The 57,671-nt window shown below is 39.9% G+C and carries 51 protein-coding genes (2 of these 51 cut by a window edge); 12 read left to right on the top strand and 39 right to left on the bottom strand.

Translation table 11 applies throughout. From position 1 onward, the window contains the following. Positions 1-1,887, top strand: the final stretch of a protein-coding gene (locus tag BLQ87_RS02960; protein ID WP_074604625.1) for a non-ribosomal peptide synthetase. Its footprint begins 3,336 nt before the window's first position; only the last 1,887 of its 5,223 coding nucleotides appear in the window; its start codon lies beyond the left edge, outside the window; it ends in the stop codon at positions 1,885-1,887. Between the two features lie 150 nt (positions 1,888-2,037). Here BLQ87_RS02960 and BLQ87_RS02955 read toward each other — a convergent pair whose 3' ends face one another. The 3 genes from BLQ87_RS02955 to BLQ87_RS02945 all read right to left on the bottom strand — a co-directional run bounded on the left by BLQ87_RS02955 (position 2,038) and on the right by BLQ87_RS02945 (position 5,852). Beyond that, the gene (locus BLQ87_RS02955; RefSeq protein ID WP_074604624.1) at positions 2,038-3,204 is read right to left on the bottom strand and encodes a glycosyltransferase family 2 protein; all 1,167 of its coding nucleotides are present in this window, start codon (positions 3,202-3,204) and stop codon (positions 2,038-2,040) included. A 6-nt stretch (positions 3,205-3,210) separates the two neighbouring features. Then, positions 3,211-4,122, bottom strand: a complete 912-nt coding sequence (locus BLQ87_RS02950) for a glycosyltransferase family 2 protein (protein ID WP_074604623.1) — start codon at positions 4,120-4,122, stop codon at positions 3,211-3,213. A 137-nt stretch (positions 4,123-4,259) separates the two neighbouring features. Further along, a complete protein-coding gene (locus BLQ87_RS02945) occupies positions 4,260-5,852 on the bottom strand; it encodes a hypothetical protein (protein WP_074604622.1) in 1,593 nt (530 codons plus the stop codon). Positions 5,853-6,319: 467 nt separating this feature from the next. On the opposite strand from BLQ87_RS02945, the gene BLQ87_RS02940 reads away from it, so the two are divergent. Both BLQ87_RS02940 and BLQ87_RS02935 read left to right on the top strand, forming a co-directional pair. Then, positions 6,320-7,705: a hypothetical protein gene (locus BLQ87_RS02940; protein WP_074604621.1), complete on the top strand. Its 1,386-nt coding sequence runs from the start codon at positions 6,320-6,322 to the stop codon at positions 7,703-7,705. A 95-nt stretch (positions 7,706-7,800) separates the two neighbouring features. Continuing rightward, on the top strand, positions 7,801-9,144 hold the full coding sequence (locus BLQ87_RS02935; protein ID WP_074604620.1) for a lipopolysaccharide biosynthesis protein: 1,344 nt from the start codon (positions 7,801-7,803) through the stop codon (positions 9,142-9,144). A 2-nt stretch (positions 9,145-9,146) separates the two neighbouring features. On the opposite strand, the gene BLQ87_RS02930 is transcribed toward BLQ87_RS02935, so the two are convergent. From BLQ87_RS02930 to BLQ87_RS02865, 14 genes are all read right to left on the bottom strand, one after another. Then, complete coding sequence (locus BLQ87_RS02930) at positions 9,147-10,841, bottom strand: GMC oxidoreductase (RefSeq protein WP_074604619.1); 1,695 nt, start codon at positions 10,839-10,841, stop codon at positions 9,147-9,149. Between the two features lie 6 nt (positions 10,842-10,847). Next, on the bottom strand, positions 10,848-11,423 hold the full coding sequence (locus BLQ87_RS02925) for a gluconate 2-dehydrogenase subunit 3 family protein (protein ID WP_074604618.1): 576 nt from the start codon (positions 11,421-11,423) through the stop codon (positions 10,848-10,850). Between the two features lie 12 nt (positions 11,424-11,435). Continuing rightward, positions 11,436-12,455, bottom strand: coding sequence for an acyltransferase family protein (locus BLQ87_RS02920; protein WP_074604617.1), 1,020 nt, complete (start codon positions 12,453-12,455; stop codon positions 11,436-11,438). A gap of 6 nt (positions 12,456-12,461) precedes the next feature. Then, the gene (locus tag BLQ87_RS02915) at positions 12,462-13,583 is read right to left on the bottom strand and encodes a glycosyltransferase family 4 protein (RefSeq protein ID WP_074604616.1); all 1,122 of its coding nucleotides are present in this window, start codon (positions 13,581-13,583) and stop codon (positions 12,462-12,464) included. Positions 13,584-13,594: 11 nt separating this feature from the next. Further along, the gene (locus tag BLQ87_RS02910; RefSeq protein ID WP_074604615.1) at positions 13,595-14,749 is read right to left on the bottom strand and encodes a glycosyltransferase; all 1,155 of its coding nucleotides are present in this window, start codon (positions 14,747-14,749) and stop codon (positions 13,595-13,597) included. 43 nt (positions 14,750-14,792) lie between these two features. Further along, on the bottom strand, positions 14,793-15,986 hold the full coding sequence (locus tag BLQ87_RS02905; RefSeq protein ID WP_074604614.1) for a glycosyltransferase: 1,194 nt from the start codon (positions 15,984-15,986) through the stop codon (positions 14,793-14,795). A gap of 127 nt (positions 15,987-16,113) precedes the next feature. After that, the gene (locus BLQ87_RS02900; RefSeq protein WP_074604613.1) at positions 16,114-17,556 is read right to left on the bottom strand and encodes an O-antigen ligase family protein; all 1,443 of its coding nucleotides are present in this window, start codon (positions 17,554-17,556) and stop codon (positions 16,114-16,116) included. A 3-nt stretch (positions 17,557-17,559) separates the two neighbouring features. Beyond that, positions 17,560-19,731, bottom strand: coding sequence for an exopolysaccharide transport family protein (locus BLQ87_RS02895; RefSeq protein WP_074604612.1), 2,172 nt, complete (start codon positions 19,729-19,731; stop codon positions 17,560-17,562). A 26-nt stretch (positions 19,732-19,757) separates the two neighbouring features. Further along, positions 19,758-20,438: a TolC family protein gene (locus BLQ87_RS02890; RefSeq protein ID WP_074604611.1), complete on the bottom strand. Its 681-nt coding sequence runs from the start codon at positions 20,436-20,438 to the stop codon at positions 19,758-19,760. Positions 20,439-20,468: 30 nt separating this feature from the next. Next, complete coding sequence (locus BLQ87_RS02885; protein ID WP_074604610.1) at positions 20,469-21,545, bottom strand: sugar transferase; 1,077 nt, start codon at positions 21,543-21,545, stop codon at positions 20,469-20,471. Further along, positions 21,545-22,048, bottom strand: coding sequence for a response regulator (locus BLQ87_RS02880; RefSeq protein ID WP_245723784.1), 504 nt, complete (start codon positions 22,046-22,048; stop codon positions 21,545-21,547). The genes BLQ87_RS02885 and BLQ87_RS02880 overlap by 1 nt, the downstream gene beginning before the upstream one ends. A gap of 90 nt (positions 22,049-22,138) precedes the next feature. Continuing rightward, positions 22,139-22,510, bottom strand: coding sequence for a hypothetical protein (locus BLQ87_RS02875; protein ID WP_074604609.1), 372 nt, complete (start codon positions 22,508-22,510; stop codon positions 22,139-22,141). A gap of 378 nt (positions 22,511-22,888) precedes the next feature. Continuing rightward, entirely contained in the window at positions 22,889-23,365 is a 477-nt protein-coding gene (locus BLQ87_RS02870; RefSeq protein ID WP_074604608.1) for a YMGG-like glycine zipper-containing protein, read from the bottom strand. A 53-nt stretch (positions 23,366-23,418) separates the two neighbouring features. Continuing rightward, positions 23,419-23,658, bottom strand: coding sequence for a hypothetical protein (locus BLQ87_RS02865; RefSeq protein WP_074604607.1), 240 nt, complete (start codon positions 23,656-23,658; stop codon positions 23,419-23,421). A gap of 175 nt (positions 23,659-23,833) precedes the next feature. On the opposite strand from BLQ87_RS02865, the gene BLQ87_RS02860 reads away from it, so the two are divergent. From BLQ87_RS02860 to BLQ87_RS02845, 4 genes are all read left to right on the top strand, one after another. Continuing rightward, complete coding sequence (locus BLQ87_RS02860; RefSeq protein WP_062548063.1) at positions 23,834-24,040, top strand: cold-shock protein; 207 nt, start codon at positions 23,834-23,836, stop codon at positions 24,038-24,040. An 83-nt stretch (positions 24,041-24,123) separates the two neighbouring features. After that, positions 24,124-24,975, top strand: coding sequence for an SDR family oxidoreductase (locus tag BLQ87_RS02855; protein ID WP_074604606.1), 852 nt, complete (start codon positions 24,124-24,126; stop codon positions 24,973-24,975). A 38-nt stretch (positions 24,976-25,013) separates the two neighbouring features. Beyond that, the gene (locus tag BLQ87_RS02850; protein WP_074604605.1) at positions 25,014-26,411 is read left to right on the top strand and encodes an MBL fold metallo-hydrolase; all 1,398 of its coding nucleotides are present in this window, start codon (positions 25,014-25,016) and stop codon (positions 26,409-26,411) included. A gap of 250 nt (positions 26,412-26,661) precedes the next feature. Next, on the top strand, positions 26,662-28,014 hold the full coding sequence (locus BLQ87_RS02845) for an OmpA family protein (RefSeq protein WP_074604923.1): 1,353 nt from the start codon (positions 26,662-26,664) through the stop codon (positions 28,012-28,014). A 54-nt stretch (positions 28,015-28,068) separates the two neighbouring features. On the opposite strand, the gene BLQ87_RS02840 is transcribed toward BLQ87_RS02845, so the two are convergent. From BLQ87_RS02840 to BLQ87_RS02800, 9 genes are all read right to left on the bottom strand, one after another. Continuing rightward, complete coding sequence (locus BLQ87_RS02840) at positions 28,069-28,431, bottom strand: hypothetical protein (protein ID WP_074604604.1); 363 nt, start codon at positions 28,429-28,431, stop codon at positions 28,069-28,071. 164 nt (positions 28,432-28,595) lie between these two features. After that, complete coding sequence (locus BLQ87_RS02835) at positions 28,596-29,600, bottom strand: TerC/Alx family metal homeostasis membrane protein (RefSeq protein WP_074604603.1); 1,005 nt, start codon at positions 29,598-29,600, stop codon at positions 28,596-28,598. Between the two features lie 45 nt (positions 29,601-29,645). Further along, a complete protein-coding gene (locus tag BLQ87_RS02830; RefSeq protein ID WP_074604602.1) occupies positions 29,646-30,608 on the bottom strand; it encodes a hypothetical protein in 963 nt (320 codons plus the stop codon). 9 nt (positions 30,609-30,617) lie between these two features. Next, a complete protein-coding gene (locus BLQ87_RS02825; RefSeq protein ID WP_074604601.1) occupies positions 30,618-31,715 on the bottom strand; it encodes a toxic anion resistance protein in 1,098 nt (365 codons plus the stop codon). 32 nt (positions 31,716-31,747) lie between these two features. Next, positions 31,748-32,362 (bottom strand): TerD family protein, encoded by a 615-nt coding sequence (locus BLQ87_RS02820; protein ID WP_074604600.1) that lies wholly within the window; start codon positions 32,360-32,362, stop codon positions 31,748-31,750. Between the two features lie 6 nt (positions 32,363-32,368). Beyond that, complete coding sequence (locus tag BLQ87_RS02815; RefSeq protein ID WP_074604599.1) at positions 32,369-32,923, bottom strand: TerD family protein; 555 nt, start codon at positions 32,921-32,923, stop codon at positions 32,369-32,371. 1 nt (position 32,924) lies between these two features. Continuing rightward, the gene (locus tag BLQ87_RS02810; RefSeq protein WP_074604598.1) at positions 32,925-33,761 is read right to left on the bottom strand and encodes a phosphoribosyltransferase family protein; all 837 of its coding nucleotides are present in this window, start codon (positions 33,759-33,761) and stop codon (positions 32,925-32,927) included. Continuing rightward, positions 33,758-34,453, bottom strand: a complete 696-nt coding sequence (locus BLQ87_RS02805) for an HAD family hydrolase (RefSeq protein ID WP_074604597.1) — start codon at positions 34,451-34,453, stop codon at positions 33,758-33,760. Before BLQ87_RS02805 ends, BLQ87_RS02810 begins: the two co-directional genes overlap by 4 nt. A 129-nt stretch (positions 34,454-34,582) precedes the next feature. Then, a complete protein-coding gene (locus BLQ87_RS02800; RefSeq protein ID WP_074604596.1) occupies positions 34,583-35,149 on the bottom strand; it encodes a helix-turn-helix domain-containing protein in 567 nt (188 codons plus the stop codon). Between the two features lie 190 nt (positions 35,150-35,339). On the opposite strand from BLQ87_RS02800, the gene BLQ87_RS02795 reads away from it, so the two are divergent. Continuing rightward, a complete protein-coding gene (locus BLQ87_RS02795; protein WP_074604595.1) occupies positions 35,340-36,566 on the top strand; it encodes a multidrug effflux MFS transporter in 1,227 nt (408 codons plus the stop codon). Positions 36,567-36,595: 29 nt separating this feature from the next. Next, the gene (locus tag BLQ87_RS02790) at positions 36,596-37,222 is read left to right on the top strand and encodes a class I SAM-dependent methyltransferase (RefSeq protein ID WP_074604594.1); all 627 of its coding nucleotides are present in this window, start codon (positions 36,596-36,598) and stop codon (positions 37,220-37,222) included. On the opposite strand, the gene BLQ87_RS02785 is transcribed toward BLQ87_RS02790, so the two are convergent. Beyond that, on the bottom strand, positions 37,219-38,196 hold the full coding sequence (locus BLQ87_RS02785; protein WP_216857759.1) for an NmrA/HSCARG family protein: 978 nt from the start codon (positions 38,194-38,196) through the stop codon (positions 37,219-37,221). The two genes, BLQ87_RS02790 and BLQ87_RS02785, sit on opposite strands and share 4 nt — an antisense overlap. Before the next feature lie 112 nt (positions 38,197-38,308). Between BLQ87_RS02785 and BLQ87_RS02780 the strand changes: the two genes are divergently transcribed. Next, entirely contained in the window at positions 38,309-38,710 is a 402-nt protein-coding gene (locus BLQ87_RS02780; protein WP_074604593.1) for a winged helix-turn-helix transcriptional regulator, read from the top strand. Positions 38,711-38,782: 72 nt separating this feature from the next. On the opposite strand, the gene BLQ87_RS02775 is transcribed toward BLQ87_RS02780, so the two are convergent. The 7 genes from BLQ87_RS02775 to BLQ87_RS02745 all read right to left on the bottom strand — a co-directional run bounded on the left by BLQ87_RS02775 (position 38,783) and on the right by BLQ87_RS02745 (position 47,942). Continuing rightward, entirely contained in the window at positions 38,783-39,523 is a 741-nt protein-coding gene (locus BLQ87_RS02775) for an Rpn family recombination-promoting nuclease/putative transposase (RefSeq protein WP_245723783.1), read from the bottom strand. Between the two features lie 404 nt (positions 39,524-39,927). After that, a complete protein-coding gene (locus BLQ87_RS02770; RefSeq protein ID WP_143010313.1) occupies positions 39,928-40,893 on the bottom strand; it encodes an SAM-dependent methyltransferase in 966 nt (321 codons plus the stop codon). A 315-nt stretch (positions 40,894-41,208) separates the two neighbouring features. Continuing rightward, positions 41,209-41,940: a hypothetical protein gene (locus BLQ87_RS02765; RefSeq protein WP_143010312.1), complete on the bottom strand. Its 732-nt coding sequence runs from the start codon at positions 41,938-41,940 to the stop codon at positions 41,209-41,211. Between the two features lie 30 nt (positions 41,941-41,970). Next, positions 41,971-42,762: a hypothetical protein gene (locus BLQ87_RS02760; protein ID WP_074604921.1), complete on the bottom strand. Its 792-nt coding sequence runs from the start codon at positions 42,760-42,762 to the stop codon at positions 41,971-41,973. 22 nt (positions 42,763-42,784) lie between these two features. After that, positions 42,785-46,216 (bottom strand): carboxypeptidase-like regulatory domain-containing protein, encoded by a 3,432-nt coding sequence (locus BLQ87_RS02755; RefSeq protein WP_074604590.1) that lies wholly within the window; start codon positions 46,214-46,216, stop codon positions 42,785-42,787. 144 nt (positions 46,217-46,360) lie between these two features. Beyond that, a complete protein-coding gene (locus BLQ87_RS02750; RefSeq protein WP_074604589.1) occupies positions 46,361-47,284 on the bottom strand; it encodes a FecR family protein in 924 nt (307 codons plus the stop codon). A gap of 58 nt (positions 47,285-47,342) precedes the next feature. Then, positions 47,343-47,942 carry an RNA polymerase sigma factor gene (locus BLQ87_RS02745; RefSeq protein WP_074604588.1) on the bottom strand — a complete coding sequence of 200 codons (600 nt, stop codon included), beginning with the start codon at positions 47,940-47,942 and terminating at the stop codon, positions 47,343-47,345. Between the two features lie 231 nt (positions 47,943-48,173). On the opposite strand from BLQ87_RS02745, the gene BLQ87_RS02740 reads away from it, so the two are divergent. Next, positions 48,174-49,097 (top strand): AraC family transcriptional regulator, encoded by a 924-nt coding sequence (locus tag BLQ87_RS02740; RefSeq protein ID WP_074604587.1) that lies wholly within the window; start codon positions 48,174-48,176, stop codon positions 49,095-49,097. Between the two features lie 133 nt (positions 49,098-49,230). On the opposite strand, the gene BLQ87_RS02735 is transcribed toward BLQ87_RS02740, so the two are convergent. Continuing rightward, positions 49,231-50,340, bottom strand: coding sequence for a ligand-binding sensor domain-containing protein (locus tag BLQ87_RS02735; RefSeq protein WP_074604586.1), 1,110 nt, complete (start codon positions 50,338-50,340; stop codon positions 49,231-49,233). 103 nt (positions 50,341-50,443) lie between these two features. Here BLQ87_RS02735 and BLQ87_RS02730 point away from each other — a divergent pair, with 103 nt between their 5' ends. Next, complete coding sequence (locus BLQ87_RS02730) at positions 50,444-51,334, top strand: winged helix-turn-helix domain-containing protein (RefSeq protein WP_074604585.1); 891 nt, start codon at positions 50,444-50,446, stop codon at positions 51,332-51,334. 219 nt (positions 51,335-51,553) lie between these two features. Here BLQ87_RS02730 and BLQ87_RS02725 read toward each other — a convergent pair whose 3' ends face one another. The 4 genes from BLQ87_RS02725 to BLQ87_RS02710 form a co-directional block, all read right to left on the bottom strand. Next, positions 51,554-52,393, bottom strand: coding sequence for an Rpn family recombination-promoting nuclease/putative transposase (locus BLQ87_RS02725; protein WP_074604584.1), 840 nt, complete (start codon positions 52,391-52,393; stop codon positions 51,554-51,556). Between the two features lie 362 nt (positions 52,394-52,755). Beyond that, a complete protein-coding gene (locus BLQ87_RS02720; protein WP_143010311.1) occupies positions 52,756-53,832 on the bottom strand; it encodes a hypothetical protein in 1,077 nt (358 codons plus the stop codon). Positions 53,833-53,888: 56 nt separating this feature from the next. Then, on the bottom strand, positions 53,889-57,095 hold the full coding sequence (locus BLQ87_RS02715) for a TonB-dependent receptor (protein WP_172664802.1): 3,207 nt from the start codon (positions 57,093-57,095) through the stop codon (positions 53,889-53,891). A gap of 239 nt (positions 57,096-57,334) precedes the next feature. Beyond that, a protein-coding gene (locus tag BLQ87_RS02710) for a FecR family protein (RefSeq protein ID WP_074604581.1) crosses the window boundary here: on the bottom strand, positions 57,335-57,671 show its 3' portion. Its footprint extends 671 nt past the window's final position; 337 of the gene's 1,008 nt are visible here — the last part of the coding sequence; its start codon lies off the right edge, out of view; it ends in the stop codon at positions 57,335-57,337.

Below are 57,671 nucleotides of genomic sequence, written 5' to 3'. Positions count from 1 at the left end.
CATGCTGCCGATGGGAATACGCTCGCTTCTTTCCGGGAAACAGTCCTCAATAGGGTGCGCATAGAAGATGAACTGGTTGCAGATCCGGGATTTTTCTATAGCCTTCCGCGAATAATACCTGAAATTACCGGAGTAGATGTACAACTCAGGAAAGGTCAGTCTTTAAATGAGACGACAAAATATCATTACGACATCTGGCTGTATGTAGCTGTACCTTGCCAAAAAACAGCCGCTGATATTCAGGTCAGCTGGAAAAATGAGAACTCTTTAACTGAAATTGAGCAATTATTAGCTGGTAACCCCACACTTGTCATTGAATTAAAAAACGTTTTAAACGATCGAACGGCCAAAGATCACAGGTTGTTACAATTGATGCTGACTGCTGATCCCAACAGTTCCTTAGAGGCGATTAAAAATGAAGTGGCTCAGGTCAAAGACGGGCATGCTCCGGATCTGTTCTGGACGCTAGGGGAACGTTTCCATTTCAATGCACATGTAAGGTGGACTACCGATGGTACAGATGGCTTATTTGATGTTGTATTTATCCCTGCTTCCCGAAAAGCAGCAGTACCGGATTTTTCTGCTGCTGAACCTTTGAAATCGAATTTATACGATTATGCCAGAATGCCTTTCTCCAGGAATGAAATCGTCGTTTCTAAAGAATTGATAGAAAAATGGAAAGAAAACCTCTATGAAGCACTTCCGGCGTATATGGTTCCTGAAGAATTTATCGCGCTGAAGAGCTTTCCATTAACGCCAAATGCGAAGATAGATAGAAATGCATTTCCCAAACCGAATTCCAAAAAAACAGATAACCAGAGCAATCATCAGAAACGCTTACCGGTTACGAAAAATGAACTGCTTGTTGCTGATATCTGGTCAGCTGCACTGGGATTGGAAAACCTGAACATTACAGACGATTTCTTTGAGCTCGGCGGGCACTCCCTTCTGGCAGTAAAGGTAATGGTAGCCATAGAAAAAGAAACCGGAAAGAGACTTCCATTATCAACTCTTTTTAACAATTCCACGATTGAAAAGCTGGCCGGACAACTCTCTGCAGATGAAACTGAAGAAGTTTGGGATTCGCTGGTTCCGATCAAAACCACCGGCAAAAAAGATCCTATTTTCTTAATCCATGGTGGTGGTATGAATATTCTGTTATTCAAATCAATCAGCACCTATTTTGATGAGGAACAGCCGGTTTATGGACTCCAGGCAATGGGACTTAACAAAGAAACGAGCATTCCGCCAACCCTGGAAGAAATCTCCAAAAGGTACATTGACGAAATCCTGAAGGTCCACCCTAAAGGCCCGTATGCCCTTGCAGGTTATTCTCTGGGCGGTCTGATTGCATTTGAGATCGCAAAACAATTAAAGGCGATGGGAAAAGAGATCAAATTACTGGGTGTAATGGATACTTATGCGGGCTCGCATGGAATCCCTACCGGAGCACTGCAGAAACTCTTCAAAAAGATCATCCGCCAGTTCTATAAGGTGCCATTTTTTGCCAGGTCCTTTTTTACCAATCCTAAGGAAGCGATGGCTTATCAGCTCAATATTGTAAAGTATAAATGGAATAAACTTTTTGCTTCTGATCTTGGAATGGAAAGAGAAGTTTTTACTGCTTATGAAAAAGGGATCTACAGCGCTTATAGCAAGGCAAATGCAAAATACGTACTTGCCCCTTCTGATGTGATGGTTACCCTCTTTAGAGTTGATAAAAGGTTGTATTATCTGGACGACAGGGTTTCTCTGGGCTGGGACAAGTTTGCCCTTGATGGTGTGGAGATCCATGAAGTCCCTGGTGATCATAAAACATTTTTATTGCCACCCAACGACAAAGAATTTGCTCAGATTTTACAGCGTGCACTTGATCATAAAAAATAATTTAAATTGCTTTTATGATTGCTAAAGCCGCTGTTAGTGAGCTTATTTTTTCCTTTGGAATGGCAGGATTTCAGGTTGTATTGAGGTCCTATCCGATCAGAATAAATCGCTCCCCTTTGCAGTAAATGCAGATAGGGAGCGATTTATAGCTTATTTTCTTTTTGATTTTTCCCAGGCCGCGCTCTGGTTTTTTTTGCTGAAGCGAATAATTCCTGCCATTACCGCGTAATTCATCACACAGAAATAATAAGGTATAAAAAAAGCTTTGATACGGATGTGCCTGCTTTCGAAAAATAAGCCAAGAAGGCTCAAAAAGTAAAAAGCCAATTGTCCTATAAACATCAACTTGTAGATCAATTGTGGACTATTAAAAGCGATCCAGCCATTCAATACGAATACCAGAATGAGCAGAAAAGGAGTTATAGTCCATCTTAATACCCTATGACTAATGTACTGAAAGGTCAGTACTGGATAATTAAATGGATTTGCTGCCCTTTTTAGCCTGAAAATTGACTGTATCCCTCCTGCTGCGATTCGTATCTTTCGTTTAAGTTCCTCAGCAGTATTTGCAGAAGCGGTTTCCATGGCATAGGCACCGGCCTCATAAGCAATAATAAAACCTTTTTCTGCAATTCTCATTGCAATCATGTGGTCGTCGATAATGGTGTCACTTTCCACAGGTTCATAAAGTGAGGTTCTGATGCTGAACAATTCGCCTGCAGCACCAACATTAGAATACAATTCATAATCCCACTTTTTAAGTGCAGACTCGTATTTCCAGTAAAAACCCTCTCCGGCAGAACTCGCATCAGCACTCTCCTGAACCAATATTCTCTTTTCTCCGGCTACCGCTCCGACCTTTTCATTCTGGTAATGCTTCACCAATTCTTTTAATGCGCTTTGATTTAAAAAGGTGTTTGCATCCGTGAATACAATAATTTCTGTCTTGATCAATGGCATCGCACGTTTGATAGCAGCCATCTTTCCTGCCCTCACATCCTCATGTAAAAGTAGAATATCCTGATATTTTGAGGCTCTTTCCACGGTACGGTCACTGGAACCATCAGTAATAAGAATCACCTGAAGTTTTTCCCGGGGATAATCCAGTTCCAGGCTATTTTTGATTTTTTCTTCTATCAGCTCTTCTTCGTTATAGGCAGCTACCAACACCGTCACACTGGGCAACAAATGGTTTTGATCAAAGGAGGACGGTTTTTTAAATAACCGCTTTATCCGCACCAGTATATAAAGTAGTAATCCGTAACCAACAAAAGTATAGGCGATCAGAAAAAGGCTGATCCAAAAAATTATAATCATTAATTATTAGATTTTAAAACCGAGTTTATTACTATTTTTTGAGTTTGTTAAATTCCACAAAACCCCTTTAATCACCCATTTTACCAGGTCTCCACGACCTTTAAGCTGATAGATTACCATCTGCCTGCTACTGGCCAGAAAGATATAGTAAATATTAAACAGCAGGGTGTTGAAAAAACCTGTGTTTCTTCTGATAAAAAGCATTCTGTTACGTGTCATGAAATAAGTTTTGATGCTGCTTTCTTTTCCTACGCTGATCGATTCTTTATGATAGATTTTCGTCCTTCCGGTAAACCAGATCTTTTTTCCTGCCTTTTTAAATTGTTCACACCAGTCCAATTCTTCGTAGTACAGGAAAAAATTCTCCGCCATGAGGCCTACAGTCTCCAGATCTGACCGGCGACACATCATTGCTGCTCCGTGACCATAACCGGTTTCCCTGCTGACCTGGTCATATTGCCCCTTATCCTCGTCCATACTTCCAATCCCTTTATTCCGGCACATCAAATAATTCATTTCAGTGAACCCGGCATATTGTATGGTCTTTGGTTGATCGAAGTATAAAATCAAAGGGGAAATCATTCCAATTTCCGGATTGGAATGGAGTTCTTCCTGTAAAACAGAAATCGTATTGGCAGTAATCTCGGTATCGTTATTAAGAAACAAAAGATATTCGCCACCGGATGCCTTGATTCCCAAATTATTTCCTCCCGCGAAGCCCAGGTTCTCTTCTGAACGAATGTAAACCAATTCCGGATAGAGCTCCTTAAAACTGTCACCATGATCTTCCCTGCTTCCGTTATCGACTAAGACAACTTCTATGCCTTCCTGGGCTGTATTTTTTTTAATTGATTTCAACAGAGCCAGAGTTACTTCGGGTTGATTAAAGTTGACCGTAATAATAGAAGTAAGTTTCATGTATTGTAAAAGTAGTGTTTACAGTGATAAAATGTAGCATATTATTTTTCAGCAGACTGGAAACAGGTCTATATGGTATCTGTTTCCAGTCTGCTAAACTCAAATAATAATTTTTTCTGTTTTAATAAACAAGAAGATTATAGCGCCTGAACAAACACAGGTGTCTCGGTTACATTGATTTTCAATATACCACCTGAAGTCGCCACCTGTTTTTGTTCAACCTGATCAGCACCCGGTTTTAAACTGTAAATGATGGCATTTTTAGCGCCTTTTAAGTCAAGTTCGTAGTCTTCGGTTCGCCCAACCTCATCCGGAACAACTAAAACATACATTTCCTTTTTGTTGAGGCGGTAAACATCTACGAAAGGATCCTGATTTATAGTATGTGAATAACGATACTCTCCCATTAACTTGCCGGCCTGTAACAGATAATCAGCGGAAGGTCTCCGGCTCTCCTGTTGCAGTAACCCGGATTTCCCAAAAGGATTACCCGTGTTTTCACCTGGTTGATCGCTGTCAAAAGCCTGATAAAAGAAGATCCTGTTGATGCCATGTCTGGCATATAATAAAGAAGACCTTAAAATCCAGTCGGCCTGCGTCAGCAATACAGATTTTGTTCCAATTGGAATGGCGCGCTGAACACTTTGCTCACGAAGGTCATATCCCAGTTCAGTAGACCAGACCTCCACATTCGACCCTAAGGTTCTGGCCAGGTCAACAAAGGAATCAGCAATCTTTCCCATATTATTTAACTCGGGAGCCATTCCTCTTTTTTTACTTGCAAACTTAGAGAACCAGCTGGTATTGTCGTTGGAATACATATGGTAATTAATGATGTCAAAACATAAATTCACAGTTCCATCTGCTTTATATCCCCTGTTTTCCTTGCACCATTCTACCATTTCTTTTACAAAGTTAACATCAGGCTTAGCAATACCTCCCATCACCACTTTCATACCAGGATCAGCATTCTTAACGCCAACACCTTTTCCCATTGTCCCTTTATGTCCGTCATAAAATGCAGAGAGACTAGCTGCAAACTCAGTTGGCGAAAACTGGGCACGTTTCCCCTTCCACCATTTATCCGGCTCATTGTTACATTCTATATACTTAATGACGTCCATTCCTATCTTTACCACATTTACGCCGTCTCCATGCCATCTCTCTTTTCCGTTTACCTTAACCAGCGTAGCATCCACATGCTTATTTGAACCATACCTCGCTGCGAACTGGAAAGCTAACTTCGCCATATCCACATAAGACTGGGGCTTCTCCCGGTCTTGTCCCTTAAACAATGGCAGATTATCCGTATCGCGGTCTCCCTCCTGATAGGTATTATACATCCAGTCCGGGGTGTTTTTAATACAAGGTAGAATGTCAATTCCTTCTGCCTTACTCCTCACATAGATGGTATCATAATTCCAACCACCCTTATGTGTAGGATTGTAGGAATAATTCCCCTGCGTTGTTTCTAATTTGTCCCAATCAATATAATGTCTGACTCCACTGAATGATTTCATCAGCTTCATTTTGGGTTCATAAATATCAGTACTGACCCCTTTACCACTTGGATCTTCCAAAAAATCCCATTCATGTCCGTTTACACCCAGCAGGTATTTGAACTTCACACCATCACTGGATGGGGCAATTTCGGAACCGGTACGGCAGGAACTGCAAAAAACAAGAAAAAGGAAAACCAGCAGGTTATAATGTAAGCTCTTAATATTCATTGTGTAGCGTTTATTTTTAGTAAAGATCCATTGCTGTACCAAGATAGCGGTATTGGAATGACTTTAACAAGAATAATACCACAAAAAAAAGACTTCAAAATTATGGAAGAAATAAATGCTAATACACTAAAAAACAGCCATATATAAATAAATTTATATTTTTTTTTGCCTCAAAATTCAGATGCTGAAAAACGTTAAAACGGCATAATAATTGAGGTCGTTTCGGCGGCATTTTCCAAGAAAAAAAGAACAATCCATGGAAAATAATCCCCATATATCCCCACTTTTTTTCAAATAAACAGCTCAGTTCTTATTTTTTTTATTTATCATTGCTTGATTTTTGGTAATATATATATTATAGGGATATTATATTGAAGGCGAACTTCCTGCTTTACAGGCTGATAAATTCGTTCATTACTACTAAAAATACTAAGGGATTTTTTTGTTACCATACTTTATCAACTTGAATGATGCGCCAATTTAACGTACTCTTAACAGCCTCTCTGAGCCTTTTTTTGCTGGTTGCTTGTAAAAAAAGTAATATCGGGGCCGAAATTCCTGAAGTAGTAACCCCGGTTCCCGTGCCACCGACCGATACCGTAAAAGATCCGGTTGTAGTTGGCAGAATCATACCAGTGGGCCTTGGCTCCGGAAACCTGACCATCGATGGAAGTACATTGGGGACCAAAGCTAATGATCAGATTATCATCAAAGGAGGTACTTATTCCAGTATCAACATTAAAAATATACGTTTAGCAGATGGCAGCCGTGCTTTCATTAAAAATGATGGATTGGTAGAAGTTTCCGGGAACGGAAGCCAGATGCGCCTATCCAATTTAAATAATGTAACCATTTCAGGAGATGGAACAAAAAACATCAGCAAAGGATTTTCCTTCAAAAACATGAGTAACCGCGCTGTTCAAATGGATGGCAATATTGATAATTTTACATTTCAGAATGCTTATTTTGAAAACATCAGTGATTATGTGATTGCCTATAACTCGACCAGGGCTTACAATGGAAGTGCAGACTCTTACGCTAAAGCACTTAAATTCAGTCAACTGGAATGTAGCAACACCGCATCTTTAATCTATTTTCCAGCTACTGTGAATTCTGGTGGAATTACAGGATTGGTTAAAGGTCTTGAAATCTCTTATATCATTTTTAACAATGCTCCGATAGTATCTTCTGTTGTGAACCTTGGAGCTGCAGAGGATTATGACATTCATCATAACGTGATTAAAAACATCAATACACAAAACAATAACCACAATGGTATTTTCCAGCTGAATGGAAACGGTAAATTTCACAACAACTTAGTCAGAGATCACCAGGGTAATGCGGTGAGATCCTGGCTCTTTAGTGTCGGATCAGCAACAAAAGAAGTTCAGATTTACAATAATATCGTATTTAACTCAAGAAAGTATTCCGGTTTCGAAGTACAAGGCTTCAGTAATCTTGTTGTACCTGGTGTAACCAGTTTTGCCAATGCAAAAGTATTCAACAATACCTGTGGAAGTCTTAACATGAGTCAAGACTGGGTTGGAGTTGTAGTGGATGTTTACGATTTATTGGGTGGAAAATGTGAAGTATTTAATAATCTTGGTTTTAACTTCCCTACACCTAGTAATAACAATATGATCTGGAGTCAGCAATCTGCAATTCCCGCAGTCGCCAGTAATAACCTTTATTTTGCCAATTCTGCTGCTGCCGGTATTACCGACGAAGTAAAATTTGAATTATCTGGTAGTTCTTCTGCAAAAAAAGCAGCGGTAACCACTAAAATGGTATTAACGGAAGATTATTATGGGAATAAACGGGGAGCTACTTACTCAATAGGTGCAGTAGAATAACTCTTTTTTTGGTGTTTTTTTATTCTATCTTTAGTCGCTGTTTAAGCGGGATTTAGGCATAGGTATTGCTTATCCGTGAAGTATATAAACTATAGATGAAGCTAAGGAATTTTCTAAAATCACTAAACAATAAATACGTATTATCTCTTTTAGGGAATGGTGTAATGTCTATCATAGGCATGGTTATTTCCATCATCTTAAGGAGGGTATTTTCCCTCGAAGACATGGGGATATGGCTGTTGTTCTTTAGCGTGATTCTATTGGTAGATACCTTCCGGACCGGCTTTTTAACCACCGCATTTATCAAATTTTTTGCGGGTGCTGAAGCGCAAAAAGCAAGAGAAATTGTAGGTTCTACCTGGTATTTAGCTATTTTGATTACAGGGATTCTGCTCCTCCTGAATATCCCGGCGTATTTCATTTCCTTTCATGTTGAAAATTTAGGGGTAGCTCTGTTCTTAAAGTGGTTTGGTATCGCCTATGTCTTATCTCTCCCCTTCTTCGTCACTTCCTGTATACTCCAGGCAAAACAGCGCTTTGATCAATTGCTATTTATCCGTCTTTTCAATCAGGGGTCTTTTGTGATATTCATATTGCTGTTTATCTTTTTTAAAAGAATCAACATCACCACTGTAATTTATTCCTACCTGTTATCCAATGCCGTTTCCAGTATGATTTCTATGCTCAGAGGCTGGTCTATGATCAACGACATCAGGATGAAAACAAAGGAAAGCATTTCGACCATCTACCATTTTGGGAAATTCAGTGTCGGGACAAATATCAGTGCAACGCTTTTGGGAACCGCCGACTCACTGATCATCAATTTTGTCATGGGACCTGCTGCCCTGGCGATTTACGATGCAGGAATCAAGTTTATACAATTTATTGAAATTCCATTGAGAAGCTTTGCCGCAACGGCTATGCCAGCGCTATCCACTGCATTTAACAATAACAAACGCATGGAAGTGATAGACATTACTAAAAAATATATTGGTATGGTGACCATCGCGATAGTTCCCATCACCATCGGTACATTGATCTTCGCTGATTATGCCATACTGATTCTAGGTGGGGAAAAATATGTACATACCATTGCGCCCAATATCCTTAGAATTGTGATGATTATTGCCTTATTTTATCCTGCAGACCGTTTTCTTGCCTTAACACTGGATGTCATCCATAAACCGAAAATCAACTTCTATAAAGTAATGCTGATGGTAGTGGTTACAGTAGTGACTGACTTTGCCGGTATTTACCTGACCAATAGCTTATATGGCGTCATTACCGCAACGATTTTCCCTACGCTTACGGCAATATTTATCGGATATTATGCCTTACAGAAGAACTACGAGAAATTTGGATTCTGGGACATCTTCTCTTCCGGCTATCAGGAAATGAAATATTTCCTGAGCAGCCAGTATAAAAAGTATTTCAATTAATTTTAAAGATTCCCTTTCTTTAACTCGTTGTAAGCGAAATCGCAAGCCCTTGCCGTAAGCGCCATATAAGTTAAAGAAGGATTTTGACATGCGGAAGAAGTCATACAACTCCCGTCAGTGATGAATACATTTTTCACGTCATGGAGCTGGTTATGTCCGTTGAGTACTGAGGTCCTGGGATCTCTCCCCATCCTCGCAGTGCCCATTTCATGAACGGTAGAGCCTGGAACCTTTTTATAGTTAAAAACATCTATGTCCTTAAACCCTGCTTTGTCGAGAATCTCTTCAGAGCTCGTACAAATATCATCCATCATTTTCTTTTCATTTTCCTGATAAGAGAAGTCTATCCTTACCAAAGGAAGACCCCATTGGTCCTTTTGAACCTTATCGAGTTCAATTTTATTGTCAAAATAAGGCAGACATTCTCCCCATCCGGCCATCCATACCGTCCAGGGACCCGGCTTACTTAGTTTTTCCTTGAAGGATCTGCCAAAACCTGGTTCACGGGATGTAGTATCCATCCATTCCCTCCGTTCACCATGGCCTTGCAAGTTATAGCCGCGCAGGAAATCCGTTTTATCCATGCCCTCCAGATTTCGATATCTGGGAACAAGAAATCCGCAAGGTCTTCTCCCCTTATAATAAGTATCTGAAAATCCTTCGTGCCTGCCATATGCCCCGGCAGAAGAATGATGGTCCATCAAATGGTGTCCTACCTGTCCACTTTCATTTCCAAACCCTTCTGGAAAACGGTCCGACTGGGAATTTAAAAGAATGGATGCCGTACCTATAGTCGAGGCATTCAGAAAGATGATCTTTGCAGAAAATTCATAAACCTCCTTAGTAAGCGTATCAATAACCCTAACGCCTTTTGCTTTTTTCCTATGGGTATCGTAAAGTACCTCTGAAACAATGGAAAAGGGGCGTAATGTCAAATTCCCGGTAGCCATTGCAGCGGGAATAGTTGAACTGTTACTGCTAAAATACCCGCCGAAAGGACAGCCTCTTGAACATAAGTTGCGGTATTGACAGGGTCCCCGATCGTCCCATCCACGGGTTAAATTGGCCACACGTGCGATGGTCAGCAGCCGATGTTGATCATGATGTTTAATAGATTGAGCCAAATGTTTTTCAATGCAATTCAATTCCATTCCAGGCAAAAATTCACCGTCAGGAAGATGCATCAATCCTTCTTTCGTTCCGCTTACACCTATGAAAGATTCTACATGGTCGTACCAGGGAGCAATATCCTTATAACGGATTGGCCAATCTACAGCGATGCCTTCTTTTACATTGGCTTCAAAATCAAGGTCCGACAAGCGGTAACACTGCCTTCCCCAGGTTAGAGACCTTCCCCCAACCTGATATCCCCTGATCCAGTTGAATTCTTTAGTCTGAATATAGGGGTGCTCCTGGTCATTCACGTAATAATCTCTGTCGCCCTCATCATAAAAGTCGCTTTGAACGGGATTATCCAGCACATGCTTGGCTGTATTCAATAAACGATGTTCAAAATCCCAAGGGTTAAGATTTGCAGTTTTATAATCCACAATATGTTTCACATCCCGTCCCCTTTCCAGTAGTAATGTCTTTAATCCTTTCCGACATAACTCCATCGCCGCCCATCCGCCACTAATTCCGGAACCGATAACAATTGCATCATAAGTTGTATCCCCTTTATTCTCCCTGATGTTCATTTTAGTTTATTTTGTTGCCCATGATTTCTGACCGTCCTGAAGGGGGATACAGGATTCGTATGCTGATGGTATATAATCATAACTCAGTCCTTTTGTTGCACCTGACATAGACGTGCAATAACCAATCGCTGTGTATTGTTTAAGTATTGAAAAAAAAGTATCCCCCATAATTTTTTTCCTCACTTTTTTCATAAAAACATTCAAAGACGCTGTACTGGCTTCAAAATGAGCCATGGTCTCTTCTTTTTGCCCGGCATTACAACCGATAAAATCCTTCCCGTAATGATCCTGTGTGTATTTTTTTAAATCCTCCAGTCCTCCAATAAAACTCCTTTGGTTTTTTGGTTCCAGGCAATCCTCAACTGCTTTAACGATAAAGTGATGTACGCCTACATCCTTTGCACCCGGAGTTTCCGTTCTCGGAATGATGACTTCAGCCAATTCTGCAATGAGGTTAATGTCCTGCCCCAATGTGGATAGGTCAGGCCTGTGCGTATACATATACCACCGGGATACGGAGAAAAAAGAAGCACCAATACCGCCCGCAAACAAGGCGGTTACAATTGCCTTACGCCTGTTCATTTGTAAGAAGATTTACTTATTCCCTTTTTCATTGAATCGATAAATTAAATTGATAAGATTAGTATACCAATAAGCGAATACATAACATAAAATGAAACAAACAAAAAGCAGGGCCGATAATGGAACAGAAAGCTGTAAGGCATGAATCACATACAATCCAACTGTGATCACCAACACGTGAATTAAATACAAAGCGTATGAAATTTTTCCGGTAAACAGGAAAAAATCATTAACAGCTTTGATCCTGAAATTATAGACCATCACTGCCAGGCCGGTATAACCTATCAATGCAGGAATATCATTAAACAACCGACCAACCTGACCTCCTTTGAAAGCCAGAAAAGCATAGGTTAACAATCCCAGTCCGGTAAACAGCATCAGGTAAAGGTGGTTAAATTTACGGTTTAAAAAACTTTTATCTTTCCATCTTGCCATAGCCATACCCAACATAAATTCCCACATAAACTGTAGGAAAAAACTATTCCATATCCTCAGGTCAGACTTTTCCATCAGAAAGACAAAAATACTCCAGAAGATACTGATCAAAAATCCAATACAAATGAACCATTTTCCGGGTATCCTGTTTAACAGCTTCAACAGAAAAGGAAATACAAGGTAAAACTGGATGATCGTCGAAATAAACCACAATTGGTGTCCGTAACTGATAGTGATGTCATTATCGAACATTTTATAAAAGAAAACATGTCCTAAAAACGCATACCAGGAAGGCTGATCAAATAAAGGGAGGAATAAACATAAGCCCGCAGACAGACATACAATCAGAATATAAGGAAGATATATCTTATCAAATCGTTTCTTTAGAAAATTCAGGTAACTAATTTCTTTGTTCCCCGAAGATAAAGCCAATCCAAATCCGGATACCAGAAAAAAGGTATGAATGCCTGTCCCGCCAAAAAAAATGGCCTTATCGAAAGGCTGAGGCAGACTGAAATATTGTAAAATATGAAAAATAACAATCGTGAATATCGAGTACCCCTTCAGGAAATCAATCAATACAAATCTCTCTTTCATAACGATTTACCGGTTTTTAATTTTCTTATATAAATCTTCTATCTGTAAAGTCATTTTCGAAATGCTGTAATCTTTCTTTACTGCAATTTCTGCTTGTTTTGCCAAACTTTCTCTCAATGGCTTTTCCGTAACCAGCCTCAGAATTGCGTTTCTGAGCCCAACTGCGTCTTTTGGTTCAATAAGTAAACCATTAACGCCATCTTCGATCACTTCTTTAGTCCCATTTACAGCACTGGATATCGTTGCCTTTCTCATCGCCATTGCCTCGAGCAGTCCAATTGGCAACCCTTCCCATAATGAAGGAAGACAATAGATATCGAAAATACTTAAAAGATCGGGTATGTCCTGCCTAAATCCGCTAAAAATCACTTTATGCATTACTTTAAGCCGTTCGGCCAATGCCACTGTCTGAATTTTCAGATCGCCATCCCCTACTATTAAAAACTTTACATTTAACTCATCAGGCACTTTTGCAATTGCCTCAATAAAGGTAAAAGGGTCTTTTTGCGCCGTAATCCGGGCAATATATCCAACAATCAATGTTTCCTCATCAATATCAAATTCAGCCCTGAGGCTTCCGAAAGAGCGATCTGGGTTAAATTTAGTGAAATTGATTCCGTTTTTTATGACCACTGCGGGGTTCATCGGAAAGTTTGACCTCCCCTCGTTCAGATTATTTGTTGAAACACAAATGGTCACATCGGCCTTTGCCACGAGGAAACGTTCGGATAGTATTCTCAGTTTTTTTACCAGCGCATTCTGATTCGGGTGAAACGACCAGCCATGAACCGTATAGACAACTGGTATTCCTAATTTCCTGGCTCCCCAGAAGGTATTCGATTGCGCCCGGGTTCCATGGGCATGCAACAAATCAATGCCCTCTGCAATCATTAGCTGTCTGACCTCTTTCCAAACCCCAATATCAAAAGGTTTTTCAGTGAGAATAACATGAGTTTTAATTCCAAGCTTATTCAGTTCAGTGATCAAAGGTCCGTCTGTAAATGCAAGTACCACAGATTCAAAATCGTTTTTGCTTAATTCCTGCACCAAATCAAGAACATGCGTTTCCCCACCTCCTATTTTTCCTTGCCTGATCGCATGCAGTATCTTCATCTTACTCTTATTCATAAACCTTGATATTAGGGATTTTCATCCACATGTTTAGTAGCTACAGACAATTTATTAGCCTTTCTGACCTTAGTAAATGCCAGAATCTGATAGAAAATAAACTTAGGGATACCCTTTAACGACTGATATATTTTCTCATCTGCTTTAAAATAAGCAAGTGCCCTGAAGAACACGAAAAGAAACAGTATTCCGGTCGTTACCCAGAAAATCAACATATAAGGAAAGATAAACAGGTCAATCACAAAACAGGAGCCCGAAAGCAGTATCAATAAGAACAATGGCGGCCTCAACAACAAAATACTAAAAAGAAAACTGTTGAGGTTGAGTTTTGACACTGAACTCGTCAATAATTTAGTGCCAAGAAAGAAAAATTTGAACCAGGTATTGATCCATCTCGCTCTTTGTTTTACCAGTTGGTCAGATTTTGCCGTCTTCTCATCATAAACTATTGCTGCCTCCGAAAAAGCAATCCTATACCCTCTTCTGATAATTTCATACTGAAGAATCTTATCAAAACCAGCACCCATCAATTGCTGATCAGCCAGGCAGTCTGTATACAATTTTAAAGTGAACGCCATTCCTGATCCAGCCAGAGAGGCTGAAGAACCCGATTCAAACAGCAACTTACGGTCTACATACCGGTAATAGATGTCCCCGGCCTCATCCAGCGCAGCGTAAGTGGTGTTAATTTTTTTCGCTCTGCGTACGCCCTGAACAGCTTGAAATCCTTCGTCAAAAACCTGATTCAATGCTTTCAGGTAATTTTTATCTACCAGATTATCACTATCAATGATGGTGATCCGGTCATGAGCTCTCTTAAAATTATTGATCGCATAAAAATGAGATTTGACGTTACTTGCCAGCACTTCCGGAGGCCTCAGCAAGACAACCCTTTCGTCCGTAAAATGAAGATTGGAAATATCACAATTGTCAGCCACGATATAAATCAGGTAATTGTGATAATCCAGCTCCAGAATAGAATTTGCTACAGATTCCAATAAGCCCGTTTCTTCATAAGCCGTCACAATAATCGCATAATCAGCGGAATCATCCGAAACCTGCCCAGCCGGTTTTCTTTTTCCAGACAACTTAGCTGCAATAAATAACAGAAAGGGGAATAAGAAATTAAAACCTAAAACAACCTGTAATACCGTCCAGACAATCATATTTTTTTTACCTTGATCATTAAATTGTGTACCTCTGCAAGCATTAATGAGTTAATGCCTGCACTATATAATGAAAGATACTTTTAACGCTATTTTCCCAGGTATGGGTCGCAGCAAAAGCCTTTCGTTTCAGTTTTAATTCCTCAGAATTCTCTTCGAGCGCCCGGGCAATTAATTCTACATATTCTTCTTTATTTTTTGCCAGATAAACATGGGGGTTGAAAATTCCCATTGCCCTCGTTTCTGTAGCGACAACAGGTTTACCGACAGCCAGATACTCATCTATTTTCCTCGGATAATTGCCAATCGTAAGCTCATTAATCATCTGAGGATTGATACATACATCAAATGAACTGATGTACTTCAGCAATTCATCCTGTGGTTTAAGACCGGTGAACACTACATTTTTAAGGGAATGCAGTTTACTGTTTTTAAACTTATCATCTTCAGGTCCAACCAGCATGACCGTCCATTCCGGACGGCTCATGGCAATATATTCTATCAGCTCAACATCCAGACGAATACTTTGCAAAGCGCCTACATATCCGATAACAGGGCCAAAACTATCCTTATACTCAAGAGGTTTCGGAAGCATTTTTTCAGCACTAAAATTCTCCAGATCACAACCCTGACCAACGTAATACGACTCCGGATTGTATTGCTGACAATAGTCTGAAAGATAAGTAGAATTAGCCAGACAAAGATCATACTTGGCAATCATCAGCGGTTCAAGTCTAACACCATGTTTTTTCCAGTATGGAGTAGCCAGAATATAATCTCTGGAGTAATAAACAGAAAGTTTAGGACCCAGCAGCTCATTCAGATAAAAACACTTAATAAGCTCATTGTCATTAAACAGGATATAATCTTTAAAATTAAGTGCAGTAATGGCGTTCAATACGGATTTATAAAATCTGTGGTTGTTGACCTTATTGATGAAGTCAAACAAAAAAGCGGAATTCAACCAGTTGATAGATTCCACAATACAATCCGGATAATAAGTCCAAAGATTTTCCTTAATGCTCACCAGGCCATTTTCTTTTCCGCTGATCACCCGAAGTCTTTTTTTTGTACTGTCCAGATTTCTATGTCTGATAGAGGTAATCCGGTCCAGGGGCGAATTAACGTACAACACCTTGTGAAATTTACTCAGCTCCAAAGCAATGTCTTTGCAATTGCTCCCGATCTCAGTATCCCAGGGCTGTTGTCCAATAATTATAATATTTAGCTGCTGCATGATTGATCAGATACGTATTTTCTCCGCCTTTAAGATTTTTTATTGTAATAATTTATGCCGGCAAAAAAACCGATAATCAGACAAATAATTCCTGGTATTGCAAATATTTCGAATGGCATAGCTGAATCTAATTTATAATTACCTGGTTTTCATTTTCCTTCTTCTTGTCCAATAAGGGCCCTAAATACACAAAAGCCCAGGAAACGTACAATATTAACGCAGTAGGCATGGTATTCATCACTTCATTCCCATAACTACATACAAAAACGCCTACGGTTCCGGAAGTCAATGCAATGAGCTTTACCTTCAGCTTATCATCCCTGATTTTCCATACAATTCCACAACATTTCCCAATGATGTACATCATAATTCCAAACCAGATGACAAAGCCCACGATCCCATACATCACCCATACTTTCACCCAATAACTATCTGGTTCAATAGTCGACAGGAACTTATCTTTATTATACTCTTTCCCCCAGGTCCCGATTACACCAAGCCCTCCTCCAAAAGGTCTGGAACTTAAAAACTCTTTAAGGATCAGTTGATTGGTAAACCTCACATTTAAGGAAGGATCGGTTGGATCCAGAGCTGTTCTTAACCGGAAAATCTGATAATTTCCATTTCCAATCGTAGTGAACTTCAAAAAACCAAGAAAAGCAACCGCAAACATTCCCCCGATCAGCAAGACCTTAAAATTCTTGCTTAAAAACAAAGCAAAAAAACCACCGGCCACCAAAGCAAATAAGGCTCCTCTGGTACCGGAAATCAACATTCCATAAAATAAGATGAAAGCAGCAATTGCCAGCAATACACGTTTCCACCATAGGAAAGGTCCCAAAGCCAATATAAATGCAATTAAACAGATATGCGCCTGGGAAGCCCCAAACTGTCCTGCATCGCTATAAAATGAAAAAACCCTGAGTTTTCCCCAGAGTAAATGCGTTTGTGCAGCCCCGTTATCCAGAAACTGCTGCTCCCCCGAAGTTAAACCGACAAACAGCTGGCGCATCCCGTAAAATGTTCCCGCTACAGAAATAATAATGATCAGTGCCAGAAAATGATTCAGGTCCTTTTGGCGGTTTAATATCAAAAAACTCAAAGGTGCAATGATGATGAAATAAAGTGCTGAACTTCTGATTTCCTGAACCCACCCCCTCACACTCGCCCCTGCAGGATTAATGATTTCGATCAAACTGATCGCAAACCAAAGCAAGGCGAGAAAAACCAGATCATTATTAGCCAGCTTCCAGTTTACCTTGTTGCTGTTGAAAAAAACAGAGCACCAGACCAGGAGGATCATGACCTCAACTCCAATTCCAAAAGGAATATTGGAGCTGATTTCCCGATATAAAAAGATCACCATAAAGCAGAAAATGAACATGCCATAAAAGGCAAACTTTATTTCTCTCACCGTAATCAGCAAATAGATGGTCCCTAAAAAAGCTACAGTCAACATGATTGGAACAATCACCCCAAATTTCACCGCCAAAAAAGCGACTGCCAATGAGAAGATGATCCCAATAGTCAATAAAACGTAATTACTGCTTTCCCGCAACCAAACTTTCATAAATTAAAAATGAGCCTTCTCATTCAATTCTTTGATCTTTACTTTGTTCAAAACCCATCCACTGAAACCTTCATGATTTCGGATGTAATTCACAAATTCTTTATCATTATCGTCGATTTCGCTGCCAGCTTCAAAGATGGCAATTGAATAGTCCGTAAAAGACAACCACTCTTTTGCTTTATTAATAGACCTTAGGCTATCCACATCAATCAGGATTAAATCAAATTTTTCCTTTAAATACTCGAAACCGGCCTTTAATACGTTAGAGCTTTGAATCTCCAATAAAGAATTGCTGGAAGAACTCTTATTCAGAAAAGTAATCAGATCTTCCGTTTTAATCTCTTTTTTTACAAGGAAGTTTTCAAAATACTGACTGGTCATCAGGCCCTTTTCATTTTCTGCGGGTGGCCTACTGGTATAATCATCACCAATCAATAAAATTTTCTTACCAGTCATTGCAAAAGCATAAGCCAGTGCCGAGGTAAAGAAAGTTTTTCCTTCTCCCGATTTAACACTCGTTACCCCCAGAATTTTAGTTCCGGAATCCAGGTCCAGTGTCTTGGAAATCTCGAAACGCAGAGAGCGCATCAAATCTTTAAACACAATAAAATCAGTAATCTGGTCATTATCGCCCCAAATCACACGGGGGTCCTTGTCCTTCTCATGGATAAAATTGATATTTCCCAATACTTTTCCGATGTTAAGGCCAGCCAGTTGCTTTGCATTATTTACCGTATGATCCAGGAGAAATATAGAGAAAATCACTAAAAGACAGAAGGAAAAGCTGGAAATCCCGGACAATGCCATATAGATCAGTTTCTTTGAAGGCTCCGGAGGTCCTGGTAAGCCCATTTGTGCAATCTGCAGTTTTAAGCCGATGCTCTTCTCTACATTAGATTGATTGTATCGGTTCAAAGCATCCATATATTCCTTAGTAGCCACATCTGCATCACGCTCAAAATTCTGAACGCCTGCATCAAAAGGCACCATCGTATTGTATTTCGCTTTCAGCTGACTTAATTCGGCATCGATAGACCTCAAGCTGTTCTGAGCCAGAGAAACCGCAATTTCCATCGAGTTTTTCTGTTGAATCAAGCTCTGCTTAGTCGCCACAGGATCTGTAATATTATTGTCCGACGACTTTTGCATTTGCCTGGTCAGTAATGTCTGCAGGGAATCCACTTTACGTTGATCCGATTCCTTAAAACCATTGTCAATATAACGGTTTGAAGCAATTTTAATCTGGTTATTTAAAGCAACAATATTCGAATTTTCCTTCACCAGACCACCTCCCAGATAACTTTGATCCGTACCGCTAAGCTTACGGTTTAAGTTCGCAATTGCCCCCTGATTGGACTGAATTTCCCTTAATGCCTGAGATTTACGTTCTTCGTAATCCGTAATTTGCTTATAAATGATTTCTGATTGTTTATCCAGATTGAGTACGCCGTTGTTGATCTTATAATTCTTTAACTCCGAATTTTTAGCATTCATCGACACCTCTTTCTTTTTAACAAGAGAATCAAGGACAGAAATAGACTTATTCTGATTGCTGGATACACTGGCACTATAGGTATTGATAAACTCACCTGACAAAGTGTTTACAACAAACGACGATAGCAGCGGGTTTTCAGAGGTATACTCCACGTTAATGAAATCGCTGTTATCAATTCTGTAAATACTCAATTTTTTATTGATGCTGATCTCATCATACCCCATGGAAAACAACAAGTCATATAGTTTGTATTTTCCACTATCAATCGTTGTGATGACCTCTTTCTTAAGCATCTTCTCACTAAATAGAGAGATGACATTCTGACGATCTGCAGCGCTTAACTTTTTGATGTCTTCACTGTATTGTTTAAAGGCATCTGACGGATTTAAAAGATCATGCAGAATCAGACTATAAGACAAACTGCTCATTGTCTTTTTCATTTTCATCATTTCCATGATGTTACTGAACTGCTGACTTACTTTGAAGAAATCCGTGTTTTGATTTTCAGAAGCGACCTGTCTTGACTGATCTACCAGTCCTGTTGACATTTGTACCTGAGACTTATATTCTTTAGGTAGATTTTTGACGAAAAAAAAGGTAAGTGTTAACGCAATAAGTGGTACTAAAATTAGTATCCACTTATACCGTATTAAAAGTCTTAAAAATACTTTAAGATCCATAGTTTAGGGATTTTTTTTATTGTTGGTTATTTAATCTCGGTCAATTTTTTACCAATGATTTCTTCCAATGCATCTTTAGCCCTAAAATAGGCAACTTCTGTCAACAATTTATCAGAATCAGCTGTTGCTGAATTTATTCTTGACTGGTTGAATACATCGATAGTGACCTCTCCTTTAGCAAATTTATACTTCAGGTTTTCAGCAACACTTTTATTATCCTGAGAGGCCTGAGTTTTGATCTTAAGTGTACCTTGTTGTTGCAGGTATTCATAATATCTTTTCTTCACTTCATTCACAAGAATCAGGTCGTACTCCTGGTTTTCCAATTGAGCAACTTTATACTCTGCTTTCGCTTTCTTCACCATAAACGGCTTTTGAAGCAATGAACCGACGTTAACATTTACACCGAACTGGAATCCATTTACCGTGTAAGGGTTTAAAGGATTTAACGCAGCTTTATCGTCCGGTCTGTAAATATAAGAAGCATTCAGGATATCAAAATAAGACATATTAGCAATTGGAACTCCTGTTTTAGCTTTTTCGACGTTTGCTTCAAAAATCTTTTTTCTTGGATAGTTTTCTCTGGCAGACTGAATGTATTTTTCCAACTGACCATAATTAATATCTCCTACTATAGATTCCTGTGCAGACAATTTCAAATTAAAGATACCTATGATTAAAAAGGTAATAAAAGCGATTTTTTTCATTTTTTTATGTTTATAGTTCTTCTAAATAGACTATACTTTTTCCTTCTGGATTAAAGCGGGTATTGTTTTCAAGATTATTTTCAAGTCCAACAAAATTGAATAATTATCAGCATAGAAATTATCCAGTTCCTTACGTTCACGTTCAGACATATCTTTTTGGCCTCTTTTACTAATTTGCCATAAGCCGGTTAAACCAGCCGGACCAAGAAAGCGGGTGGACCATTCATTGGTTGTCAATTGCTCCGCCTCATATAAGGGCAAAGGTCTGTTTCCAACCAACGACATATCACCAATAAACACATTGATCAACTGTGGAAGCTCGTCAATACTCGTCTTTCTTAAAAATCCACCCAGTTTGGTGATTCTTGGATCATCTTTAAATTTAACGAATGCAGATTTACCTGTTTTATTCTCGTCATTATTGGCATATTGATTCAGGTCAGCCATATCTTTCAGCATCTTATCCGCATCACTTCGCATAGATCTGAATTTGTAGAAATCAAATATTTTATAACCTGCTCCTACCCTTTTACTCTTGTAAATGACCTTTCCTTTAGATTCTAACCTGATGAGAATGGCCACAATAACAAAAAGAGGCATTAAAAAAAGTAACGCAAACCCGGAGGCGATCAGATCGAATGCACGTTTAGTCCATGGCAACTGATATTCTACGTCGGTTTTCTGCGCTAATTCCATCAATTTAGGTTTGATCAACTTAAATTTAACTAAAAAATTAAGTCTTTCACAGAAATCTTCCAGAGGAAAAGGATAAGTATAATAATCATTAACCTTCAATTCCAAAGCTTTCTTTCTCCAGTTCCGGTCTTCTTTAATGCCCAAGAGCACAATAATAAGCCCCTGTAATAAAGGGTTCTTCTTTATTTCTTTGATCTGATCAAAGCAATTTTTATTGTCATCCACTTCGATTAAAATAATATCCGGTAAAGTCAATAAAGATTGTTGATCAAGATACCGCTTAAAGTCCTGAGGATCATCCAGATGGTCCACATTGGCATCAAATTCCTCCGCGATGACCCCTTTAAGGAGTTTTCCAAAATGCACGATTTTGGCATTTATTTGAGGGCGGTTAATTGTAGAGGTTGTCATTATGCTATGAGTTGAGCAATTTGAGATTTTAAAACTGCGGGGTTAAAAGGTTTCTCGAGGTAACTATCTATTTTAAAAGGCATCTGTTTTACTTTATCAGCCAGATCCTCTGCACCAGACAATAAGATCACGGGTGTATTTCTGTAAAAGCCACTTAATTTTAGGTTTCTGATCAGGGTACTGCCGTCAAAATAAGGCATCATCAAATCAGAGATGATGAGATCCGGGTCGTTCCCTTCCTCTAACCATGCAATAGCCTCAATTCCACTCTTCTTTATGATCAGATCATAGTCTGAGGCCAGAATAAAACTCAACAACTTAAGAATACTTAGCTCATCATCTACGATCAGTATACTTTTTTTATGATCCGGTTTACTTTCCATGTATTCTTTAGTATGTTTCTTTCCTGCCCCCCAGGATAAAAATTTATCCAAATAGTGAGAATGTGCTATTTCAGGATCCTCAGTGGTCATTGTTCCGTTAACGATTCTATCTGTAAACATAATACTTTTTTCTAGTTAAACCTCCAATTAAGCTTTGTCCATTCTAAATTATAAACAAAGAATTTCTCTTAAATATTCCCTGGTATTGATTTATTTGACGTTGATCATAAAAGTCTGCTTACGAACTTCGCCCTCAGACCATGTATTCAATTCATTAGAGACTACCCTGCCAAAAGAATCTATGACCAATAACCTGATCTTCTGATTCGCCTTCGATACCACTTCAGTCTTCAGGTCAAAATCACCTGAATAGAAAAAAGCAATGTCATTACTTCCCTTACCAATCTCTACATTGTACGCTTTACTATAAACCTGATAATTTATCTCACAATTATTACATTCCACTCTTAAAAGCCCTTCCCGTTTAAGGATCACATTGGACAGGTTGTCCAGTGAAGTATCCTTTTTACAGCTGCTTAAAAACACAAGAATAAAAAGCAATAATGTGTACTGAATTTTCATTTTAGGTCGTAGTTACGAATTGATAAAGGAAAAAACCAAGCCAATACACCGTCAACCGAAAATAATAGGTCAAATTTGGATACTAAACCACCTGAATAGGCATTCTAATAGGGTTTTCCCCAATTTCATTAATTTTAATTTTTCTCAATTGCTTTTTATTTCAAGTGGTTTATTTTCCCAAAACCTGCCCCACTGTGGGCAATTTTCTACAATTTTAAAAAACGGGAATCGTACCAATTTCTTCACCTGCAAGCCAACGAAACCAATTCATCGCAAAAAAAGAGTGGTAAATTTCCAATTCCATAAAAAATGCCAGATAAAAAATCCTTAAATAGAATCTTTTATCTGGCATTTTGTAAAAAACGCTGATTTTATATATTAATTCTTAGGCTGTACCCTTCCAGATTTTCTGTCCTGCGCCCTACCGATCACATAACCGGTACCTGCACCTACAACTCCACCAATGATGGCACCTCTACCGTCTTTTTTGTCGATAAGAATCCCACCCAAAGCACCTGCCCCAGCGCCGATAACGGCACCTTTAGCAGCCTGACTCCAGCCTTTCTTCTTTGCAGGAGCAGGAGCCTCATTGACAGCAGTATTTCTATTGCTTCTTTCTGCTGCCTCATTCCGTTCGGCAAGCAAAAGCGTTCTTTTTTCCTCTTTAGCTTTTTCTTCTTTAACTATGGCCAATCTTTCTTTTTCCCGGGCATCGGCTCTTTTAAAACTATCCAATTTCAGGCTATCTTTTACTGCAACAATTGCTTGTTGTCTGATCATCGCCTCCTGCTTGGCATTGTTTGAACATGCGGATAAAACTATCGCCAACGCCGCTACTGAAAATATCTTTTTCATAACTATAGTATTTAGATTAATGCAGGTATACTGTAAAAATGATGCCAAAATCATTATTTATCCATCAATGGAGAATAACCAGACCGCTCATTTGTGTCATGATCATCGTCTTCTCCGTCTGGATTCCCTGAAACACGGTCATTATCGGTATCCAAATGACTATAAAAAGAAAAGCTTTCTGAAGACTGGTCAGCATCCAGCCCCAGGTTATCCGGCTCATCATAAGTCCTCTTTTTAGGTCTGTCATCATTTGCAATCGGTGCTGTTTCTTCAGGATTTGTCTCTTTATTCATTTTGTCAGTTTTATATTTCCTAAGGTAGTCCCTTCTTTATACCTTAACAATCTTCGTTTAAATAGGTTTTAACAACATTAAACACCAAAATTTTAATTTACACTCCCCCGTATTTAAAGATTTTGATATTAATATTCTATTCATTATTTTCACATCGAAATATATATATAATAATATGCGTACAACAGGAAAAGTTAAATGGTTTAATTCTGCAAAAGGATTTGGATTTATAACTCCAGAAGATGGAGGAAAAGATATTTTCGTACATTTTTCTGCGATTGCAGGAGATTCATTCAGAGAGTTGAATGAAGGAGACAGCGTAGAATTCGAATTGAATGAAGGAAAAAAAGGTCCTGAAGCATCAAACGTAACAGTTCTTTAGTCTTAATTCATTTCATAAAAGAGGGGTTTGCTTAGGCATCACCCCTTTTTTTATTTGCTCCTCCGCCCATAAATAGCCGAAAAATGATCAACACTCCCCCTTCTGCCTCTGTAAAACAAACCATCAGTATTCTTGGCTGTGGCTGGTATGGCCTCGAGCTCGCCAAAAACCTGATCACCTCCGGATATTCAGTAAAAGGCTCCAGCACCACAGCCGAAAAATTACCAGCCCTTTCTGACCTGGGAATTCAACCCTACCTGGTTGCCTTTCAGGAAGACGCGGAACATTATGACCCTGCTTTCTTCGATACAGATCTCCTCCTCATCAGCATCCCGCCAAAGCGGAGCAGCGGAGAACAGCATGCTTTCCATAGAAAAATAGCTGGCATTACCGAAGCAGCTCAAAAACATAAGGTAAAACACGTGATATTGATCAGTTCCACAGCAGTATATGGAGATCATAACCTCGAAATCACAGAACTAACTACACCAAAACCAGACACCGCATCTGGCATCGCAATGCTGGAAGCCGAAAAACTATTAATCGCTCAAAATGCTTTCAGCACAACTGTCCTCCGTTTTGGAGGTCTGATCGGACCTGGCAGAAACCCCGGAAGATTCTTCGCCGGAAAACAGGATGTTCCCAACGGAAAGGCACCTGTTAATCTCGTGCACCTTACAGATTGCATAAATTTCAGCCTATCGCTGATCAAAAGTGAAGCATTCGGACATATATATAATGTATGCTCAACAGACCATCCCAGCAGACAGGACTTTTATACTAAAGCGGCTGAAGTTTCCGGCCTCCCTATCCCCGGCTTTGTGAATGAACTGCTGCAATGGAAGCGTGTTTCAACGATACATATTGCCCCAAACTTCCATTATCAATATCTGATCAGTAATTTTTCAACCTGGATGGATACGGATAAATTATAAAAAATGATAACTTGGCTCCAATAAGGAAGACCATAAATATGAAATTGACCATTTGGGGAGCAGCGAGACAGGTAACAGGGAGTATGCATTTGCTGCAATTAGAGGATTATAATATATTGGTCGACTGTGGTCTGGATTATGAGAAAGATACCTACCAGGAAGAAAATCAGTACTTTCCTTTTGACCCCGGCAGTATAGATGTAGTCATCCTCACCCATGCACACATTGACCATTCCGGCAATTTACCTACTTTAATCAGAATGGGTTTTGAAGGACAAATCCTTTGCACCCCTCCCACTGCAGACTTAACGGAATTGTTGTTATTGGATTCTGTTAATATCTTCCTCAGCAAACAAAACAAATCTAAACCTAAAGGGCGTCGCGGAAGAGGCGCCAGCGCTGGCCCGCAGCCATTATATCTGCAAAAGCATGTGATGGATACTGTAGAACGATTTGTCACCATCGGCTTCCATAGAGATTTTCGTTTAAACGGCAACGTATCTATAACCTTCATCCCTGTTGGACACCTATTGGGTGCAGCTGCCGTAGTCCTGACGGTACAGGATCAGGGCCAGGAAAAGAAAATCGCTTTTACGGGAGATATCGGTAGAAACAATTACCCGGTATTGGTAAATCCTGAACCCATTCCCCAGGTAGATTACCTGATTTCAGAATCGACCTATGGCGGAAGGCTCCATAGCACAGAGATCAGCCTGGAACAGAAACTAATAGAAACCATCAATGAATCGTGTATAAAATTTCCCGGCCGACTGATTATTCCGGCTTTTAGCATTGGCAGGACTCAATCTCTGGTTTACACTTTGAATCAAATTTTCAGTAAGGGCTTATTGCCTCCTGTTAAAATTTTCGTAGACAGTCCACTCGCAGAATTTGCAACCGACATCTACCGCAGGCATCATGACCTGATCAATGATGATGCAAAAGAATTCTATAGACAGAAAGGTGATCAGTTTGAATTCGAAGAACTCTCTTACGTACATGATAAAAGAGAAAGTTTATCTATTTCAAATTACCATGAGCCTTGTATCATCATTTCTTCTGCCGGAATGCTGGAAGGTGGAAGGATACAAGATCACCTTTATTATAACATACAAAATTATTATTGCACGATATTATTTATAGGTTATTGTGCAAAGGGAACACTAGGTAATCGATTATTGCGCGGAGATCCTATCGTCAGACTCAGAAACCGCGATTTGATGGTATATGCAACCATCCAGCAAACAGACCTTTTGAGCGGCCATGGAGATCACAATGACCTCGTCAATATGGTAAAACACCAGAACATTGCGCAATTAAAACGCGTATTTCTCGTTCATGGTGAAGACAAGAGCACACAAAGCCTATCTGATGCCCTTAGCGAAATTGGCTACCAGGTCAGCATTCCGGAAAAGGGAGAAGTCTTTGAATTGTAAATTCGAAAGGGTTCTTCTGACATCTATTTTCTTTCCCAAAAGTTAGAATTGTAGCAAATACTAGACAGAAAAACAGGCTGTTTATCAAAAAGGATATATTTTCTAAATTTTTCTTAATCTGCATTAACCAACTGATTATTAGGTTATTCTAATTCATTTTTTAATCAAGGTCGCCTTTGGCAGGATTATTACAAGGAGGTTAGCAATTCAGCAGAATAGCTGGATGCACATCTATCTAATTGAAAAGAAAATGAAATCTAACATTACAAAAGCCGCAATGGTAGTTGCCCTATTGGGAGTATCATCGCAATTATTCGCTCAAGATACGGCGCCTGAAACTACAGGTCGCTTTGGAAAAAAAGAATTCCGTACCTGGTCAATCGGTGGCCATGCAGGTGTGTTGAGTTCTAACACGATCTTCAACGGTAACAGCCGCGATTATCAGGCTGCTCAGGAATCTTTGGGTTACGGTGGTTATATCAAAAAACAAATTTTACCTGCTTTAGGTTTACAAGCTGATTTCTTAGCTGGTAAAGTAAAAGGATTAAGAGGTTTTGCCGGTAATGATCCTTTAACCGCTGCACCACTTTACACAGCCAACTCAAGTTTTGAAACAAAATTAGAATGGTCAGCAGCTTTAACGGCTGTTTATAATCTGGCTAATATCAGCATCAACAGAGAGAATGCAGTTTTGATTCCTTATGTAAAAGCTGGTGCTGGGTACATGTCATCAGGTGCTGATGTAACTACAGGAAGTGTAGTTGATAAACAATCATACAGAGAAGGATATTTTATTCCTGTAGGTGCTGGTTTCAAACTAGGTATCGCTAAAGGAATTAACTTAGACTTCGGTTACGATGTAAACTTTGTTAAAACCGGTAAATTTGATGGTAATACACTTAACGGCAAATTCGATAAATTCTCTTACGGTCACGCAGGTTTAGAATTTGCTTTGGGTAGCAAAGAAAAACCACAGTTACAAAACTACAGCTCGTTGGCTAACTTACGTAACCAAAGTGCAGAAGAAAGTGCTGAATTAAGAAGAGCTTTATCTACAGCAGAACAAAATGCTAAAAGAGATAAAGAAGCAATGGAAGCTAAATATGCACAGGAAATGGGCGATGATGATGGTGATGGTGTAGCTAACAAGTTTGACAAATGCCCAGGTACGCCTTCAGGAACTATCGTTGATGGTGCAGGATGTACATTAAAAGCGGCTCCAGCAATTATCAGAGAAAAAATCATCGTTACTGAAGCTGACAAAAAAGTAGTGAACGAAGCGATCAAAGATTTGGAATTTGATTTAGGAAAAGCAACTATCCGCGCTAAATCATTCCCTACCTTAAACCGTGTTGCTGCGCTATTAGTAGAGAAAAACTTCAGCTTAAAATTAGCTGGTCACACAGATAACACTGGTTCAATGGCTTTAAACTTACGTCTATCGAAAGACAGAGCGGAATCAATCAAAGCTTATTTAGTATCACAAGGTGCAAATGCTTCACGTATCGAAGCTACAGGTTACGGACCTAATCAACCAATTGCAAGCAACAAAACTGCTGCTGGTCGTCAGAAAAACCGTAGAGTTGAGTTTAGTTTGTTCTAGTTTAATCAATTAATAATGAAAGGCCGGCAAGAAATTGCTGGCTTTTTTTATGCCCTACAAAGAATCTGGATCCCGCTCCGGCAGATCAATCCCCTTTACCGCTATTCCATTTCCTTCACTAAGCAAAGAGATCCGGAGCTGCATGCTTTCTGAATCCACCTGATCGATGGCACTACACACGCTATATTCTTCTACTATATAATTTGCCTGAACACAATACTCATTCGCACCCAGTTCCTCCAGACTCTCCTCTTCGAAGCTTAGCCTCCTTACCTTTTCTCTCGAATGATAGCCCTGAAGCATGAACTCCAGCTTTTCCCTTCCCGCAGCTAAGGCATGGAGCAGTGCAACGTTCCTGTTTGTTGCCAATAGGGATTTACTTTCATCAGTAAGACTAAGAATAACGGAATGTTGCATGAGAAATAAATTTGCTAAAACTAAGTTTAAAAAACAGCATTACAAAGAAGCTGGAAGCACCTGATTAAATCTCAGATTGTCAGGCACTAAAACAGATAGCCTTCGCAAAAAAGGCCTGAACAGCATACGCTTGTTCAGGCCTTTTCGGCGTCAAACCACTAAAATTACTTTGGTTCTTTAATGGCTTCTTTCTCTTTAGGAACGAAAATCAATGAAGCAATCACTGATAAGATCAGCACCCCTCCTACTATAGATAAAGATAGTGGAGAAGAGATGTGATAAACCGGTGCGATCACCATTTTCACCCCAATAAATGCCAGGATAATTGCCAATCCGTATTTCAATAAGCTGAACATGTGGATGAAATTGGCCAAAAGGAAATATAAAGCCCTTAAACCCAAAATGGCAAAAATATTGGAAGTATATAAAATCAGCGGATCATCCGGCGCAATCGCGAAAATAGCAGGGATGGAATCTACCGCAAAAATTAAATCCGTGAACTCAATTACTGCTACTACAACCAATAATGGCGTAGCGACCTTAATACCATTCTCCACTGTAAAGAATTTAGCACCGTCAAACTCTTTACTTACTTTGAAGAATTTATAAACCAGACGCGCACCTGCACTTTGGCTAAAATCTTTTTCCTCATCATCGTCATCACTTGCAACCCATGATTTGATACCCGCATAGATCAGGAACACCCCGAAAACAGACAAGATGACGTTAATCTTCACCAGATGTCCAAAGACCATCATTTCAGGAAGATAAGTCAGGTTTATCAATCCTACACCAGCAAAGATGAAAATTGCGCGGAACAACAAGGCACCGATAATTCCCCAGAAAAGCACCTTATGGTGCAGTTCCTTCGGTACTTTAAAGAACCCAAAAACCAGAATAAACACAAAGAGATTATCTACTGATAAAGCCTTTTCAATCCAGTAAGCCGATTGAAACTGGGTGAATTTTTCAAATCCGGAGGTCGCATAAATTACGCCACTAAAAGCCATGGACAGGGTGATCCATACAATAGACCATATTGCCGCCTCTTTACTTGATACCGCATGCACCTTCTTATTAAAAACACCCAAATCCAACAGCAACATCACGAGGATCAGCACTGCGAACCCGATGAGTACACCGGGATGATTAATCAAATTATTATCCATTTTTTACTTTATAGTTTTAATTTACTTGTATTTGCTTTAAAAATGCTAAAAAAGATCGGTTTTAAGCATTGCTTTTAAAATATTTGCCTGCACATCGAAGTTATTCAGATGGTCCAGGAAATTGATGTCCGATATTTTCAGGTAGTTTTCCTCTAAAAGGTCAATAATTTCTTTAGGAATATAGGATTTCAGCGCCGCAGCACTGCTCTCCAGCTTATCGTTCTTATAGGAAAGCTCCTGAATGATCTTTTCCTTTTCGGAAAGGTTTGTGGTCCAGTCTACGTCCTTCAGCACATTCAAATCGCAAAACAGGAACAGGTTCCTGCTGGGAAAGAAAAGGAAATGGCGGTCTGTATCCAAAAACTTATACACCTCAATAATCAGCTGTCCCGACTTTAATCCATAAAAAAACTCTGTTTTAAAATCATACTTACACAACATCCCCATCAGTTTCTTTTGAATGCTGGCATTCACATCCAGATACATGTCCTTAGGATCGAAATCAATCAGCTGACTCAGCTGATCCGGACTGATGTGGTAAAAGAAATCTTTAGCATACCTGGAGCTAAAGGAATTGATATTCTTTGAAAAGGGAAATTCCGTACTCAGTTCAGATAACACCTGAAACAACTTTCTTAAAGATAAATTGATCTTCAAGGCTTGTTTCTGCTTATCCAGGTTAAAATTCTTATCGGTAAATACTGTATTGTTCATCCGCTCCATCAATTCCTCATTCAGGTGAATTTCATCGTAAAGCAGACTTACATTCTTTTCATTGTTTTTCTTGATTTTTCTGAGCAGCTCAATGACACTGGAGGTAAACTGAACATGAAACAGCTCGAGCTTATCAATATCCAGGTCTTCATTGTTTTCAAACAACTGATGGATCACCTGACTGCGCAAGTATATTTTATACACGGATTCCTCCTCAAAGAACACAGAGAGCAGCTGTAAACGGCTGATCTCTGTGCGGGATTCCTTTAAAATATAAACACGGCGTTCATCCATTGATTAGTTTTAATTAACGCGGGTAACGTTTTTCTTCAGTTCTGCTTCCAGGGTTTTCAATTCCCCATCCAGCACCCTTCTGCTTTGGTTACCTTCTTCATGAATTTTCTTCACCTCATTTAAAGTTTCGATCAACGAATTGGTCGTCATTTTTAAGGTTTCAAGAGATACCACGGTTTTCTCATTTTCCTTAGCTACATCGATGCTGTTTTGTTTCAGCATTTCCGCGTTTTTCTGTAAAATGGTATTGGTCGTATCTGATATTTTTTTCTGCATTTCCACATTGGCTTTTTGCCTTTGCAGTGCTACAGCAATCGTCAATTGGTTTTTCCATACCGGGATCGTAGTAGACACAATCGACTGTGCTTTTTCAGCAATAGAGGTATTGTTGTTCTGTACTACCCTGATTTGTGCCAGCGACTGCAACATGATAAAGCGAACAATTTTCATGTCTGCCAGTCTCTTATCCAGTCGGCTGAGGAAATCTCTTAAATCCGCAATCTCATAATCCTGATAATCTGCAGGTCTGCCTTCCATCTCCGCCAGCTTTACATTCAAATCGTTGTATTTAAGCTGTCCTGAAATGATCAGTTCCTCCATTTGATGGATATACGTTACATTGCTGTCAAACATTGTCTGAAGCGAGCTGTTGTCCTTAATAGAGTTCAAACGGCCTGCCTTGATCTTATTGGTGATCTTGTCAATGTTATTCACCACGACATCATACTTCTGGAAGAGCTTTTTAACGTCTACCACCAGGTTTTTCAGAAATGGTATTTTTGAAATAAAAGATTTAAAACCACCTTGTTCCAATTCAGAAACATCGATATAATTCAGTTCCGTCAGCAATTCGTTGATTAAGCCACCAACTTCACCACTGTTATAGGTCCGTACAGATGATAAAAAATCGTTACTGTATTTCTCCATAGAGTTCTGTGCCTCCACCCCGTAATTCAGGATAGAGTTCACATCCGAAGGCTCCAACGACTTGTTCAGTTCGTTGTATTTTCTGCTCTCTTCAGGGGTAATCGTGGTTAAATCAACATTTCCGTCCTTATCCAGTTTTACCGGCGTAAGGTTTTGGGTATTACTTGGGTTTGTTTCCATAATTTAATAAAATGATCATCAACCTTTAGAGCCTATAAATAGCTTTGTGTTACGGTATTTACCGTTTCTTCTAATTTTTTATCTTTTGTAGGTTCTCCGATCGCATTGAATTTCCATTCTCCGTTTTTCTTATAGAAGACACCCATCACCATAGAAACATGGCCGGCAAAGTTAGAACCATTTGCAATGTCGTAAGTTGCAAACACTTCATTCACACGCTTAGGTGTTCCTTCATAAATGCGGATCGAAGCAAATGGAATTGTTCCGAAATCATGACCTCTGAAACTATTCAATACGAAAGCCACATAGTTAACGGCAGGATTAAGCTGAGTAAAATCTAAAGTGATCACCTCATTATCCAAACCATCATCACCGCCCATATCACCGGTTAAATCATCGCCGCTGTGTTTTACTGCACCGTCTTTAGATTTTAAACTGCCAAAATAAACCACATCCAGCAATTGTTTGCTTTCACTGAATAAGGCACAGCTTCCATCTAAATCTACTGCTTCTTTAGTTTTACCAAAACCAAACATGCCTTTTTTCTCAATGGCACCCCAGTTGATTCCTACACAAATATTTTGAAGTTTACTTCCGTTGCTTTTTTCAAGACTGATACGTTGTCCTTTTTGAAGATTGATTGCCATAATTTCTTATTGATATTTGTTTAAATAATCTTGTAAACCACCTTTCATTCCCATTCCTACCGCTTCGAATTTCCATTTGTCTTCACGTTTGTAAATTCTTCCGAATTCAACAGCCGTTTCGATAGAGAAATCTTCTTCCAGCTCATACTTTAAGATCACTTCATTGCTGGAAGCATCAAAAATACGTACAAAAGAGTTTCTTACCTGCCCAAAATTCTGTCTTCTGGCTTCTGCATCATGAATCGTTACCACGATACAAATTTCCGCAACTTTTGGATCTATATTGGTCAGGTCAATTTTGATTTGCTCATCATCGCCATCACCATCTCCCGTCAGGTTATCGCCCGAATGCTCTACCGCTCCGTCAGGTGATTTCAGGTTGTTGTAAAATACAAGGTGCTGATCTGACACTAATTTTTTCTGATCATCTAATATAAAAATAGAAGCATCTAAATCGAATGCGGTTCCCGTAGAAGAGCTATTGGTATCCCAGCCCAGACCGATTGAAAATTTAGGGGCATTAATGTTTTCTCTTTGCCCTTTTTGCAAGTTAATCGCCATATTAAATCAATTTATAATTGTTATTATGTATGTAGTTCTTTAAGTAATTCAAATTTTCCGAATAGGATTCTATCGTATGGTAGCTGTTGCCCAAAGACAGGTCGTACAGATTATTGATAAAATCTGTGCTCTGGCGCTCCAAAAAGATAGAGAAACTATTAAAATCGCAATTTAGGATATATTTAACAATCCGCGTATTTATACAAAAATTTCCTCCCTGAATAATTTCTTCCAGGTCAAAAATAGATTTCACCTGATGGTAGTTCAAATGATTTTCTATGTTGGGATGAATGTCTTTGTTGATCAGTTCAGCATAGTAAAGCATGTGAATATCGTTCTTCAGGCCGTATTCCTTGACCATTTTCAGGATCATGCGCTCATGACTGCCGGTAATTTTTATATCGTCCAGAAAAAGCAGTGTTTTACCTTCCAGAAAGTCCTTATCAATATGAAAGGAGTCATTTCCAATAAGGTTCATCCGCTCTTCTGCGCTGAGGCCTCCATAATCTTCTTTATACGTGATCGTCCGGTGGACTTTTGCTTCCTGAACAGCCAGTCCGCCGTGCTCTACCAACCATCTGTTCAACTGCGAAACGAAATAATTTTTCATCGCAAAAGTTGCCGTTGGAATAAAACAATAAGGGCTGGAAATGACCACAATCTGTCCCGTAATAAAATTTTCGGTCAGGTAATACCGGATAAATCCATCCGCAAGGTCTTTACCAAATGACCTGGCCACCTGTTCATCACCGAACTTAAACCGGCTGTAATCATCGGCCTCAAACCCAAAATGATCCGTATTGTGGATTTTATGTAAAGAATAGGTGTATGGTATCATGAAAGTAAGTGTGAAATGGACAGATGGTTTGAATTGATGAGTAAGCTGTTGATGCCAATGGCTTCAGCCCCTCTGACATCCGCAATTGGGTTATCTCCAATATGGATGATTTGTTTCAGTTCTATTTGTGGGTGTTTTTTCTGATCAATTGTATCCAGCATCAGCTGAAAAAATTCGCGGTTCGGTTTGGACAGACGGAATTCATCCGAATACAACTGAAAATCTAACAGGCTATCCAATTCTAAATGCTTTAATACTTTTCTTAATGTTTTTCCCTTAATAAATCCGGTATTGCTTAAAATACTTACCGTACTTAAACCAGATTCCCTTAACTGACTTAACACGTCAATACATTCTGAACAATATAACAGGGGCATATGTTTTAATAATAATGCTTCCATCTCTAAATATAATCCCTCGACATCGATGTCCTGGAAAGCAGTAGAGTAACCATTAATGATGCTGATCACCATCAGGTACATCTCATCCGCGTCGATATTCTTTCCGGTTTTTTCGTTGATGGCATTCACCATCAGGTCTACCTGCCTGAAAACCAAAGCAACTTCTTCTATTGTTTTTTTTGTGGCATTAAAATTCGCATGAAAGTATTTCGTTCTTTCAATTTTAAAGGCTGGATCTGACTTGATTAAAGTTAACCAAAGATCAAAGGAATAGTGTTTATAAAAAGGCATCTTCAAGGGGATATTTTCCAGTCTGATTTATTTAGGACTATAATGTTACAAATTTTAGGCTGTAGTCCGAAATTAAATTTACCAAGCTGAGAATAAACACAGGTTGGCATTCCGGCATTTCAGCGCCCTTTATTTGACTTTATCCAGTGGATTTCTGCGGGTTGAGCCGGATTTTTTATACTTACTGGGTGTAAGTCCGGTAAGGGTTTTAAATTGAGCTGATAAATGGGCACTACTGCTGTATCCCATCTTATACGAAATCTCGTTCAGGTTCAGTTCTCCGTATTCCAGGAGCTCTTTTACTTTTTCAATTTTCTGTTGAATGATATATTTCTCAATGGTAATCCCTTCTACATCGGAAAACAAACGGCTTAGATAAGCATAGTCCTTGTCCAGGCGATCGGCAATCAAATGCATCAGGCTTTCGTTGATCTCATTAAGGTCAGAATAATGAACCAGTTCAATCACCTTATTTTTAATCTGCTCCACCAGCTGATCTTTTTCTTTATCGATCAGTTCAAAACCAAGAATTTGAAAAGCAGAAGCGATGTCCTGGAGCTGGTGTGCATCAGGTTCAGGAGAAACGTCTACCTTTCCCAGCGTAATGTCTTTCACTTCAAAATGGAGGTGTTCCAACTGCTGGCGAACGATCATTACACAACGATCGCAAACCATATTTTTAACATATAACGTCATATTCCCAGGTTCTCTTCAATTAAAAATAACAATTCAAACTACAAAAATAATACCTTTTGCTCCTGCCCAACTTATATAATCCTGCGTAAAAGTTATATAATTAGAAGAATGTCGATTTGATGTTATCTTTTTACTTTGAAACCAGAATCCGCGCTTACGGAAAGTACAATCCCTATATTTGCCTGCTCAAATGACAAAACAGAAATACTTCCTCCTGATTCTTCTACTAGGGTCGCTAACGGCCCTTGGTCCTTTTTCTATAGACATGTACCTGCCCGGATTTCCGGCAATTGCGAAAGACTTAAATACAACGGTTCTGCGGGTATCTTTATCCCTTTCCAGCTTTTTTATCGGAATCTCGGCCGGACAACTGCTGTACGGACCGTTGCTGGACCGCTTCGGGCGGAAAAAACCATTGTATGTCGGCTTAAGTGTGTATATCCTTGCTTCCGCAGGATGTGTATTTGCCACCAGTCTTGATGCCCTGATCGCCCTTCGTTTTATGCAGGCGATAGGAAGTTGTGCCGCAGCGGTAGCCTCTATTGCGATGGTGAGGGATTTATTTCCGGTCAAAGAAAATGCAAAGGTCTTTGCTTTACTCATGCTTGTGGTTAGTGTCTCCCCTATGGTGGCACCTACAATTGGCGGATACGTGACGGTAGCCCTGGGATGGCATACTGTGTTTATTATCCTGATGGCCCTGGGTCTGTTGAACCTCATCGCCAGTTGGCTTTGGCTTCCTGACAGTTATCAGCCCGATACGAGCCTGTCTTTAAAGCCCATCCCAATTATTAAGAATTTCCTTTCTGTAGTTAAAGAACCTCAGTTTTACACCTATGCCTTCACCGGAGCATTTGCCTTTTCCGGACTCTTTGCCTATATCTCGGGTTCTCCTTTGGTGTTCATCGATATTTTTAAGGTTTCTGAAGAAGGATATGGCTGGATCTTCGCCTTGTTATCTGTAGGATTAATCGGCTCAAGTCAGGTCAACACCCTGATGCTCAGAAAATATAAAAGTGAACAACTGATCCTGGCTGCATTAAGTTCACAGCTGGTCATCGTATTGTTCTTCCTGTTTGGCAGTATTAACCATTGGTTTGGTTTGGTAGAAACCATTATTTTGCTCTTTTTGTTCCTGTGCTGCCTGGGCTTTACGAATCCGAATACTTCGGCTTTATCCCTAGCCCCTTTCAGCAGAAATGCCGGAAGTGCCTCTGCATTGATGGGTGCTGTACAGATGGGACTAGGTGCATTGGCTTCCTTTGGTGTAAGTATGTTTGATCTTAAATCGGCAGTTCCAATGGTAACCATCATGACAGGAGCAACGATCGTAGCATTATTAATCTTGTTGATAGGCAGAAGAAATATCAAAGTTCAGGTGCAGGCGGATAAAGATAGCGGCATGGTGATTCACTAAATAAGGAATAAAATAAGGAGATATAAAGTATGACAAATGATAGCGACAAAACTGAGTTTTGGGAATCCAACTTTATAGAAAAGCAGGAAATGTGGGGCTTTGAGCCGTCTAATTCTGCAGTATTGACAAAAGACTTTTTTGTCGAAAAATCAGTAAAAAATATCCTTATACCAGGAATTGGTTACGGACGAAATGCCGCCATTTTTAAAGACAATGGAATCAAAGTAACCGGTATTGAAATCTCAAAAACTGCCATTAAAATGGCAGAAAAGCATTTTGGTCATAATATGGCAATGTATCACGGCTCGGTGACTGATATGCCTTTTGATCAATCCCGCTACGATGGAATATTTTGCTACGCTTTAATCCATCTACTGGACAGCGGTGAAAGAACAAAACTAATTCGAGATTGCTATAACCAGCTATCAGAAAACGGATATATGGTTTTTACCATGATTTCAAAAGAAGCCCATACCTATGGAAAAGGTAAATTTCTTTCCGAAGATCGTTATGAAATATTTGAGGGCGTCAACATGTTTTTCTATGACCGCAGCTCAATCCATGCAGAGTTTGACCAGGCCGGACTATTTGAAATCACAGAAATTGAGGAGAATTTCCCCTTCTTTTTAATCAAGTGCAAAAAGAGCAGTGATTAATAAGAACGTTTTTCGCCTTGCCAACCAGTAGTGCGCAGAAATTCTTCCCAGCTAAGGTTATCCTGGTTCAGTCGACGGCTCCATAACAAATCACGATCTTTGCCGAAATAGCCATATTCAACTGCATACTCTGCCATCCCTAAAATCTCATTCACCAAAAGCTCATTTGCGCCAATTTCCGGAAAATGGCGAAGCATATCCTCCCGTGTAAAAGCGGAACTATACCTGGCTTTCTTACCTGTGACCCGAACAAAAGTGTCTACCATTTCCTGAGGTGAAATAACATCACCAATTACTGGTAAGGACTTACCGGCATATTGACCTGGGTTCGAAAAAATCTCCAAAACAGCTGGCCCCGTAGCAGTAAGGGGATCAACAAATGGCGCAGAAAAATCCTTTGGTAAATAAATCGGAAATACAAGCGTATCGCCCTCTATAACAGGAGTATAAAATTCCATAAAATTGGTGTAAAAAAATGCCATGTAGATAAACGAGCTTGTGATTGGAAGTCTGCGAATATGTGCTTCAATCATCGCCTTGTCTGTAAAATGAGGCGCAAACTTTTTCCCTTCTGTAATTTTATCTACATTTTCCAAACTGCTAAAGATGATATGCCGGACCCCTGCTTCAACCGCTGCGTCTGCCAACTGTATACCTAATTCGAGCTCATGAGTTTGCGGAGGGACAATGCTTGGCGTCATCATGAAAACACCGTCCGAGTCCCGGAATGCTTCCACGAAACCTTTTTTATATCCCAGACCAAGCGGTAAACTCACCAGTTCAGCTCCTTGTTTGATCAAACTAAGCGCCTCTGGTGAATCAATACGCCGGGTAATTCCACGTACACGATAACGTCCGCTTTGTAACAACGTACGTGCAGCACTACGTCCCTGCTTGCCCAAAATACCGACTACGGTGATCAGCGGTTTATCTTCCTGATTCATTGCTTCATTTGCGGTTAAATTCGATGCCATTCTTCTATGATTTATTGACCCTTTATACTATAAAAATTATAGTTGCAAAGTTATTTTTAGCAGGTTACATTTACAATAACTATCCAAACAGATAGGTTAAAATAAATGCAGGATGAAAATAGAATGTATTGGTGATTACGTAAAACTAAAGGACAGAGTTTATCCCTGTACAATAAGTCTGGCGATGGATTTGATAGGTGGCAAATGGAAAGCTGTAATTCTGTATCATTTAAAAGATGCTGAAAAACGGTATAGTGAGCTTCGGAAAGAAGTACCAAATATTACTGAAATGACATTGAGTTTACAGTTGAAACAATTAGAAAAGGACGGCTTGGTACTCAGGAAAGTATATGGCAAAAAACCTCCTGTTAAAGTTGTTTACAGTCTAACGGATTTTGGAAAAACATTTATACCTGTATTGGAAACAATTACAAACTGGGGAAATCAGATCGTTTCAGAAAAGGGTGAATTTGTTAGCAACTCCAGCCCTCAGCGCACTCCATTTTCTATCTGAAAATAAAAAACACCGGGTAAAATGATGCGCTTTCAGAGCAGGCAATTTTTCAAGCAAGGTTAATCAGATGAATTATAGCCGTTCTACTTCTTCGATGGAAAGACCGGTGGTTTCAGCAATCAATTCAGCTGACATGCCTTTTTTTTTGAGATTTATAGCGATTTCTAACTTCTCTTCCAATCTCGCTTGTTCAGCTGCTTTTTTCTCTGCGTAACGAATACCGGCATTCCAATCAGATTTTGCTTTCACATCTGAGTGGTACAATTCACGTTCTTCTTTGGTCATTTTACTCATTTCCGCAATTCTAAATATTTTTTGGAATACCCTTTTGTCCAGAAAATCAGGAATTTTATCCAAACGGCTCAGGTTCTTTAAAAGATAGAACCATTTATCAAGATCTGTGATCAGTTCGCTTTCCCTTTTATCAAAATTAGGCAATTCCAGGAACTTATAACCCATTCCTTTGTAAAAAATCTTTCCGGTATCCCTGTTGATCAGGGCAATATTGTGTAGGTAATTGTTGTTGATGTTATTAAACTGAAACTCCATAATACCAATCAGATAAACTTCTTTAAGCGGCACATCCCAATTGGAAGTACCTCTGGGCAATTGAGCACTGATGAGCCTGGACATGTAAAACACACATCTGTCCTTAAAAAACTCCTGATCTGTACGCTGCATTTCTATGATGAAGGTTTCTCCATCAGCTCCTGTACAAGTCAAATCAAAGAGCACTTTTTTCTCTTTCGCATCTTCACCAGCATGTTCGGTAGGGCTGCTGCATCTCTGAATTACGCGGAATGAAACAAGCAACAATGGCTAGATAAAACATAACACCAACGGACTATTTTCAAAGCAATAAGTCATATATATTTGAATATTACTTATTCCTTTAGAATGACAAGCTTAGATAAAGAAGTGCAGATAACCTACATCAGCAGTGTTAATAAGGCGCTGCAATTTATGGATGAAAATCTTGACACAAGCGCATACCTATGGAAAAGGTAAATTTCTTTCCGAAGATCGTTATGGGTTATATTCGTAGTGGTTATATGATCTGTTTCTTTGCTATTGAGGTACTTTTTAAGTCGGTAGTTTATGTATGATTTTTTCTCTTTTATTTTTGAGGATATTATTGTTAGCGGTATTCGATGGGTAGTTAGAAAGCTATTCTTCAGACCTAAAAGGAGAAAGAAGGCTTAGATTGATGACTATCTTTATTTTTCTATTACCCTAAAACCAGGCCTTTTATCCAGTGCGTATTTAACATTCAAATCGATCATTCCTTGTTTTTTATTGACCTTTAGTTTCTCCAATATATTTAGTGAGCTGTCATCTAAATTTAAAATATTGCCCTCATTAATCCTGATCTCTGTCATAAAGTAAAGCTGGTCGCCTTCAGATAGGTTGGTTTGAATATCCTGATCATTGAAGTTCCAGTTTCTCATTGAGGAATGCTCAATAATGGAATACATCGATGCTTTATTAAAATTGATTAATTCAGTAATTCTTTCCGGTTCCCTGGAACCTCTGCTTAGCTTGCAAAGTGAGACTTTAATTTCTTCGGGCAAAAAGACAACATCTTTAGGCAATTGGCTTGCAAGGTTAAGCATGATCGCCACCTGAGGTTCTGCAATCAGCGCACGGGACATCGTTTCACTGATTACAATATCAATCCCGGACGAGGGTACATCCCATAACGAAGCATCACACTGATGAATATTTTTAACATAAGCACGCAAATCGAATAAATCAATCACCTTTTCTAATACCTCAATACTTTCAGGGTTAATCTCCAGAAATGTAAATTGTACCTCTTCAGGCTTGAGCATCATCATCACCGGTAATGCGAGTGCGGCGAACGGACCGGTTCCGGCATACAGCACATGGATTGGTCTTTTATTTTGGCCTATCGCTCCTAACACAGATGAATAAAGCGCCCTTGAAAAGCGCTGAGTTCTAAAAATCTCTCTGATACATTTTGCGGCCCAAAAAGTGCCTATTGCATTGCCATTAATCGTTTGAATGTGGTCTCTTCCAGCCGAAGCATTAACATCGAATTCCTCAAACAAAAGATCAGCATACCCCATTACCGCAGGGGCGAGTTTATCATGAAAGTTTTCGGGATGGAGAATATCTATACTGTATTGGGATAGTCGCTCTTTTAATTCTGTTTTTTTCAATTTGATCAATAGTTATCTGGTTAATTACATAGCATTCCGGGCAAGTGTTATTCAATCTAAATGGATAACAATCAACTTCTTAAGGTCATTATAATGATCTTAAATTTCCTTTTATTTTACATCTGGCAGATTAAACAGCGCTAACCTCTCCAAAGACTTAACATTTTACATGAATTTAAAGTTTATCATTAAAACAATAGAAATTACCACAATTATAAGAGAAAAAGATGAGTCTTCATCACTTATATCAGGTTGTTTTTTAAATTAAAGAGCCCTGGATAAATATCCAGGGCTCAATTCAAAACGCATGTTAATTTAAATTTTAAACAGGCTAATTGCGTCCAGCTGGTTGGAAGCCGGCGTCACAAAATAGGTTCGCACCCTTCCTTTCTCCCCTTTTTTGGGGATATACAGCAAACTGGTCCCAGACCGGCTCATCCCCTCGCTATCATTAAAGGCCCATTGATCTGTAGTGCCTGTTTTGACAAAGTACCAGTTATAATCCTCACCCCCGTCTTTAAAACCTTCAGTAGTGTCGTAATCTGCATAAGCCCAGGTAGCAGGTTTTACGTTTTTGGCGATATAGACCGTCTGTCCTGCCTTATTCTTCATAAAAATATCGATCGCGTCGTTACTTTGAGGATAGTAAATATAAAAAGCCATCTTGTTCGTTGAAGGATCTGCTGCCGGAGCTTTAATCTCCAGGGGACTGCCGTTGATAAACACGAATGGAAAAAAACGCTCCAGGTCAGGAGTATTCAGGCTCAATTGATTTTGATACACCTCTTTTCCGGAAATCACATCTTTAATTTTCAATAAGGCCTGCTCCTGGCTAGCCGGATAAGTATACACCTTACCAAAATTCAATATCTTGTCAGGCGCGGTCTTAAATTTATCGTAGACCACTGCATCCATAGAAACTTCCAGTTCACTGTTTCCGATGTTATAGCCTCTGATTTGTATGTTAACCGCTTTTGTCTTAATCTCCTCTTTGTTGCAGGAAGCAAGTCCTGCCGTTACTATAGCAAGAAGCATTAGTTTTTTCATATGGATCATCATCTGTTTCATTGTTGTTATCTATTGATCTAATCGGGTAAAAAATCTCATGATATTTCCTACAGGACCTTCAGAGAAAATGTAAAGTTTGGAAGATGGAGTGGACGCCACGGGCTTTGGTGCGGTAGACGACAACGCATTCCAGGTGTATTCCGTTCCGTCAGTATAAGGGATGTCTGTTCCCGCTTTATAGATGCGGACCACAAACGAGACCGCAGTCATTACCCCATTATACTCTTGTCTGGCGGTAGAAAATGTGGGTAAGGTAATCGCCGGGCAGAACTCATAAGGTTTCACATTTTTTGCCCTCGAAAGCTCCTCGAATACCTTTGGAGTCGAGTAATATTTACCGACCACAAAGTCAACAGGCTCCGTATAATTGGTGATTGTCGGCTGGAACATATAAATCAGCTTGATCTTGCCCTCTTCAACAGCGGGCTTTTCCGGCATAGGACCGATCTTGCCATCTATGTATATAAAGTTCAGTTTTATGGCACGGTCCTCTTTTTTCAGCTCCTTTTCCAGTATCAGTTTTCCGGAAGCCTTCTCCTTAACAGTAAGTTTAATCTGATTTTCAGTGGGTACCAAGGTATAAGCATTTGTACTGTTAAAACTGGAATTAGGCCTCAATGAAGCAGGAAAGTTAATCGTGTCCAACTTCACAATCAGTTCTTCATTGCTTGCATTGTAGCCGTTCAGACTGATGCTAACCAGCTCATCTTTATAGAGAAAATCCTGATCTTTCTTGTTACAGGCAGTCAATGTCAGCAGCATAATACTCAGACAGGTAAGGTATAGTTTATTCAATTTCATGATGCTAAAAATTAAATCCATATTAAAAATTATAAGAAAGACTCAGGCTGAACGAGGTACCGATCTTACGGATGAAAGTGTCTTTATCGCCAAACCGTCTAATTTTTCCCTCTGCATTTGGCTCAGTGTAGCCTTTTTGATACTTATCTGAAAATCCATATTTCCATTCATAGACATCCGACCATTCCCTCATCGTCATGATCTCTGCTCCCGGTTTAAATTTATAGGTGTCACTGGAATTAATGAAGAAACGGTAAGGGTTGTTGAGCAGGTTGCTCATATTTAGTTTGGCTTCCATCTTTTTGCTTTTCAGGAACTTATATCCCAACTGGGCATCTAACTGATTACGTGGCCGTTCGAGTTCAGAATACTGGGGTTCCATTCCTACGGTAAATGTCTTGTACCCCGAGTGATTGAAGGCCACATTCGCACTTAAACGGCCTCCCGTATAGTGTAACCCAATATTATATAATACCGGCACCTGACCATATAGCGCCCGCTTTTCTCTCAAATAGGTTTTGGTTCGGTAAGCATAGGATTTACCGTCATTATCCTTTCCTGCTCCCATAGTGGAATAGCGAAAGGCACTTGCTTGTACTTCGGAATTTTGAAGCGTAAGGTTTCCGCTGAAATGGATATCGCTTAAAAAACCCCAGTCTTTGTTGATGAAACCCAGGTTTTTGCGAAAATCGAATTCCCATCCGTTAACATTGGCATAGTCAGAATTAGCAGTGAGCAAATCAACTGCCCCACTGGTTGTAGTTACGTCTACGTACATCTCAACAGGGTTTTTGAAATGTTTTTTGAAATAACCGGCAGAGAGTACCTCGCCCGCTGATGGATACCATTCCAAGCGTAAGTCGTAGTGGGAAATAATGGTAGAGACTACCCCGGTATTGCGCTGTATCTTGCCATGAAGATGGTTGAAACGTGCGAAACTTGAATTCTCAATCAGTGCAGGCCTAACAGCAGACCTGGCGTAGGAAGCGCGTATGTTGAAGTCTGTAACCGGCGTAATGGTCAGGTTTGCAGAAGGCATATACAGCCATTTCTTTTCATCAGCACTGGCATCGAGGGTTTTGTGCACCAGATTGCCGGTTTCCGGGTCTACATAACGGTTCTTTTCCAGATTCTGTATTTCCGATAGCGCCACCTTATCTGCAGCGGAATCCTTTATCCTTTCATATTTATAATACTCTCCCCTGATCCCCCATACCAAACGAATCCAGCTGTTAAAACGGCTATCCATCATTCCATACCAGGCCTGGTTGCTGTTCCTGCCCGTATAATTGTTATTGTTGAAATCAGAGGGGTGATAGTAGATGTCATGCAGGGGATCATTAAAATCAATGTTCCAGGTTTGTACCGGGGTATATCCACCGTAAAATCCCTTTGCCGAACCAATGGGTAAAACGCTCCAGGCAAAATCACCTTTCTTATTCAGAAACTGATAACCGGCCTTGAACACCTGTACCGACTTCCCAATATTGAACTTATAGCTCAGCGCAGCATCGGCTGCCCAATTGGTCTCTACGTATTTATAAGAAGAACGGCTTAATGGACCCGGGTTTTCAGTAATGTTACTAGGCTGATAAACGTAGGCAGTGCTATTCAGCGTTTTTATAGGTCGAAGGTTTGCGTCTACAGCATCCTGCTCATGGTTGTTTACGCGATTGCGTGCCAGGCCCCAATCGAACTTTAACCTGCCAAAAGTATGCTCAGCACTGATGCGGTTCTGGAGCAGGTCGACAAATTTCGGGCGGTCATATTCGTTGATGGCGGGATCTTCGCCATAGCCGATGTCCTCGCCCCAACCAGAAACACGAAAGAACTGGTTGTTGAATACCCTGGAATAGAAATTACGCAAGGTAATCTTGTGCTGCTTACTGTTCCAGCCCAGATTAACTAATGCCGCCAAACTAGTGGTAAAATTATATTGATTGGCCCTGGTCTCCTGTAATTCCTTATTGGTAACCGGATCATACACATTGTTGCTGAGTTTGCTGAAACGACCACGCTCAAAATGGCTAATGTCGTCAATAGCCTGTTCATTGCGGTAGCTCAGCGAACCCACAAACCCTAAACGACTTTCCTTTAACCCGTAACTCCTGCCCAGGGTAAACTGATAGTTCTGTCCGGGGGCAGCCTGATAGACACGAGTCCCCAACCTTTGTAAACCACCAATCTTTTTGTTTTGTGCAGCAATCATATCTTGCGTAACCAACTGAACTCCTGGAGGCGGATTGGTATTGGCTGGGTCTGTAGGGAGATAATTTGTTTGTGTAAAAATTAAAAGATCCTTCGGAAAATGATCCCTCCCCCCGTCATCAAAGCCCAGGTAATCATTTTTTCCACGCTGATATCCCAAAAAATCTTTGCCCGTGCTCCCATTGTTGTACTTGCTTCCCAAGCTGAAGGACATGAAATCCCGGTCAGGTATCGCTATCGTATTGATCTGAACCAATCCTCCACCAAAACCAAAGCTCATATCCGGCGTAGCTGTTTTGGAAACCACCACATTATCTATGAGGTTGCTCGGAATGATATCGAACTCGAAGTCCCGTACCTGTACATCTGTGCTGGGCAGCGTGGCTCCATCCATCATCGCCAGATTATAACGTTCGGCAATACCCCTGATCACCACGCGTCGGTTGTCGTTGGTACTTACCCCGGAAATGCGCTTCAAGGTCTCACCGATGTTCTTATCCGGCAGTGCAGAAATCTGTTCCCTGCTGATGCCATTGGAAATGTTCGCCTCATTTTTCTGACGGGCATACAGGGCATTCACACTTTCTTTTTTAAAGGTTCCGGTAACCACTACCTGATTTAAACTGTTGGTTGAAGGATTCAGTACAACATTAAGGTTGGTGACCTGTCCGGCCTTTACTTCTATATCCGTAATGCGTTTGGTCTGAAAAGAAATATAGCTCAGTTCAAGTGTATAATTTCCAGCGGCAATATTGAGGGTATAACTTCCGTCTACACGACTTTGGGTAACCTGTCCTGTTTGAATGAGCTTGATACTAGCTCCGGGGAGCGGTTCTCCGCGGTCGTCGATGACCTTTCCGGCGATCCGGCCAGATTGCTGAACAGGAGTTTTGACAGGATGATTCGCTTTCGTATACAACACTACCGCCCCTCCCTGTTCTATAAATGTCAGGTTACTGTGCTTCAATAGCTGAAGAAGGATGTTTTTCAGCTTTTCTTCATGGTAGTTTGCAGCTTTGACCGATACGGTTTTGGCCACTGAAGGATCATATGCAAGCCTTACTTTTGTTTTAGCTCTTAGTTGCTCCAGGGCGACAGACAACGGTTGTCCTTCTTTAAACCGGATGTCAACTTTTGTTTCCAGCGCCTGAGGAAATGCTTCGCTGGCAAACAGCGAAGTCATGATATTAATGGAGATGAAATATAGGATCAGTGATATTTTCACACCTATTTTGATTATAGACATTATTTTTTAATACTTTTATTGTGTTTACAAGTTAAACCTGGCGTTTGCTGTCTTAATGACGAGGAAGCTGCAATTTTCTGTCAGTAGCGCAAGTGCCAAAATATTCGGTATCTATCCAATAGATACCGTTTTTTTTCTAGTAGACTATCTCATCAATATTACCTCCTTGCCTTTTATTTGATAATTAAGTCCATGTATCAGTTTCAGCTGATCGAGAATGTTTTTGGGGTGATCAGTCCGATAAAACTGTATTGAAACAGGTAAGTTTTCGAGTGCTTTTTGCTGAAATCTGACTTCCATAGAAAAGGCATTGCCAAAGGTTTGTGCAAAAGATTTCAGTGGAACATCGTCAAGAATGTATTCCCCATTCAGCCAGTTTTCGACCAGATAGGTTGTGCTGTCCAGTTTTACCGTTTCGCTTACCCTGTTAAAAGAGAGTTGTTGTTTAGGCAATAAAATACCCAGTTGTACTGTTTCATTGCGTACGGCAACTTTTCCACTGAGTAAGGTTACCCGGATATCTGCTGCCAGAGGATCATTGTTGATGATAAATTTAGTTCCCAGCACCTGGGTCGTAATTTGAGAACTATGTACCAGAAAGGGATGCTCAGGATCATGACTAACTTCACAGTAGATCTCTCCTGCTACTAACTTTACCTCCCGGTTTTGTTGTATAAAAGGCTGGGCAATGGCAATCTTTGCACCGGGTCTCAAATGGATCGTAGATTGATCCGGTAATCGGATCTCCTTAAACTCTCCTTTATTCGCTGCATAGCTGACCCAGACCTGCCTGGCAATTGAAGGCGCTGATGTCAGGTAAGCCCGATACCCGAAAGTTCCTGAAGTAATCAATATCACCGCGGCCGCAGCAACATTAAGCCAAAGCCTGTGATGTTTCCGGGTTCTTATCTTTCGACGGATTGCGTCAAGCATTTCTTCACCGGTCTTTGTTTTTTCCTGCTGATTGGAAAAAGCTTCAAAAGGCACACGATCATCTGTGCGGTAAAACCAGGCTTCAGCCTGCTGATCGATGCTGCGTCTTTCGCTGAATATATTTTTCTTTGCCATACATAGAACTCTTCGCAGCGGAAGTCAAAATGTACTTTAAGAAATAGCTATAAATAAGTTAAATTTTTGTTAACAGAATAACCAATATCCCGGCAAGGTTTGCGGGTTCTGAATAGAACCGCTTTGTTCGCAATCTCAGCCGTTCCAAAGCCATAGAAACGTTGTTCCTGACGGTTTGTTCGGACAAAGAAAGTTCTTCCGCTATTTCCCTGACAGATTTATTTTCGAAACGGCTCAATCGAAATGACAGTTTCATATTGTCTGGCATCTTCTCAATTTCCAGGTCCAGCAGTTCCTGTAGTTCTTTCGTCTCCAGTTCAGTCGGAGCCGGTACAATTAAAGTTTCGTTTTCCTGGTAAAGCGTTTCTCTCTGCTTGGTGCTGACTTGTTTTCTGTACCAGGAAATACTCTGTTTTTTTGCGGCACTGTTCAACCAGGGAGCCAATGACCTTTCGGCTATAATCCTGTGCCGATAATTCCAAAGGTTAATGAATATATCCTGTAAGATGTCTTTAGTGACCTCTCTATCATTAATACGCCGATAGATCATGGTGTAAACTTCCGGCCAATATTGTTCGTAAAGCGCCTCGAAAGCTTTCTGATCGCCATTTTTCATCGCAGTAACTAAATCCTGATCGCTAGGTGTCAATTGATTCACGCTGCGAAGTTAGCATCAGCCAGGTTAGCATTTCGTTAACTTATCATGAACAAAGAGATGCTGTTAGTGTATGAAAACAATTGGGGCAGGAACCTATGCTATGTTAAGCTTCACAGCTGAAATATGGGTCAGCTTGCCATCACGTTTGTTTGACAAAAGATCGTATCAACAGATTATTTTTGAAACAATAAGTCGTGTATATTTGAATATTACTTATTCCTTTAGAATAGAATGGCAAGTTTTGATAAAGAAGTGCAGATAACCTACATCAGCAGCGTTAATAAAGCGCTGCAATTTATGGATGATAATCTTGATACAAATTTGTCTCTGGAAACAATTTCAAAAGTTGCCTGTTTTTCCCCGTTTCATTTTCACAGGATCTTCAAGGCCATTACGAACGAGACCTTAAATTCTTATATCAATAGAAAGAGAATCGAAAAAGTAGCCTCTGTTTTAACACATAAGCCGGAAGTAAGTATTACCGAACTTTCACTTCTATTCGGTTTTAACAGTAATTCGTCCCTTACAAGAGCTTTTAAAAAATATTACAGCATAAGTCCATCTGAATTTCGCAGACAAAAGAGCAGCAGATTTAGCAAGATCAGTAAAATTGAAAGCAAGAATGGACAAGAGCAGGTCGTCTTTGAGGAATACATTTGCAGCATTAATAATCTAAATAACTGGATAAAAATGAATGCAAAAATTGAAATCAAGGAAATGGCTAATTTAGAATTGGCTTATGTGACAAGTATTGGAGAACATGAAGTTACGACAGCTTTTGATACATTAGTTAAATGGGCAACCCCATTGGGATTGTTCAAACATCCGGACACAAAAATGGTCACTATTTATCACGATAGTTTTAAAACCACAACTCCCGAAAAAGTTAGAATAAGTGCTTGCATTACGCTAACAGAACCCGTAAAGGTGTCGGGAAATATTGGAAAAACCTCCATTGAAAAAGGGAAATTTATTGTTGGAAGTTTTGTAATCGGCGTAAGTGAGTTTGAAAAATCCTGGAATAGCCTTTTTCTTTGGATGGCCGAAAACGGATATAAAAAAGCGGATAGAAATCCTTTTGAGATATATCATAATGACTACAGAATACATCCTGAGAAAAAGTGTATTGTGGATTATTTTATACCAATTTTGTAATATAGCGTAATGAATAACCCGTCTTATTCATTGCTCTACAATAATGGGTGCCTAAGTAGGCTCAAATCATAAAACAAACCCTCTTTACGTCCATGTAAGGAGGGTTTGTGGACCTAGCTGCTTGCTATACACATTATTTCTGTCCCTCTTTACCATTAAAGCTGGTAACAGTATTTCCATCATAACGATACGCTCCATCTAAAGCGCCAAACCAAATATTTCTTTTATCATCTTCTAAAATCCCGAAGATCATTGGTCTATTTGTGATTTCAGTTACTGTTGTTTTTTTATTAGACAAGGACTTTTCATCATAGCGGGAAAGTGCCCAAGCTGCAGTATTAGTACCACTAGAACCGGAAAACGCCTTATTTAGATCATTAGGGCTTTCTGAACTAGTCCAAATATTGCCCTTTCTGTCTTCGTAGATATAACCAACAAACTTCCGGGTAAAATTGATAAAAGTACTACCGTCATAGCGCCAAAGTCCATTAGCGCCCCCCAGCCAAATATTGCCTTTCTTATCTTTGATTATCGAACGAACATTCGTAAAAGGTTTGCCGTCTTTATTGGTTATAGTGGTAAATGTCTTTCCATCATAAACACTGGCATAGCCCCTTGTACCAAACCAAAGCTTTCCTGTTTTGTCTTCAATGATAGCATTAACATCATTATGCATCCAATGACCTTCCGGAATCGGTTGTTGGTAAGATGATACATGGATAGAATCAGCATCAGTATGGGCTGGCCCTTCTTTCATTTTAAAATTCCGAAAGGATTTCCCATCGTAACGGCTTGCTCCACCTTCAGTGCCGAACCAAATATTGCCGGTTTTATCTTCATAAATATGAGTAACCCGATCATTCGCGAGCCCATCCCTGGTTGTAAAATTTCGAAAGGATTTTCCATTGTAATAATAAACACCTGAGCCAACAGAAGCGAACCAAAAATTTCCTTTTCTATCTTCTAAAACAGAAAAAAAGCGGGCCGAACTCACTTTACGGGTAATGTTGGTAAAAGATTTTCCATCATATTTAAAAACACCCTCCCACGAAGCAATCCAAATGTTGCCCTTTCTATCTTGCTTGATGGTACGAACGATGCTGTTGGGTCCGTAAGAAGTGGTTACGTCTTTGGTTTTCACGACATCTTGAGCGCCATTTTTTTGCTGAGCCTCTACGGGAAAATAAACTACTCCTGCCAATATGATCAGCAGGCTGTAAAAAAAGTTTGTTTTATTTTTCATATCCTATTAAAATTGATTCAGCGAAATTACTTTGATATCTTTCCGGCTGAAGAATCAGGATTGTAAATAAAAATGTAAACTTTGTAAATAAAAACCTGACACTATGCATTTTAGCCGAAATCTCCTCTCCGGGAAACACAAATACCTGTTCGGATCGACAATACTCTTGTTTATCTCTGTAATCTGCCTGGCTTTCAGTATGGAGGATAATGACGATTTTGAGATCTCGAGAAGAGAAGTTCTGCTCCGCAGGATCGGACATGAACTGCTCTTACAGTCTGGCGACAGTAAGTCAAGGGTGCTTCCGGTAGAGAAGATCGCCGAAAATGAATACCAGATCAGATTTGAGAATGATTTGACTTTCCAACCGGACTCCCTGGTGAACACCACCCGGCGTTTGTTGGCTAATGACCCGCTTGCACACAGTTATGTGGTTAATGTGCTGAGCTGTAACAACGCCAGTGTAGTCTATGGATACGCTATATCCCAAAATAAAAAAGATGATATTGTAGCATGCATAGGAAGAGCGCAGCCCAAAGCATGTTACCGGATTAACATTAAATTCAAGCCGACAGCTATAAACGCAACAACGAAAGGTTATATTCTCGGTGGTCTCCCTTTTTTAGCATTTGTAGGTTTTATATTTCTGAGATCGGTGAAGCCGAGAAGAGCCTTACCTGACGATCAATACACTGACATGTTAACTTTAGGCACAGCGTGGTTCGACGTAAAGAATCGTAAACTCATCATAAACGGAAAAACAATAGACTTGACCGGAACTGAAACCCGCGTACTACGTATTTTCGCGTTATCTCCTAACGAGACGGTAGAGAGAAGCCGGTTACAAAAAGAGATCTGGGAAGATGAAGGTGTTGTTGTAGGGCGCAGTTTAGATATGTTCATCTCAAAACTTAGAAAAAAACTGGAACTTGATCCGAATATCAACATTGTTGTGATACGCGGAAAAGGCTATAAGCTTGAGATTAGCTATTAAGAAGCACCCATTTGTAAAAGCTTCTTTTTTGGATCATTATTACCCGATTTCCAATTTTCAATATTCTTTGGAATACCTTTTTTCCAGAAAATCAGAAAGAACTTCTTTATTTCTGAAATCACTGTTTATTGTTACTTTTTGAACAAAGGGTTAAGGTCTGATACCTTAACCCCAAACTTGATTTACAAGGTTTTTTGTACATTGCCTTAATCGTACGATTTATAGCTGTTCCACTTCTTCGAGGGAAAGACCAGTAGTTTCAGCAATCAATTCAACTGATACACCTTTTTTTTTGAGATTTATAGCGATGTCTAATTTCTCTTCCAGTCTCGCTTTTTTCTCTGCGTAACGAATACCGGCATTCCAGTCAGATTTTGCTTTCACATCTGAGTGGTACAGTTCACGTTCTTCTTTGGTCATTTTACTCATTTCCGCAATCTTAAATATTTTTTGGAATACTCTTTTGTCCAGAAAATCAGGAATTTTATCCAAACGGCTCAGGTTCTTTAAAAGATAGAACCATTTATCCAGATCTGTGATCAGTTCGCTTTCCCTCTTATCAAAATTAGGCAATTCCAGGAACTTATACCCCATTCCTTTGTAAAAAAGCTTTCCGGTATCCCTGTTGATCAGGGCAATGTTGTGCAGGTAATTGCTGTTAATATTGTTAAACTGGAACTCCATAATACCAATCAGGTAAACTTCTTTAAGCGGCACGTCCCAATTGGAAGTACCTCTGGGCAATTGGGCGCTGATGAGTCTGGACATGTAAAACACACATCTGTCCTTAAAAAACTCCTGATCTGTACGTTGCATTTCTATGATAAAGGTTTCTCCATCAGCTCCTGTACAAGTCAAATCAAAGAGCACTTTTTTCTCTTTCGCATCTTCACCGGCATGTTCGGTAGGGCTGTAAGTGATGTCCACAACTATTTTTTCGCCTTCAAATAGGGCATTTAAAAAATCAATCATGATGTCTTTGTCCGGCTCGTTGCCAAAAATGTGTTTAAACCCATAGTCTGTAAGCGGATCAATGTAACGGCTAGCTATATTTGTCATTCTGTTCAGTTTAAATGAACACTAAACACGACAGATCAAACCGAAAAACCTGAGAATCCAAAACAAAGTTTTTGAGCACAAAAAGCTGGATTTTAAGACAATACAATGAATTACAACACCTAGCTTACATGGCAATAAACACCATCGTTTAACCTCTTTCCATTACCGGTCTTGAAGGAGATGTAAGCATGCAATTACAAAAAATAGCTGATCATAAAAGAAAGCCGTTTTTCTAAATGAAAAACGGCTTTTACGTGATAGTCTCATCTGGGTGCTACTGATCACGCCAATAGCATTTACACCACAAGGCTAAAAACCGAAATGGTATTCTTCTGATATGCAACCGATAACACCTTAACCAACTATTGAAAATATTGAGACAAGTCAGTAAACGCACCAGAAGGATATATGCTTTTTGTAGCAGCAACCAATGCTCTGCTGTCCTTCAACAATAACAGTTTTGATTTTCCAGCTTCAAAATTAAGGATCCCATATCTCCCCTCATTTTGTTTCAGGGTAAATCCAGCAACAACCAAAGGAGAGCCTGAAGTATAAGGCAAATTATAAGTTCCGCTTTCTACAATATCAAAGCTGTAAATATAATTTGATCCCGGCAAAGGAGGCAATTCCAGGGTATTAAAAGAACCGTCTTTTGGCAATTTAAGCAATAATTCAGGGATCATTTTTGTTCCAATAATTGTATTTGCGGCAGATGTAAGCCTCGTGTAGAATACAAGATCTACATCAACTCCTTTAAATTGATTGGGAAAGGTCGTTTGAAATTTCGCTTTGATCATCATATTTTTCGGATCTACAGGTGGATCAAGCTGGACGTTCCCAACAATGCTGGTCCCGTCAAAAAAGAAATTCAGGGACTGCTTTGAAGGACTTGCTTCAATTGTTTTCGTAAATAATATCGCGGTTTCCCCCTTTTTACGCACCTGGACCTCCTGTCCTTCTCCTTTATTGATTAAAATTGGTGCCGGGTTGTTGCTGTTATCAATAACACCAGTACCGGAAAGGATAACTTTACCTTGCGATAAAAATTCCAGTTCACCAGAAAGGGCATAGCCTTTTATACCCAGTTTAACCAGTCCATCGTATAATTTATCCCCATCATAATAGATACTCACATTTTGGTTGTATGGACTTGCCAAAATGGTTTGACTTTGCAAAATATCAATAGAACCCTTTTTCCTGATTTCGAGTTTTGCAGCCCCATCACCCACGGCTAACAAGGTATTGATCACAAATTCTGACGAATTTTGGGTAGTTGCCACTACACTGTCTTTGTAAATAAATTCTAAGAGCGCTGTAGAAACTCCACTAAGTTTAAGGCTAATTACCCTACCCTGATCCGGACTCGCAAATTCCTTTTTTTGGCATCCAGACATCAGTATAATGCACAACAGGCTGAGTGCTGATAAAATTGATTTCATATGTTATATTTTTAATGCTGCAGGCCGATACCCGGCTTTCAGCTGTTATAATTTTTTTAAAAATTGTAGGTGAGTGAAGTACTGTAAGTACGACCAAACTTCCTGCTGATCCTGACCTGGTCGCCCGCTTCAAATTTGTCGGTGAAACCTTCTTTCAACCGAAAGCCATTGTCAGTCCGATCACCTGCAACCGACTCTGGATTCTTCTCATAACTTCCGGTGTTATTGAAATATCTGGAGGCGGCATTCGACAGATTTCCTGCATTCAGCTTAACTTCAAGTTTCTTTTTGAAAAATCTATAGCTAATTTGCGCATCGATTTGCTCCCTTGGCATTTCGTATTCCATCTGGTTGGTAAAGAAGCTAACGATATAGGTTTTATAACCCGATTTATTGTAGGCCAGATTTATTCCCAGATGCTCGCCTCCGTATTGTATTCCGGCATTGACCAGGTAGGGTGATTGCCCATACATTGGCCGCTCCTGTTTATAAGGAACCAGAGTAGAACCAGGATCATCCGGATCAGTGTTCTTCAATCTATAGGCGCCATTTACAGTCGACTTTTGCAAGGTAAGGTTACCATAGACGGTCAAATTGCTTAGTATTTTGTTTTTATTGATAAAGTCCAGGTTCTTTCTGAATTCAAATTCCAATCCATAGACCTTAGCACTGGAGGCATTTTCGATGTAATAATTGATGTTTCCGGTTGCAATACTAAAAGTAAGTTCTACCGGCTTGTCAAACTTTTTATAGAAGGCACCAACGGACAGGATTTCTCCTAATCCGGGAAACCATTCTGTCTTGAAGTCATAGCCATCAATCTTAGTGCTTGACAAGCCAAGATTGCCAAACTGAGCCCCCAAACCGGGATCATATCTAAAAAACTGACTGTTGTCCATTAACTCTGGCCTAACCACACTACTCGACATCGCAGCTCTTATATTGAGCTGGCTAATTGGGCTATAGGTAAGATTTGCAGAAGGCAACCAACGCCAGGCTTTCTCATGAGGCAACTTGAATTCGCTTGCTCCTCTAAGGATCTGATCATTTCTAATTTCTGTATACTTATAGTACTCCCCGCGAACACCCCAGACCAGTCGCAACTTTTCCGTGAACCTCGTATCCAACATCAGGTAGCCTGCCTGAGTATTGCTTTTCCCCTCATATCCATTCAAAAAGTATTGTGTAGTCGCATAATTGTACCCATTTGCGCCAAAATTATCTGGGTTTACCATCTCCCCGATAGGAATATACCTCAAACTGTCGGCTCTTGCCTTACTATATACTAAAGCTGCAATCTGCCAGCCAAATGCTGCACTTTTCTGAATGCCAAAATATCCTGTTTTAATGATATTTCGAATGCCCCCAACCGCTAAAGGCCTGCTTGCATCAAAGCCCCAGGAATAATTATGTTCCTGATTGTGGTAACTATGACGGGAGGCGACATCCAGCCGGGATTCAATCTGAGAAGAAGCCAAATAAAAATAGCGGTATTCTTTACCGATTAACACAGGCATGCTCGTGGTTATTCCCAAATCTTTCTCTTTGCGATCAATCGCAGTCCTCGCCAGATTCCATTCGATTTTAGTTTTCCCCAGCTGATGTTGTCCCGTCAGTTTATTCTGTAGCAAGTCTGTAAAAGTAGGATCATCTACTTCCTGTATCCGATTGTATGGCTTTCCATTTGCATAATCATCCGACCCGGAATCGTTGTCGTAACCAATGGTCCTGACGAGGGTGTTATCGTACAAATGTGTATAGGTATTGCGTAAGCTGAAGCGATTCTTACCCAGCTGTAGTCCCACGTTTAGAAGTGCGCCTAAAGTGGTATTAAAACCATACATCGCTCCGAAGTTGTTGGAATTAAAATTCCAGTCTCCCCTTCTCTGTTGGTCAAATTCGGTGATGTTTTGCGTGTTTCTATAGGTTAAGGAACCTGTAAAACCCAATTTGCGTTTACCATTGGTATCCAGTGCCATTAACCTGCCAATGGTAAACTGGTAATTTTGTGATGGTGCCGCTTTATATTTATATAAAGTGAAGTTATCCTTAGTAAAACGCTTGCTTTGTGCATCAACCTTTTGCTGAAATTGCTCCTCCGTAAGTTCTATATTGGGCACAATGCCCCGATCTGTATGCACAAGATCTTTTGGAAAAGACCTCCTGCCGTCGTCAAAGCCCAGGTAATCATACTGACCACGTTCGTGGCTAAAGAAATCTTTACCCGTAGACTGATCATTATAGGAAGTACCGGCGCCAAAGCTCATAAAATTTTCTGCAGGAATATCTTTGGTAGTGATCTGTATTAACCCTCCTCCAAAAGAGGCATTCATATCTGGTGTAACGGTTTTACTCACGACCACGTTTTCAACAAGGTTGGTTGGGATCAGGTCAAATGAGAAATTACGGGTTTGAGTTTCTGTACTTGGTAACACGGCACCATCAAGTGTGGCGGTGTTATACCGCTCGCCGATACCCCGTACAATCACAAATTTATTATCAACAGTGCTTACACCACTGACTCTTTTCAGGCTCTCTCCAAGGTTCTTGTCGGGTGTACGGGAGATTTCTTCCGCACTGATGCCGTTGCTAACTTCTGATGCATTTTTTTGTCGGACGAGCAAACCTGCCACTGAGGCCTTTTTGTAACCAGAAGACACGACTACCTCTTTCAAGCCTTTTGAATCTGCTTTAAGCGCGATATTTAAAGGGGTATTTTTACCTTCGGTAACCATTACACCTGTAACCCGCTGGGCTTGAAAAGAAACGTAGCTAAATTCTAAAGTGTAGGTTCCAGGTGGGAGGTTTAAAATATACCCACCATCAACGCTGGTTTGCGTACCGTAATTTGTTTCCAGGACTTTAACAGATGCACCTGGCAAAGTTTCACCTTTGTCGTCGGTGATCTTTCCGGAGATCCGCCCCCGCTGTAGGGGAACTGGCTTGGCGTCAATAATCACATAATCCCGTTCTAAACGATAAGTAAGATTGGTTTTTTCTAAAAAATTCTTAATGGCTTCACGTACCGAAATCTGACGGGCATCCATGGTTATTTTTTTGGTTTCTTTAGACAGCAGCTGGTCTGCAAATGAAATCTGTACGCCGCTCTTTTTTTGCAGGGTAAGCAGGCTCTGCTGTAAACTGCTTTGGCGAAATTTAAGGTCAACCTTAACCTGATCTATATTCTGTCGGTTGGCAGTGGCAGCCCATATTACTCCCGTGAAGGTAAATTGTGCGATCAGAACGACTAAGGAACACTTCATGATAAAATTTATTATAGGGGACTTTTGTTCTCCTTTTTGCATACTTTTGAATGTTTGCTGGTGTTTTTTAATTAAAATTCGGTAAACTAACCGCAGGGCTTTGCCTTGCGGGAATGGTGCTTTGCAGGTCTTCGGACGTCGAAATCTCGGACTTGCGCTGCATTGCGAAACGGGGGTGGCCTCTAAGGTTACCCTCTTTTTTTTGTGTGAGGTAGCTATCTGTTCATGTGTATTTCTGTTTATGGTTTATGGGCGATGGTAATCTTGTTTCCGGTTAGCTTGTAGCTGAGGTGTGCGGTGCTACAGATAATATCAAGGGAATACTGGATGGGAACGGTTGCTTTTACGATCAGGGAAAGCCTGGCCCCTGCCATCTTTTCGTCGGCAAAGCTGATGTCAACATTGTACCATCTTTCCAGTGTTTCGGCGATCTCCGCAAGGGAAGCATTGGCAAATACCACCTTACCTTTTGACCATTCCTTAACTTCATCTATATCCACCTGGTTAAGCGTGGGTTTGTCGGTACCAGCATCCCAGCTCAGTTTTTGCCCCGGTGTTAAAATGGCCAATGCTTTT

Origin of the sequence: Pedobacter steynii, from assembly GCF_900103665.1 — a bacterium.
Classification (GTDB): domain Bacteria; phylum Bacteroidota; class Bacteroidia; order Sphingobacteriales; family Sphingobacteriaceae; genus Pedobacter; species Pedobacter steynii.
This window is presented reverse-complemented; position numbering and strand designations above follow the sequence as displayed.

Coding starts and splice junctions, on each gene's coding strand:
- BLQ87_RS02900 (WP_074604613.1), bottom strand. CDS start 17,556: ATGAAAGTTTGGTTGCGGGAAAGCAGTAATTACGTTTTATTGACTATT.
- BLQ87_RS02750 (WP_074604589.1), bottom strand. CDS start 47,284: ATGGCAAAGAAAAATATATTCAGCGAAAGACGCAGCATCGATCAGCAG.
- BLQ87_RS02755 (WP_074604590.1), bottom strand. CDS start 46,216: ATGTCTATAATCAAAATAGGTGTGAAAATATCACTGATCCTATATTTC.
- BLQ87_RS02840 (WP_074604604.1), bottom strand. CDS start 28,431: ATGCAACATTCCGTTATTCTTAGTCTTACTGATGAAAGTAAATCCCTA.
- BLQ87_RS02905 (WP_074604614.1), bottom strand. CDS start 15,986: ATGCAGCAGCTAAATATTATAATTATTGGACAACAGCCCTGGGATACT.
- BLQ87_RS02785 (WP_216857759.1), bottom strand. CDS start 38,196: ATGGCATCGAATTTAACCGCAAATGAAGCAATGAATCAGGAAGATAAA.
- BLQ87_RS02895 (WP_074604612.1), bottom strand. CDS start 19,731: ATGGATCTTAAAGTATTTTTAAGACTTTTAATACGGTATAAGTGGATA.
- BLQ87_RS02765 (WP_143010312.1), bottom strand. CDS start 41,940: ATGAAAAAACTAATGCTTCTTGCTATAGTAACGGCAGGACTTGCTTCC.
- BLQ87_RS02870 (WP_074604608.1), bottom strand. CDS start 23,365: ATGAAAAAGATATTTTCAGTAGCGGCGTTGGCGATAGTTTTATCCGCA.
- BLQ87_RS02730 (WP_074604585.1), top strand. CDS start 50,444: ATGCATTTTAGCCGAAATCTCCTCTCCGGGAAACACAAATACCTGTTC.
- BLQ87_RS02790 (WP_074604594.1), top strand. CDS start 36,596: ATGACAAATGATAGCGACAAAACTGAGTTTTGGGAATCCAACTTTATA.
- BLQ87_RS02810 (WP_074604598.1), bottom strand. CDS start 33,761: ATGATACCATACACCTATTCTTTACATAAAATCCACAATACGGATCAT.
- BLQ87_RS02845 (WP_074604923.1), top strand. CDS start 26,662: ATGAAATCTAACATTACAAAAGCCGCAATGGTAGTTGCCCTATTGGGA.
- BLQ87_RS02740 (WP_074604587.1), top strand. CDS start 48,174: ATGGCAAGTTTTGATAAAGAAGTGCAGATAACCTACATCAGCAGCGTT.
- BLQ87_RS02850 (WP_074604605.1), top strand. CDS start 25,014: ATGAAATTGACCATTTGGGGAGCAGCGAGACAGGTAACAGGGAGTATG.
- BLQ87_RS02830 (WP_074604602.1), bottom strand. CDS start 30,608: ATGGATGAACGCCGTGTTTATATTTTAAAGGAATCCCGCACAGAGATC.
- BLQ87_RS02815 (WP_074604599.1), bottom strand. CDS start 32,923: ATGGCGATTAACTTGCAAAAAGGGCAAAGAGAAAACATTAATGCCCCT.
- BLQ87_RS02720 (WP_143010311.1), bottom strand. CDS start 53,832: ATGAAATCAATTTTATCAGCACTCAGCCTGTTGTGCATTATACTGATG.
- BLQ87_RS02800 (WP_074604596.1), bottom strand. CDS start 35,149: ATGACGTTATATGTTAAAAATATGGTTTGCGATCGTTGTGTAATGATC.
- BLQ87_RS02890 (WP_074604611.1), bottom strand. CDS start 20,438: ATGAAAAAAATCGCTTTTATTACCTTTTTAATCATAGGTATCTTTAAT.
- BLQ87_RS02820 (WP_074604600.1), bottom strand. CDS start 32,362: ATGGCAATCAATCTTCAAAAAGGACAACGTATCAGTCTTGAAAAAAGC.
- BLQ87_RS02825 (WP_074604601.1), bottom strand. CDS start 31,715: ATGGAAACAAACCCAAGTAATACCCAAAACCTTACGCCGGTAAAACTG.
- BLQ87_RS02940 (WP_074604621.1), top strand. CDS start 6,320: ATGATGCGCCAATTTAACGTACTCTTAACAGCCTCTCTGAGCCTTTTT.
- BLQ87_RS02760 (WP_074604921.1), bottom strand. CDS start 42,762: ATGAAATTGAATAAACTATACCTTACCTGTCTGAGTATTATGCTGCTG.
- BLQ87_RS02855 (WP_074604606.1), top strand. CDS start 24,124: ATGATCAACACTCCCCCTTCTGCCTCTGTAAAACAAACCATCAGTATT.
- BLQ87_RS02715 (WP_172664802.1), bottom strand. CDS start 57,095: ATGAAGTGTTCCTTAGTCGTTCTGATCGCACAATTTACCTTCACGGGA.
- BLQ87_RS02835 (WP_074604603.1), bottom strand. CDS start 29,600: ATGGATAATAATTTGATTAATCATCCCGGTGTACTCATCGGGTTCGCA.
- BLQ87_RS02805 (WP_074604597.1), bottom strand. CDS start 34,453: ATGCCTTTTTATAAACACTATTCCTTTGATCTTTGGTTAACTTTAATC.
- BLQ87_RS02795 (WP_074604595.1), top strand. CDS start 35,340: ATGACAAAACAGAAATACTTCCTCCTGATTCTTCTACTAGGGTCGCTA.
- BLQ87_RS02910 (WP_074604615.1), bottom strand. CDS start 14,749: ATGATTGTCTGGACGGTATTACAGGTTGTTTTAGGTTTTAATTTCTTA.
- BLQ87_RS02725 (WP_074604584.1), bottom strand. CDS start 52,393: ATGACAAATATAGCTAGCCGTTACATTGATCCGCTTACAGACTATGGG.
- BLQ87_RS02930 (WP_074604619.1), bottom strand. CDS start 10,841: ATGAACATCAGGGAGAATAAAGGGGATACAACTTATGATGCAATTGTT.
- BLQ87_RS02780 (WP_074604593.1), top strand. CDS start 38,309: ATGAAAATAGAATGTATTGGTGATTACGTAAAACTAAAGGACAGAGTT.
- BLQ87_RS02945 (WP_074604622.1), bottom strand. CDS start 5,852: ATGAATATTAAGAGCTTACATTATAACCTGCTGGTTTTCCTTTTTCTT.
- BLQ87_RS02920 (WP_074604617.1), bottom strand. CDS start 12,455: ATGAAAGAGAGATTTGTATTGATTGATTTCCTGAAGGGGTACTCGATA.
- BLQ87_RS02880 (WP_245723784.1), bottom strand. CDS start 22,048: ATGTTTACAGATAGAATCGTTAACGGAACAATGACCACTGAGGATCCT.
- BLQ87_RS02875 (WP_074604609.1), bottom strand. CDS start 22,510: ATGAAAATTCAGTACACATTATTGCTTTTTATTCTTGTGTTTTTAAGC.
- BLQ87_RS02955 (WP_074604624.1), bottom strand. CDS start 3,204: ATGATTATAATTTTTTGGATCAGCCTTTTTCTGATCGCCTATACTTTT.
- BLQ87_RS02950 (WP_074604623.1), bottom strand. CDS start 4,122: ATGAAACTTACTTCTATTATTACGGTCAACTTTAATCAACCCGAAGTA.
- BLQ87_RS02885 (WP_074604610.1), bottom strand. CDS start 21,545: ATGACAACCTCTACAATTAACCGCCCTCAAATAAATGCCAAAATCGTG.
- BLQ87_RS02735 (WP_074604586.1), bottom strand. CDS start 50,340: ATGAAAAATAAAACAAACTTTTTTTACAGCCTGCTGATCATATTGGCA.
- BLQ87_RS02865 (WP_074604607.1), bottom strand. CDS start 23,658: ATGAATAAAGAGACAAATCCTGAAGAAACAGCACCGATTGCAAATGAT.
- BLQ87_RS02860 (WP_062548063.1), top strand. CDS start 23,834: ATGCGTACAACAGGAAAAGTTAAATGGTTTAATTCTGCAAAAGGATTT.
- BLQ87_RS02925 (WP_074604618.1), bottom strand. CDS start 11,423: ATGAACAGGCGTAAGGCAATTGTAACCGCCTTGTTTGCGGGCGGTATT.
- BLQ87_RS02935 (WP_074604620.1), top strand. CDS start 7,801: ATGAAGCTAAGGAATTTTCTAAAATCACTAAACAATAAATACGTATTA.
- BLQ87_RS02915 (WP_074604616.1), bottom strand. CDS start 13,583: ATGAATAAGAGTAAGATGAAGATACTGCATGCGATCAGGCAAGGAAAA.